47 protein-coding genes, 29 tRNA genes and 3 pseudogenes (1 of these 79 running past the window's edge) are annotated in these 55,910 nt (G+C 70.0%); 15 read left to right on the forward strand and 64 right to left on the reverse strand.

Going from position 1 to position 55,910, the window contains the following annotated elements:
- Positions 1-69: 69 nt before the first annotated feature.
- Complete coding sequence (locus Pflav_RS27470) at positions 70-267, forward strand: hypothetical protein (RefSeq protein ID WP_173039355.1); 198 nt, start codon at positions 70-72, stop codon at positions 265-267.
- A gap of 7 nt (positions 268-274) precedes the next feature.
- Here the strand turns inward: Pflav_RS27470 and Pflav_RS27475 are convergent, their stop codons facing one another.
- The gene (locus Pflav_RS27475; protein WP_173039357.1) at positions 275-1,069 is read right to left on the reverse strand and encodes a carbon-nitrogen hydrolase family protein; all 795 of its coding nucleotides are present in this window, start codon (positions 1,067-1,069) and stop codon (positions 275-277) included.
- A gap of 9 nt (positions 1,070-1,078) precedes the next feature.
- Positions 1,079-1,912 (reverse strand): DMT family transporter, encoded by an 834-nt coding sequence (locus Pflav_RS27480; RefSeq protein ID WP_173039359.1) that lies wholly within the window; start codon positions 1,910-1,912, stop codon positions 1,079-1,081.
- 41 nt (positions 1,913-1,953) lie between these two features.
- On the opposite strand from Pflav_RS27480, the gene Pflav_RS27485 reads away from it, so the two are divergent.
- Positions 1,954-2,547: a helix-turn-helix domain-containing protein gene (locus tag Pflav_RS27485; protein WP_173039361.1), complete on the forward strand. Its 594-nt coding sequence runs from the start codon at positions 1,954-1,956 to the stop codon at positions 2,545-2,547.
- Positions 2,548-2,550: 3 nt separating this feature from the next.
- Here Pflav_RS27485 and clpX read toward each other — a convergent pair whose 3' ends face one another.
- From clpX to tig, 4 genes are all read right to left on the reverse strand, one after another.
- On the reverse strand, positions 2,551-3,846 hold the full coding sequence (clpX, locus tag Pflav_RS27490; protein ID WP_173039363.1) for an ATP-dependent Clp protease ATP-binding subunit ClpX: 1,296 nt from the start codon (positions 3,844-3,846) through the stop codon (positions 2,551-2,553).
- Positions 3,847-4,145: 299 nt separating this feature from the next.
- A complete protein-coding gene (locus Pflav_RS27495) occupies positions 4,146-4,808 on the reverse strand; it encodes an ATP-dependent Clp protease proteolytic subunit (protein ID WP_173039365.1) in 663 nt (220 codons plus the stop codon).
- 10 nt (positions 4,809-4,818) lie between these two features.
- Positions 4,819-5,463, reverse strand: a complete 645-nt coding sequence (locus tag Pflav_RS27500) for an ATP-dependent Clp protease proteolytic subunit (protein ID WP_173039366.1) — start codon at positions 5,461-5,463, stop codon at positions 4,819-4,821.
- Positions 5,464-5,572: 109 nt separating this feature from the next.
- Positions 5,573-6,925, reverse strand: coding sequence for a trigger factor (gene tig, locus Pflav_RS27505; RefSeq protein ID WP_173039367.1), 1,353 nt, complete (start codon positions 6,923-6,925; stop codon positions 5,573-5,575).
- A 233-nt stretch (positions 6,926-7,158) separates the two neighbouring features.
- Between tig and Pflav_RS27510 the strand changes: the two genes are divergently transcribed.
- Positions 7,159-8,697, forward strand: coding sequence for an amidohydrolase family protein (locus Pflav_RS27510; RefSeq protein ID WP_173039368.1), 1,539 nt, complete (start codon positions 7,159-7,161; stop codon positions 8,695-8,697).
- Between the two features lie 136 nt (positions 8,698-8,833).
- Here the strand turns inward: Pflav_RS27510 and Pflav_RS27515 are convergent.
- The 4 genes and pseudogenes from Pflav_RS27515 to Pflav_RS27530 all read right to left on the reverse strand — a co-directional run bounded on the left by Pflav_RS27515 (position 8,834) and on the right by Pflav_RS27530 (position 13,050).
- Positions 8,834-11,226: pseudogene (locus tag Pflav_RS27515) on the reverse strand (ATP-binding cassette domain-containing protein).
- Between the two features lie 88 nt (positions 11,227-11,314).
- Positions 11,315-11,725 (reverse strand): VOC family protein, encoded by a 411-nt coding sequence (locus Pflav_RS27520; protein WP_173039369.1) that lies wholly within the window; start codon positions 11,723-11,725, stop codon positions 11,315-11,317.
- A 142-nt stretch (positions 11,726-11,867) separates the two neighbouring features.
- Positions 11,868-12,278, reverse strand: a pseudogene (locus Pflav_RS27525) (helix-turn-helix transcriptional regulator); the annotation flags it as partial.
- A gap of 52 nt (positions 12,279-12,330) precedes the next feature.
- A complete protein-coding gene (locus Pflav_RS27530) occupies positions 12,331-13,050 on the reverse strand; it encodes an MFS transporter (protein WP_197938769.1) in 720 nt (239 codons plus the stop codon).
- Between the two features lie 186 nt (positions 13,051-13,236).
- On the opposite strand from Pflav_RS27530, the gene Pflav_RS27535 reads away from it, so the two are divergent.
- Positions 13,237-13,653, forward strand: coding sequence for an ASCH domain-containing protein (locus Pflav_RS27535; RefSeq protein ID WP_173039370.1), 417 nt, complete (start codon positions 13,237-13,239; stop codon positions 13,651-13,653).
- A gap of 79 nt (positions 13,654-13,732) precedes the next feature.
- Here Pflav_RS27535 and Pflav_RS27540 read toward each other — a convergent pair whose 3' ends face one another.
- From Pflav_RS27540 to Pflav_RS27550, 3 genes are read right to left on the reverse strand one after another with little or no spacing between them, the layout of a single operon-like run.
- Positions 13,733-14,545, reverse strand: a complete 813-nt coding sequence (locus Pflav_RS27540) for an arginase family protein (protein WP_173039371.1) — start codon at positions 14,543-14,545, stop codon at positions 13,733-13,735.
- On the reverse strand, positions 14,538-15,269 hold the full coding sequence (locus Pflav_RS27545; RefSeq protein WP_173039373.1) for a GntR family transcriptional regulator: 732 nt from the start codon (positions 15,267-15,269) through the stop codon (positions 14,538-14,540). The genes Pflav_RS27540 and Pflav_RS27545 overlap by 8 nt, the downstream gene beginning before the upstream one ends.
- Entirely contained in the window at positions 15,266-15,544 is a 279-nt protein-coding gene (locus Pflav_RS27550; RefSeq protein ID WP_173039375.1) for a hypothetical protein, read from the reverse strand. Before Pflav_RS27550 ends, Pflav_RS27545 begins: the two co-directional genes overlap by 4 nt.
- 83 nt (positions 15,545-15,627) lie before the next feature.
- Here Pflav_RS27550 and Pflav_RS27555 point away from each other — a divergent pair, with 83 nt between their 5' ends.
- On the forward strand, positions 15,628-16,152 hold the full coding sequence (locus tag Pflav_RS27555) for a hypothetical protein (RefSeq protein WP_173039377.1): 525 nt from the start codon (positions 15,628-15,630) through the stop codon (positions 16,150-16,152).
- A gap of 486 nt (positions 16,153-16,638) precedes the next feature.
- Here Pflav_RS27555 and Pflav_RS27560 read toward each other — a convergent pair whose 3' ends face one another.
- A complete protein-coding gene (locus Pflav_RS27560; protein ID WP_173039379.1) occupies positions 16,639-17,433 on the reverse strand; it encodes a S1 family peptidase in 795 nt (264 codons plus the stop codon).
- A 549-nt stretch (positions 17,434-17,982) separates the two neighbouring features.
- A tRNA-Gly gene (locus Pflav_RS27565) sits at positions 17,983-18,056 on the reverse strand.
- A gap of 131 nt (positions 18,057-18,187) precedes the next feature.
- Between Pflav_RS27565 and Pflav_RS27570 the strand changes: the two genes are divergently transcribed.
- A tRNA-Pro gene (locus Pflav_RS27570) sits at positions 18,188-18,264 on the forward strand.
- A 58-nt stretch (positions 18,265-18,322) separates the two neighbouring features.
- On the opposite strand, the gene Pflav_RS27575 is transcribed toward Pflav_RS27570, so the two are convergent.
- From Pflav_RS27575 to Pflav_RS27720, 30 genes are all read right to left on the reverse strand, one after another.
- Positions 18,323-18,640, reverse strand: a complete 318-nt coding sequence (locus Pflav_RS27575) for a hypothetical protein (RefSeq protein WP_173039381.1) — start codon at positions 18,638-18,640, stop codon at positions 18,323-18,325.
- 170 nt (positions 18,641-18,810) lie between these two features.
- Positions 18,811-18,882, reverse strand: a tRNA-Arg gene (locus Pflav_RS27580).
- Positions 18,883-18,885: 3 nt separating this feature from the next.
- A tRNA-Tyr gene (locus Pflav_RS27585) sits at positions 18,886-18,956 on the reverse strand.
- 2 nt (positions 18,957-18,958) lie between these two features.
- Positions 18,959-19,035, reverse strand: a tRNA-His gene (locus tag Pflav_RS27590).
- Between the two features lie 2 nt (positions 19,036-19,037).
- Positions 19,038-19,109 (reverse strand) — tRNA-Val (locus Pflav_RS27595).
- 7 nt (positions 19,110-19,116) lie between these two features.
- Positions 19,117-19,190, reverse strand: a tRNA-Ile gene (locus tag Pflav_RS27600).
- A 56-nt stretch (positions 19,191-19,246) separates the two neighbouring features.
- Positions 19,247-19,331: transfer RNA gene (locus Pflav_RS27605), tRNA-Asn, on the reverse strand.
- 1 nt (position 19,332) lies between these two features.
- Positions 19,333-19,406 (reverse strand) — tRNA-Glu (locus Pflav_RS27610).
- Positions 19,407-19,411: 5 nt separating this feature from the next.
- Positions 19,412-19,483, reverse strand: a tRNA-Val gene (locus Pflav_RS27615).
- Positions 19,484-19,561, reverse strand: a tRNA-Met gene (locus Pflav_RS27620).
- Between the two features lie 2 nt (positions 19,562-19,563).
- Positions 19,564-19,637 (reverse strand) — tRNA-Lys (locus Pflav_RS27625).
- Positions 19,638-19,643: 6 nt separating this feature from the next.
- Positions 19,644-19,716: transfer RNA gene (locus Pflav_RS27630), tRNA-Arg, on the reverse strand.
- A 6-nt stretch (positions 19,717-19,722) separates the two neighbouring features.
- Positions 19,723-19,794: transfer RNA gene (locus tag Pflav_RS27635), tRNA-Arg, on the reverse strand.
- A 7-nt stretch (positions 19,795-19,801) separates the two neighbouring features.
- A tRNA-Lys gene (locus Pflav_RS27640) sits at positions 19,802-19,875 on the reverse strand.
- Position 19,876: 1 nt separating this feature from the next.
- Positions 19,877-19,964, reverse strand: a tRNA-Ser gene (locus tag Pflav_RS27645).
- Position 19,965: 1 nt separating this feature from the next.
- Positions 19,966-20,038, reverse strand: a tRNA-Arg gene (locus tag Pflav_RS27650).
- A gap of 1 nt (position 20,039) precedes the next feature.
- Positions 20,040-20,116 (reverse strand) — tRNA-Ile (locus Pflav_RS27655).
- Position 20,117: 1 nt separating this feature from the next.
- Positions 20,118-20,205: transfer RNA gene (locus Pflav_RS27660), tRNA-Ser, on the reverse strand.
- Between the two features lie 4 nt (positions 20,206-20,209).
- Positions 20,210-20,285: transfer RNA gene (locus Pflav_RS27665), tRNA-Asp, on the reverse strand.
- 11 nt (positions 20,286-20,296) lie between these two features.
- Positions 20,297-20,369: transfer RNA gene (locus tag Pflav_RS27670), tRNA-Leu, on the reverse strand.
- A 78-nt stretch (positions 20,370-20,447) separates the two neighbouring features.
- Positions 20,448-20,519: transfer RNA gene (locus Pflav_RS27675), tRNA-Thr, on the reverse strand.
- A 4-nt stretch (positions 20,520-20,523) separates the two neighbouring features.
- Positions 20,524-20,595: transfer RNA gene (locus tag Pflav_RS27680), tRNA-Thr, on the reverse strand.
- Positions 20,596-20,600: 5 nt separating this feature from the next.
- Positions 20,601-20,674 (reverse strand) — tRNA-Leu (locus tag Pflav_RS27685).
- A 7-nt stretch (positions 20,675-20,681) separates the two neighbouring features.
- A tRNA-Gln gene (locus tag Pflav_RS27690) sits at positions 20,682-20,755 on the reverse strand.
- 37 nt (positions 20,756-20,792) lie between these two features.
- A complete protein-coding gene (locus tag Pflav_RS27695; protein ID WP_232071978.1) occupies positions 20,793-21,233 on the reverse strand; it encodes an HNH endonuclease in 441 nt (146 codons plus the stop codon).
- A 32-nt stretch (positions 21,234-21,265) separates the two neighbouring features.
- Positions 21,266-21,341, reverse strand: a tRNA-Gly gene (locus tag Pflav_RS27700).
- Position 21,342: 1 nt separating this feature from the next.
- Positions 21,343-21,414, reverse strand: a tRNA-Glu gene (locus Pflav_RS27705).
- Positions 21,415-21,513: 99 nt separating this feature from the next.
- Positions 21,514-21,586, reverse strand: a tRNA-Pro gene (locus Pflav_RS27710).
- A 112-nt stretch (positions 21,587-21,698) separates the two neighbouring features.
- Positions 21,699-21,773, reverse strand: a tRNA-Trp gene (locus tag Pflav_RS27715).
- Between the two features lie 343 nt (positions 21,774-22,116).
- Entirely contained in the window at positions 22,117-22,962 is an 846-nt protein-coding gene (locus Pflav_RS27720) for an alpha/beta fold hydrolase (RefSeq protein ID WP_173039383.1), read from the reverse strand.
- 90 nt (positions 22,963-23,052) lie between these two features.
- On the opposite strand from Pflav_RS27720, the gene Pflav_RS27725 reads away from it, so the two are divergent.
- Both Pflav_RS27725 and Pflav_RS27730 read left to right on the forward strand, forming a co-directional pair.
- Positions 23,053-25,332 (forward strand): glycosyl hydrolase family 18 protein, encoded by a 2,280-nt coding sequence (locus tag Pflav_RS27725; RefSeq protein ID WP_173039385.1) that lies wholly within the window; start codon positions 23,053-23,055, stop codon positions 25,330-25,332.
- A 145-nt stretch (positions 25,333-25,477) separates the two neighbouring features.
- Complete coding sequence (locus Pflav_RS27730; protein WP_173039387.1) at positions 25,478-27,247, forward strand: discoidin domain-containing protein; 1,770 nt, start codon at positions 25,478-25,480, stop codon at positions 27,245-27,247.
- A 45-nt stretch (positions 27,248-27,292) separates the two neighbouring features.
- Here Pflav_RS27730 and Pflav_RS27735 read toward each other — a convergent pair whose 3' ends face one another.
- From Pflav_RS27735 to Pflav_RS27755, 5 genes and pseudogenes are all read right to left on the reverse strand, one after another.
- The gene (locus tag Pflav_RS27735) at positions 27,293-28,135 is read right to left on the reverse strand and encodes a hypothetical protein (RefSeq protein WP_173039389.1); all 843 of its coding nucleotides are present in this window, start codon (positions 28,133-28,135) and stop codon (positions 27,293-27,295) included.
- The gene (locus Pflav_RS27740) at positions 28,132-28,668 is read right to left on the reverse strand and encodes a SigE family RNA polymerase sigma factor (RefSeq protein WP_173039391.1); all 537 of its coding nucleotides are present in this window, start codon (positions 28,666-28,668) and stop codon (positions 28,132-28,134) included. Before Pflav_RS27740 ends, Pflav_RS27735 begins: the two co-directional genes overlap by 4 nt.
- Before the next feature lie 78 nt (positions 28,669-28,746).
- The gene (locus Pflav_RS27745) at positions 28,747-29,805 is read right to left on the reverse strand and encodes a LacI family DNA-binding transcriptional regulator (protein ID WP_232071979.1); all 1,059 of its coding nucleotides are present in this window, start codon (positions 29,803-29,805) and stop codon (positions 28,747-28,749) included.
- Positions 29,802-31,085, reverse strand: a complete 1,284-nt coding sequence (locus Pflav_RS27750) for a DUF1996 domain-containing protein (RefSeq protein ID WP_173039393.1) — start codon at positions 31,083-31,085, stop codon at positions 29,802-29,804. Before Pflav_RS27750 ends, Pflav_RS27745 begins: the two co-directional genes overlap by 4 nt.
- Positions 31,086-31,160: 75 nt before the next feature.
- Positions 31,161-33,340, reverse strand: a pseudogene (locus Pflav_RS27755) (discoidin domain-containing protein).
- A gap of 377 nt (positions 33,341-33,717) precedes the next feature.
- Here Pflav_RS27755 and Pflav_RS27760 point away from each other — a divergent pair.
- Positions 33,718-34,185 (forward strand): DUF305 domain-containing protein, encoded by a 468-nt coding sequence (locus Pflav_RS27760; RefSeq protein WP_269474640.1) that lies wholly within the window; start codon positions 33,718-33,720, stop codon positions 34,183-34,185.
- On the opposite strand, the gene Pflav_RS27765 is transcribed toward Pflav_RS27760, so the two are convergent.
- The 9 genes from Pflav_RS27765 to Pflav_RS27805 form a co-directional block, all read right to left on the reverse strand.
- Positions 34,186-35,634 carry a glycoside hydrolase family 76 protein gene (locus Pflav_RS27765; protein ID WP_173039399.1) on the reverse strand — a complete coding sequence of 483 codons (1,449 nt, stop codon included), beginning with the start codon at positions 35,632-35,634 and terminating at the stop codon, positions 34,186-34,188.
- A 20-nt stretch (positions 35,635-35,654) separates the two neighbouring features.
- Positions 35,655-36,251, reverse strand: a complete 597-nt coding sequence (locus Pflav_RS27770) for a GTP-binding protein (protein ID WP_173039401.1) — start codon at positions 36,249-36,251, stop codon at positions 35,655-35,657.
- Entirely contained in the window at positions 36,232-36,543 is a 312-nt protein-coding gene (locus Pflav_RS27775; RefSeq protein WP_232072750.1) for a DUF742 domain-containing protein, read from the reverse strand. Before Pflav_RS27775 ends, Pflav_RS27770 begins: the two co-directional genes overlap by 20 nt.
- 82 nt (positions 36,544-36,625) lie before the next feature.
- Positions 36,626-37,048, reverse strand: a complete 423-nt coding sequence (locus Pflav_RS27780; RefSeq protein ID WP_173039405.1) for a roadblock/LC7 domain-containing protein — start codon at positions 37,046-37,048, stop codon at positions 36,626-36,628.
- Between the two features lie 56 nt (positions 37,049-37,104).
- The gene (locus Pflav_RS27785) at positions 37,105-39,501 is read right to left on the reverse strand and encodes a sensor histidine kinase (protein ID WP_232071981.1); all 2,397 of its coding nucleotides are present in this window, start codon (positions 39,499-39,501) and stop codon (positions 37,105-37,107) included.
- Between the two features lie 163 nt (positions 39,502-39,664).
- Positions 39,665-41,239 (reverse strand): prenyltransferase/squalene oxidase repeat-containing protein, encoded by a 1,575-nt coding sequence (locus Pflav_RS27790; protein WP_197938770.1) that lies wholly within the window; start codon positions 41,237-41,239, stop codon positions 39,665-39,667.
- Complete coding sequence (locus Pflav_RS27795) at positions 41,236-42,060, reverse strand: terpene synthase family protein (protein WP_232071983.1); 825 nt, start codon at positions 42,058-42,060, stop codon at positions 41,236-41,238. The genes Pflav_RS27790 and Pflav_RS27795 overlap by 4 nt, the downstream gene beginning before the upstream one ends.
- A gap of 39 nt (positions 42,061-42,099) precedes the next feature.
- A complete protein-coding gene (locus tag Pflav_RS27800) occupies positions 42,100-43,437 on the reverse strand; it encodes a cytochrome P450 (RefSeq protein WP_415624398.1) in 1,338 nt (445 codons plus the stop codon).
- A 255-nt stretch (positions 43,438-43,692) separates the two neighbouring features.
- The gene (locus tag Pflav_RS27805; protein ID WP_173039413.1) at positions 43,693-44,223 is read right to left on the reverse strand and encodes a hypothetical protein; all 531 of its coding nucleotides are present in this window, start codon (positions 44,221-44,223) and stop codon (positions 43,693-43,695) included.
- Between the two features lie 137 nt (positions 44,224-44,360).
- On the opposite strand from Pflav_RS27805, the gene Pflav_RS27810 reads away from it, so the two are divergent.
- Complete coding sequence (locus Pflav_RS27810) at positions 44,361-45,590, forward strand: GNAT family N-acetyltransferase (RefSeq protein WP_173039415.1); 1,230 nt, start codon at positions 44,361-44,363, stop codon at positions 45,588-45,590.
- Between the two features lie 34 nt (positions 45,591-45,624).
- Complete coding sequence (locus tag Pflav_RS27815; protein WP_173039417.1) at positions 45,625-45,981, forward strand: hypothetical protein; 357 nt, start codon at positions 45,625-45,627, stop codon at positions 45,979-45,981.
- A gap of 8 nt (positions 45,982-45,989) precedes the next feature.
- On the opposite strand, the gene Pflav_RS27820 is transcribed toward Pflav_RS27815, so the two are convergent.
- From Pflav_RS27820 to Pflav_RS27835, 4 genes are all read right to left on the reverse strand, one after another.
- Positions 45,990-46,457 (reverse strand): ribose-5-phosphate isomerase, encoded by a 468-nt coding sequence (locus tag Pflav_RS27820; RefSeq protein ID WP_173039419.1) that lies wholly within the window; start codon positions 46,455-46,457, stop codon positions 45,990-45,992.
- Between the two features lie 13 nt (positions 46,458-46,470).
- Entirely contained in the window at positions 46,471-47,400 is a 930-nt protein-coding gene (locus Pflav_RS27825) for an alpha/beta hydrolase (RefSeq protein ID WP_173039420.1), read from the reverse strand.
- On the reverse strand, positions 47,397-48,596 hold the full coding sequence (locus tag Pflav_RS27830; protein ID WP_173039422.1) for a DUF1015 family protein: 1,200 nt from the start codon (positions 48,594-48,596) through the stop codon (positions 47,397-47,399). Before Pflav_RS27830 ends, Pflav_RS27825 begins: the two co-directional genes overlap by 4 nt.
- An 88-nt stretch (positions 48,597-48,684) precedes the next feature.
- Complete coding sequence (locus Pflav_RS27835) at positions 48,685-49,311, reverse strand: DsbA family protein (protein ID WP_173039424.1); 627 nt, start codon at positions 49,309-49,311, stop codon at positions 48,685-48,687.
- Between the two features lie 176 nt (positions 49,312-49,487).
- Between Pflav_RS27835 and pepN the strand changes: the two genes are divergently transcribed.
- On the forward strand, positions 49,488-52,025 hold the full coding sequence (gene pepN, locus Pflav_RS27840; protein WP_173042671.1) for an aminopeptidase N: 2,538 nt from the start codon (positions 49,488-49,490) through the stop codon (positions 52,023-52,025).
- Positions 52,026-52,255: 230 nt separating this feature from the next.
- On the forward strand, positions 52,256-52,933 hold the full coding sequence (locus Pflav_RS27845; RefSeq protein ID WP_173039426.1) for a hypothetical protein: 678 nt from the start codon (positions 52,256-52,258) through the stop codon (positions 52,931-52,933).
- 11 nt (positions 52,934-52,944) lie between these two features.
- Here the strand turns inward: Pflav_RS27845 and nucS are convergent, their stop codons facing one another.
- Positions 52,945-53,604 (reverse strand): endonuclease NucS, encoded by a 660-nt coding sequence (gene nucS / locus Pflav_RS27850; RefSeq protein ID WP_173039428.1) that lies wholly within the window; start codon positions 53,602-53,604, stop codon positions 52,945-52,947.
- Between the two features lie 103 nt (positions 53,605-53,707).
- Between nucS and Pflav_RS27855 the strand changes: the two genes are divergently transcribed.
- Together Pflav_RS27855 and Pflav_RS27860 are read left to right on the forward strand one after the other, a co-directional pair.
- Positions 53,708-54,325 carry a DUF4126 domain-containing protein gene (locus Pflav_RS27855; protein ID WP_173039430.1) on the forward strand — a complete coding sequence of 206 codons (618 nt, stop codon included), beginning with the start codon at positions 53,708-53,710 and terminating at the stop codon, positions 54,323-54,325.
- A gap of 71 nt (positions 54,326-54,396) precedes the next feature.
- Positions 54,397-55,910, forward strand: partial view of an ATP-binding protein gene (locus Pflav_RS27860; RefSeq protein WP_173039432.1) — the 5' portion only. Its footprint extends 802 nt past the window's final position; only the first 1,514 of its 2,316 coding nucleotides appear in the window; its start codon is at positions 54,397-54,399; its stop codon lies beyond the right edge, outside the window.

Genomic DNA, 55,910 nt, shown 5'->3' on the forward strand with positions numbered 1-55,910 from the left:
GGCGCGGCGGTACGCACCTGATGCCCCGCGCGGTACCCGGTCTGCCGCCGAGCGTGGAAGAGTTGGCCCATGGTCCTCGCCGAAGACGCGCTGCTCGGCCTGCTCCTGCCGTTTTGGCAGCTCGTGATCGGGGCGGTCGTGCTTGTCGCGATCGTGGCTTCGGTGCACCGCCTGATCATGCGCGGACCGTCCCGCATGACCACGATGATGCTGATCAGCGGCGGCGTCGTGGTCGGCCTCACAGTCATCGGCGTGCTGTGGAGCTGAATAACCACTAAATGCGGCGATTTGCCAGGCTGGGCAGTTCCTGACGAATCGTTGCCAGCCGTGCCAGGTCCAGGTCGGCGACGGTAATGCCAACTGTGTCCGGCGCCTGGGCGACAACCGTGCCCCACGGGTCGACCACCATGCTCCGACCGAAACAGGTACGCCTCGGCTCGTGGTCACCGATCTGCCCGGCGGCCAGCACATAGCACTGGTTTTCGATCGCCCGGGCGCGCAACAGGACCTCCCAGTGGTCCCGCCCGGTGTGCATCATGAACGCCGCCGGCACCACGAACACTTGGGCACCGGCCACCGCGAGCCGGCGGTACAGCTCGGGGAAGCGCAGGTCGTAGCAGATGGAGAGGCCAACCGGCACGCCCTCGACGTCGACGACGACGGTCTCCGCGCCTGGGGCCACGCCGCGCGACTCGCGGTACGAGACGCGCCCGGGGATCTCCACGTCGTACAAGTGGATCTTTCGGTAGCTCGCGGCCAGTTCGCCGCCGCGGTCGAACACCAGCGACGTGTTGTACGTCCGCTCGGCGTCCGGCCCCGTCTCATGGAACGACCCGGCCAGCACCCACATCCCCAGCGAGCGCGCCGCGGCCGAAAAGTAGGCCCCGAACTCGCCGTCGACGCCCTCCGGCTTGGGGGCGCCGGCGCCGGGACCGAGGTAGTCGACGTACTCCGGGAGAATCGCGAGATCGGCCCCGCTCGCGGCGGCCTTCTCCAGCAGCTCGCCGGCGGCGGTGAGGTTGGCGGCACGGTCTTCGCGGGCGTTGAGTTGGCACACGGCGACGCGCATGCCGCCAGGCTACGTCGTCGCGAGCACGAGCGCCGTAGCCGCGAGGCCGAGGCCCGCGATCTGTACCGGCCGCAGCCGCTCGCGGTCGACGGCGAGCGCGAGCAGCACGGTGCTGGCCGGGTACAGCGCGGCGATCGCGGCGACGATGCTCAGGTGCCCGCGCACCGCCGCGGCGAGGTAGCAGGCGTTCGCGACGATCTCCAGCGTGCCGGCTACCGTCGCCCAGCCAAGCGCCGGGCGGGGCAGGCGGGCGGCGGTGCGCGTACCAAGGAGGATCGCGGCACCGACCGCGATGGAGGTGAGCCTCCCGGCGGCGAGCGGCCACATGCCCGACTCTTCGGTCGACTGGCCGAGCAGTGCGAAGAGAAGCCCGAAGAACACACCGGCCACCAACGACATCACGATCAGGCGCGGCGAGACCGCGGGGCGACCGGCTTGCGGTGTCAGGCTGACCAAGCCGATGGCCACGACGGCGAGTCCGGCGCCGCCGAGGGCGAGCATTCCAGGGTTGCTGTCCGTGAATAGCCCGACCCCGATCGGCACGATCGCCGCGGTGACCGCCGCGAGCGGGGCGACCACCGCCATCGCGCCGCTGGCCAGCGCCCGGTAGAGCAGAACGACGCCGAAGAAGCCGGCGAGCCCACTGCTCGCGCCCCACGCCAGGTCGGCCGCGGTCGGCGTACCGGGCAGCAGGATCACGCAGAGTGCCAGCGTGGGAAGGCCGAGAGCCTGGGAGATCACGGTGACCGCGAGTGGATGGGCACGCTGCGACGCCCGTCCGCCGGAGTAGTCGGCGGTGCCCCAGATCAGGGCGGACAGGCCGGCGAGCACAATGGGTAGCACCGTGCAGTCGTATCACAATACTGACCGCGAAGGACACTCCATTGACCGAGACTGTGGCCGCGCTCACTGCGGCGGTGGCCGGACACGTGCGCGCGCTGCGCACCGCACGCGGCTGGTCCCTTGACGAGCTCGCCGGCCGATCCGGGGTCAGCAAGGGCATGGTCGTGCAGATCGAGGCGGCGCGCACGAATCCGAGTGTTGGGACGCTTGTCCGGATCGCGGACGCGTTCGGCGTGACGATCGCGCGGCTGCTGGAGCCCGCCGAGGAGCGCACGGTCCGGATCTCAGACGCGGAGTCCGCGCCCCAGCTGTGGCGGGGTAGCGAGGGCGGCTTCGGGCGGTTGCTGCGCGGCATGAACGACCCGAGCTTCGTCGAGCTCTGGGAGTGGCGCTTCGCCGCCGGAGAACGCCACACGTCTGAAAATCACATGCCGGGTACCCGTGAGGTCCTCCACGTCCTGGAGGGGACCCTGACCCTCACGGTGGACGGCGTGGACTACACCGCGGCGGCCGGCCAGACCATCGACTTCCTAGCCGACCGGGCGCACACCTACACCAACGCGACGGCGGAAGACACTCGACTAATGATGATCGCGATCATCCCCAACACCGAGTGGGACCGCCGCTCGCCCTAGGGCCTAGGCGGTCTTCTCCTCGCGGTGCTCGCGGCGACGACGCCCGGTGAACTCGCGCGGGACGATCGTCGGGTAGACGTTTTCCATCACGACTTCGCGCGTAATCAGGACGCGGGCGGCATCCGGGTTGCTGGGCACCTCGTACATCACGGAGAGCAGGACTTCCTCGATGATCGCGCGAAGGCCGCGGGCACCCGTGCCGCGGAGCATCGCCTGGTCGGCGATGGCCTCGAGCGCGGGGAGGTCGAACTCCAACTCCACGCCGTCGAGCTCGAAGAGGCGCTGGTACTGCTTCACGTACGCGTTGCGCGGCTCGGTCAGGATCTTGATGAGCGCTTGGCGGTCGAGGTTGCGCACCGTGGTGATCACCGGGAGCCGGCCGATGAACTCGGGGATCAGGCCGAACTTGAGCATGTCTTCCGGCATGACCTGGCCGAAGACGTCGTCCGTAGAGCGGTCGGAGACGGCCCGGAGGTGGGCGCCGAAGCCGAGGCCACCCTTGCCGACGCGCGACTCGATGATCCGGTCGAGGCCGGCGAACGCGCCACCGCAGATGAACAGCACGTTGGTGGTGTCGATCTGGATGAACTCCTGGTGGGGGTGCTTGCGCCCGCCCTGCGGCGGCACGTTCGCGACCGTACCCTCCAGGATCTTCAGCAGTGCCTGCTGCACGCCCTCGCCGGAGACGTCCCGCGTGATCGACGGGTTTTCGCTCTTCCTTGCGATCTTGTCAACTTCATCGATGTAGATGATGCCGGTCTCGGCGCGCTTGATGTCGTAGTCGGCCGCCTGGATGAGCTTGAGCAGGATGTTTTCCACATCCTCGCCGACGTAGCCGGCCTCGGTCAGCGCGGTCGCGTCCGCGATGGCGAACGGCACGTTGAGCATGCGAGCGAGTGTCTGCGCCAGGTGGGTCTTGCCGCAGCCCGTGGGGCCGATGAGCAGGATGTTGGACTTGGCCAACTCGACCGCTTCACCACCGGACCCGGGCGCACCAGCCGCCTCAGCCTGAATGCGCTTGTAGTGGTTGTAGACCGCGACGGCAAGCGCCTTCTTCGCCTGGTCCTGACCCACCACATACTGATCGAGGAACTGGCAGATCTCCATGGGCTTGGGAAGCTCTTCCCACTTGACCTCGCCCGACTCGGCCAGCTCTTCCTCGATGATCTCGTTGCACAGGTCGATGCACTCGTCGCAGATGTAGACCCCCGGGCCCGCGATGAGCTTCTTCACCTGCTTCTGCGACTTACCGCAGAACGAGCACTTAAGTAGGTCGCCGCCGTCGCCGATCCGTGCCACCTACGTTCTCCCTGCGCTCATCGGCCGGAATGCCGGCCCTGGCCTGAGGACGGTCCTGCCCCGTGGATCCCCATTGCGCCCCGGGAGGGCCGGGGCATGTGCTGTGCACCTCGACGTTACCCGCTGCTCGGGCGTATTCCGACCCCCAATGTGGGTGTGTCAGAGGCTTGCCAGTCATCCTTCTTCAACCGGACCCTGCGGCGCCTGCGCCCCGATCTTCACCTGAGGCTCGGGGGCCGCAAGGGGAGGTCGAAAAGGTTGTCTTGCCGGACCACTGGCAGGCCCCTGACTCCTTGAGGTCAGCTGGCGCTCGCCGCGGCGACGAGCCCCTTCTTACGGCTGGCCAGCACGGTGTCGACCATCCCGTACTCCTTGGCCTCCTCGGCCGTCATGATCTTGTCACGGTCGATGTCCTTGCGGACCTTCTCGACCGGCTGCCGCGAGTGCACCGCCAGCAGGTCTTCCAGCTGGGTGCGCATCCGCATGATCTCCCGAGCCTGGATCTCGATGTCCGAGCCCTGCCCGTAGCCGCCCTCGGTGGCCGGCTGGTGGATGATGATCCGCGAGTGCGGCAGCGCCATCCGCTTGCCCGGCGTGCCCGCCGCCAGGAGCACCGCGGCCGCGCTGGCCGCCTGCCCGAGGCAGACCGTCACGATGTCGGGACGGACGTACTGCATCGTGTCGTAGATCGCCGTCATGGCCGTGAACGAGCCACCGGGCGAGTTGATGTACATCGTGATGTCGCGGTCCGGGTCGGTGCCCTCGAGCGTCAGCAGCTGCGCCATCACGTCGTTTGCCGAGGCGTCGTCGACCTGCACACCGAGGAAGATGATCCGGTCCTCGAACATCTTGTTGTACGGGTTTGACTCCTTCACCCCGTACGACGTGCGCTCGACGAACGACGGAATGATGTACCGGTTGTGGACCTCGCGGAGGCCCGCCGGGATCTGTAGTTCAGTCATGGTGCCTTCCTCAGCTCAGCGTGCCGGCGCCGGACGGGACCTGGGTCGCCCCGGTGATCACGTGGTCGATGAACCCGTAGTCCTTGGCCTCCTGAGCCGTGAACCAGCGGTCACGGTCGGAGTCGGCCTCGATCTGCGCCTGCGTCTGCCCGGTGTGGAACGCGACGCGCTCCTGGAACATCCGCTTCGTGTAGAGCATCTGCTCGGCCTGGATGGCGATGTCGGAGGCGGTGCCACCCATGCCACCGGACGGCTGGTGCATCATGATCCGCGCGTGCGGGAGCGCGAACCGCTTGCCCCGGGTGCCGGCGCAGAGCAGCAGCTGACCCATCGACGCGGCCATGCCCATCGCGATCGTCTGAACGTCGTTGTCGATGAACTGCATCGTGTCGTAGATCGCCATGCCGGAGTAGACCGAGCCGCCGGGCGAGTTGATGTACAGGTAGATGTCCCGGGACGGGTCTTCCGCGGCGAGCAGCAGCAGCTGCGCGCAGATGCGGTTGGCCACGTTGTCGGTGACCTCACTGCCCAGGAAGACGATGCGCTCCTTGAGCAGGCGGTTGTAGACGGTGTCGTCGAGGTTGCCACTGAGCGTGTCGCCGCCGCGGGCCTCGATCGCCCGCGCGGGCATCACAGGAAAGTGCTGATCGGTCATGGCAAGCCCTTCGCAATTGTCTCCGTACGACCGACCTTATCCACTGGTGGCAGCCGCGACCGCAACGTTCGCTATCAGCGCACGGGCGTGCCGCGGGCCGCCGTCCCCATCAGTGGTCGTGGTCGTGATCGTGCTCGGCGCTCCCGCCGCGGAGGTCGTCCATGTTCAGCTCGTTGCCCGCCGCGTCGGTGATCTTGATCCGATCCATGACCAGCGCGAGCGCCTTGCCGCGGCGGACGTCACCGAAGACGGCGCCGGCGTTGCCGGCCCGGACGAGCTGGTCGTAGTACTGCTGCGGCTGCACGCCGGCCCGCTGCGCCCGGTGCATGATCTCGTGGCCGAACTCGTCGTCGGAGACCTGCACGTCCTCGGCGTCGGCCAGCGTGTCGAGCAGCAGCTGGATCTTGACACCCTCGGTGGCCGCCTCAGCCAGCTCGGTATCGATCTGCTCCTCGGTCTTCTCCTCGGCCGCGAGGTACTCGTCCAGGGAGGCGCCGATCCGCTCCAGCTGGTCGGCCATCGCCTGCTTGCGGTGGTCGACCTCCTCGCGCACCACGCCCTCCGGCGCGGGCACGTCGGCGATCCGGACGAGCTCGGCGAGCGCCTTGTCCCGGGCCGCGTAGAGCTGCTCCACCTTCTTTACCCGGGTGACCCGCTCGCGCAGGTCGTTACGGAGCTCCTCGAGCGTGTCGAACTCGCTCGCCAGCTGGGCGAACTCGTCGTCGAGCGCGGGCAGCTGCTTCTCCTTGACCGTGCGGACCGACACCGAGACGTCCGCGTCGCGGCCGGCGAAGTCGCCGCCCACGAGCTGGGACGTGAAGGTGTTGGCGTCGCCGGCGGACATGCTTACGAGCACCTCGTCCAGGCCGGGGAGGAGCTGCTTGCTGCCCACCTCGTGGGAGATGTTGGTAGCGGAGCCACCCGGCACCTCCTCGCCGTCGACGGTCGCGGCCAGGTCGATCTGGACGTAGTCGCCGTCCTGCGCCGGCCGCTCCACGGTCTTGAGCGTGGCGAAGCGCTCCTGTAGGCCCTTGACCTGCTCGTCGATCTCGCTGTCGGCGATCTGTAGCTCGTCGACGCTGATCTCCAGCGTGGAGAGGTCGGGCAGCGCGATCTCTGGCCGCACGTCGATCTCGGCGGTGAACTTGAGCGGCTGGCCGTCCTCGAGCTCCGGGAAGGTCTCCAGCTCCGGCCGGCCGAGCATCTTCACGTCGTGCTCGCGCACGGCGGCCAGAATCTGGGCCGGGATGGCCTCCTGCACGGCCTCGTTGATCACGGCGGCGCGGCCGACCCGCTGGTCGATCACGGCGGCGGGAACCCGGCCCCGGCGGAAGCCCGGGATCTGGACCTGCTGGGCGATCTCCCGGTACGCCTTCTTGAGGCTCGGCTCAAGCTCGACGAACGGCACCTCGATGGCGAGCCGCACCCGAGTCGGGCTCAGGGTCTCGACGGTGCTCTTCACAGGCGTACTCCTCGATGGATCTTTCAGGCTTGTTGCCGTCTGGCGTCACTCGAACGCAATAGCGGCTCGGTCGAGTGTAGAGCCGGTCCGCTGGGCACGCGGAAACCGGGCCTCCCCGCTCGGCCCGGAGGTAGGGATTTCCCCACCTGACGAGGGCTACCAGCCCCACTGACTCCTGGTCCCGCGGCCGCGAGTGTTGTCGATGACGGACGACAACGACATGGGGAGTGATCATGGCAGGCGCGATTTCCCGGCGTTCGGTGCTGGCCGGGGCGGCCGCGGGAGTGGCGGGCGCGGCGGTGGGGCTGGGCCGCGCGGGGGCGGCGGGCGCCACGCCGGTCGCGGACATCACGGCGGTGACGGGGGTCACCGTGATCGACGCGGCCGGCGGGGCCCGCCGCCGCCAGAACGTCCTGGTACGCGGCGGCCGCATCCTGGACGCCGGCGACCTCCACCGGGTACCGGTGCCGCACGGCGCGCGGGTGGTCGACGGCCGCGGGAAGTTCCTCATCCCGGGCCTCGCGGACATGCACACCCACGCGACCGAGATCGACCCGATGGACCCCGAGATGTACGTGGTGAACGGCGTCACCACCACCCGCCAGATGTCCTCCAGCGAGGCGGTCCGGGGCTGGCGCCGGGATATCGAGGCCGGCACCCGCCTGGGCCCGCGCTGGGCGGTCGGCAGCTCCATCGTGGACGGCACACCCTCGCTGTGGGAGGGCATCGGCGTGCCGTACGTCGCGGTCGCCGACGCGGCGCAGGCGCGGGCCGCCGTACGACAGCAGGCGGAGGAGGGCGCCGACTTCGTCAAGACGTACACCCGCCTGTCCCGCGAGTCCTTCCAGGCAATCGCGGCGGAGTCGCGGCGGGTGGGCATACCCTTCCTCGGGCATGTGCCGGACTTCGTGCAGATCACCGAGGCCAGCGACGCCGGGCTGCACAGCATGGAGCACCTCTTCGAATTCTGGTACGACACCTCCCGCGACGAGCAGCGGCTGCGCCGCGAGATCGGGCGCATCGCGATCGCCGGGGGCGACTACGCCGGGTGGTTCACCAAGCTCCACCCCATCGAGTACGCGGCGGCGCGCAGCTACGACCGGGACAAGGCGGCCCGCGTCTTCGAGCGGCTGGCCCGCAACGGCACGCACGTCACGCCCACGATCACCGTGCACTGGACCTGTGACGTGCCGGACGAGGTACCGCACGACGACCCCCGCTTCCGGTACGCGAGCGCGGACACGCTCGGGTACTGGCAGTGGGCCACCGAGACCATCTACCTCAAGGGGCGCACGCCGCGGGAGAGCGCCGAACGCCGCGAGCTCTTCGCCCGCCGCCTGCGCCTGGCCGGCGAGATGGCTCGGGCGGGCGTGCCGCTGATGACCGGGACCGACCTGGGCACCGCGTACCTGCTGCCCGGGTTCAGCCTGCACGACGAGCTGCGCTTCCTGGTACAGGCCGGCCTCACGCCGGCACAGGCGCTGCGCGCGGCCACGCTGGAGCCGGCCCGCAGCCTGGGCCGCCGCGACCAGGGCACGGTCGAGCGGGGCAAGGTGGCTGATCTTGTACTGCTGGACGCCGACCCGCTCCGCGACATCACGAACACCACGCGCATCAACAGTGTCTTCGTGCGCGGCCACCTCGTCGACCCGGCGGCCCGGCAGCGGATGCTCGCCGAGATCGAGGCCGCCGCCCAGCGCAAGGTCGCGACCGGCGTAATCCCCGCGGCCGCCGGCTGCGCCTGCCACGGTGTCCCGGCCCGCGCCGCCTGACGGATCTCGGGCGCCCCGCACGCGAGTGCGGGGCGCCCATCTTTTGGATCGTGAACCGCGCAGGGTGAGGCCGCGGGAGCAGCGGTCCGGACCACCGCGGACGTCGCGGTAGCCCAAATCTTCGTCTTGAAGTAGCTCAGCCGGCGACGTAGTCGGCGAGGTGCTCGCCGGTGAGGGTGGAGCGGGCGGCGACGAGGTCGGCGGGTGTGCCCTCGAAGACGATCTGGCCGCCGTCGTGGCCGGCGCCCGGGCCGAGGTCGATGATCCAGTCACCGTGCGCCATGACCGCCTGGTGGTGCTCGATGACGATGACCGACTTGCCGGAGTCGACGAGCCGGTCGAGCAGGCCGAGCAGCTGCTCGACGTCGGCGAGGTGGAGGCCGGTGGTCGGCTCGTCGAGGATGTAGATGTCCCCCTTTTCGCCCATCTGGGTGGCCAGCTTGAGCCGCTGCCGCTCGCCGCCGGACAGCGTGGTGAGCGGCTGGCCGAGGCTGAGGTATCCGAGCCCCACGTCGGCGAGCCGGTCGAGGATCTTGTGTGCCGCCGGCGTGCTCGCCTCGCCGGCCTTGAAGAACTCCTCGGCCTCGGTCACCGACATCGCCAGCACCTCGGCGATGTTCCGGCCGCCCAGCGTGTACTCCAGCACCGACGCCTGGAACCGCTTGCCCTCGCAGTCCTCGCACGTGGACTCGACGGTGGCCATGACGCCCAGGTCGGTGTAGATGACGCCGGCGCCGTTGCAGGTGGGCAGCCGCCCTCGGAGTTCGAGCTGAACAGTGCCGGCTTCACTCCGTTTGCCTTCGCGAACGCCTTGCGGATCGGCTCGAGCAGGCCGGTGTACGTCGCCGGGTTGCTCCGCCGCGACCCGCGGATCGCGCTCTGGTCGATCACCACCACGCCCTCGCGCCCAGCGACCGAACCGTGGATCAGCGAGCTCTTGCCGGAGCCGGCGACGCCGGTGACCACGCAGAGCACGCCGAGCGGGATGTCCACGTCGACGCCCCGCAGGTTGTGCGTCGACGCGCCGCGGACCTCCAGCGCGCCGGAGGAGGGACGCACGGCCGCCTTCAGCTTCGCCCGGTCGTCCAGGTGGCGGCCGGTGATCGTGTCGCTCGCCCGCAGCCCTTCCACCGTGCCCTCGAAGCAGACGGTGCCGCCCGCCGTGCCCGCGCCGGGACCGAGGTCGACGATGTGGTCGGCGATCGCGATCGTCTCCGGCTTGTGCTCCACGACGAGCACGGTGTTGCCCTTGTCCCGCAGCTGCCGCAGCAGGTCGTTCATCCGCTCGATGTCGTGCGGGTGCAGGCCGATCGTGGGCTCGTCGAAGACGTACGTGACGTCGGTCAGCGAGGAGCCGAGGTGGCGGATCATCTTTGTGCGCTGGGACTCTCCACCGGAGAGGGTGCCCGATGGGCGGTCGAGCGAGAGGTACCCCAACCCGATCTCCTTGAACGAGTCGAGGAGGTGCTGAAGCCCGGTGAGCAGCGGGGCCACCGACGGCTCCTTGAGGACGCGGACCCAGTCGGCGAGATCGCTGATCTGCATCGAACAGAGATCGGCGATGTTCTTACCCTTGATCTTCGACGACCGGGCCTCCGCGCTGAGGCGCGTGCCGTCGCACTCGGGACACGCCGTGAACGTCACTGCCCGCTCCACGAACGCGCGGATGTGGGGCTGCATCGCCTCGACATCCTTCGACAGGAGCGACTTCTGGATCGCCGGGATCAGCCCCGTATACGTGAGGTTGATCCCTTCGATCTTGACCTTGGTCGGCTCCTTGTAGAGGAGGTCGTGCATCTCCTTCTTGGTAAACTTGCGGATCGGCTTGTCCGGGTCGAAGAACCCGCATCCCCGGTAGATGCGCCCCTGCCAGCCGTCCATGCTGTAGCCGGGGATGGTGACCGCGCCCTCGTTGAGCGTCTTGCTGTCGTCGTAAAGCGCGGACAGGTCGAAGTCGGTGACCGAACCCATGCCCTCGCAGCGCGGACACATACCGCCGAGCCGGTTGAAGGTCGCCTTCTCGGTCTTCGTCTTGCCCTCGCCGCGCTCGACGGTGATCGCACCGCTGGCCTTCACCGAGGGGACGTTGAAGGAGTACGCATTGGGCGAGCCGATGTGCGGCTGCCCGAGCCGGCTGAAGAGGATGCGCAGCATCGCGTTGGCGTCCGTGGCGGTGCCGACAGTCGAGCGGGGGTTGGCACCCATCCGCTCCTGATCCACGATGATCGCGGTCGTCAGCCCGTCGAGCAGGTCGACCTCCGGCCGCGCCAGCGTCGGCATGAAGCCCTGCACGAAGGCGCTGTAGGTCTCATTGATCATCCGCTGCGACTCCGCAGCGATGGTCGCGAACACCAGCGAGCTCTTGCCCGAGCCGGAGACACCCGTGAACACCGTGAGCCGCCGCTTCGGAAGCTCGACGCTGACGTCCTTGAGGTTGTTTTCCCGGGCGCCCTGCACGCGGATCAGGTCGTGGCTGTCAGCGGCGTGCGGCGCTGCCGAGCGCGTATCCGTCCTCGTGGCCCTGCTCATCGTCTCTCCATCTGTTCGGTGTCGCGCGGCGTCTGGGCTTGCGTCGCGTGGTTCCGAATCTAACCAGGCGGGTGTGTCAAAGTTCGGCTCAGCGCCGTTCCTGGATGCGGATCAGGTTGCCCGCTGGGTCACGTACCGCGCAGTCGCGAATCCCGTACGGCTGCTCGGTCGGCTCCTGGACGATCTCGGCGTCGGCGGATTGCAGCCGCTCGAAGGCCCCGTCGAGGTCCGGGGTCGCCAGCAGGATGCCGCCGTACGTGCCCTTGGCCATCATGTCGAGGATGGTGCGGCGCTCGTCGTCCGTGATGCCGGGATCGACGCCGGGCGGGTGCAGGACGATCGAGGTGCCGGGCTGTCCGGGCGGACCGACCGTGATCCAGCGCTTCCCGTCGTATCCGACGTCCTGGCGGACCTCGAAGCCGAGCGTGTCGCGATAGAACGAGAGGGCCGCGTCTGGGTCGTCCTGCGGGAGGAAACTCGAGAAAATCGTAAGGTCCATGCAGATCAGGCTATGTGCGGCTCAGCACCGGTGCTTCTTGATTCCTGATCGGTCGGGCCACTTGTTCGCCCGGGTTCGTGATCGGTCTGGTCACTTGTTCGCCTGGGTTGGTGATTGGTCTGGTCACCTGTTTGCCTGGGTTTCTGATCGGTCTGGTCACCTGTTTCGCCTGGCAGGAGGGGATCCCCACGGTCGCGAGCGGGGCCTCGCGCCGGTAGGCGCTGGGCGGCACGCCGACAAGCTCCGTGAAGCGTGTGCTGAAAGTGCCCAGAGACGAACAGCCAACCGCGAAACAGACTTCGGTGACGCTGAGGTCGCCACGACGCAGAAGCGCCATCGCACGCTCGATCCGCCGCGTCATCAGGTAGCTGTACGGCGACTCACCGTAGGCGGCCCGGAACTCGCGGCTGAGGTGCCCGGCCGACATGCTCACACCGCGAGCGAGCGCCTCGACATCGAGCGGCTGCGCGTACTCCCGGTCGATCCGATCGCGGACACGCCGCAGCCGCGCGAGGTCGCGCCGGTGCTGGTCGGCGGCGGATCGGCTGGTCACGCCCACGATCGTGCCACCTCGCGCTCGGGTCGCCTAGTGTCGGCCGCGCTGGTCACGCCTTTGGCCTTGCCGCTTCGAGTTCGCGGGCGCCCAGCATCGCCGGGGTCCCGGACGCCGGACGCCGCAGCACGGCCAGCACCGCGATCGGGAGCAGCAGCAGTGTCAGTACGCCCGACAGCGCGAGCCCGCCGACAACTCCGGTCAGCTCGATCAGCGGTCCGCCGGCGGCCAGGCCGAGTGGGGCCGCCACCGTGGCCACGATCACGCCGCCCAGCACCGGCCCGACGATGAAGAGCGCGAACGTCGCATTCAGCCCGAGCAGGCCGTTGACCGCGAACTGCCCACTCTCCCCCGCCATCGACGTCGCCAGCAGACGCCGGCTGCTCGACCCGGTGGTGCGGACTATCGCGCCGAAGAGGAGACCGACGATCAGCACCGGCAACGTGAGCCGTTCGGTGACGGCCAGGACGCCGAGGGTGGCAAAGGTCAGCGCCCGCAGCACGCAATCGGCGATCAGGAGGGTACGCGGCGGCACGCTCACCCGGCCCAGCCCAATGGCCAGCGCGAGGAGACTGGACAGCACGAACGGCGCGGCCTCCACCAGCCCGATCGCGATCGCCTTCGGAACGCCGCCGTGGATGGACAGCGTCTGCACGGGCATCGCCACGATGATCATGCCGGTACCGGCGTCGGCCGGCAGGTCACCCAGCAGAAGCCCGGCCACACGCCGGTCGCGCAGCACCTCACGGTACGACCGGTTGGTGATGTCCATGGCCGCTCACGCTAGTTGCGGCGGCGCGACCCGCGCTTCTCGATTCCTGATGGGTCGGCGCCTTGCGGTGCTCCGCAACCCGCTTGATAGCAGTGGAGAGGTCGCGAGGCCATTCTGTACCGTGACGACCGCCGGTGGGCCCGTAATCGGCTCGCCGGGGAATGGGGCGATCGCTAGCCTCGTCGGGTGACCGCCGACCTGCCGACGTTCGAGCTCGCCTTTCCCGGCCCGCTACGCGACCAGCTGGTCACTGCCGTCCTCGATGGGACCAAGACCACCACCACCGGGCTGCTCCAGGACTACGAAATCGACGGCGAGCCCCTGCCTGTCGTGGGCGCCCAAGCCGCTGTGGTCGATTCCGCCGGCCGCCGGGTCGCCGTTATCGAAGTGACCGAGGTGCGGGTGTGCCGACTTGGCGACGTCGATTTCGACCACGCCCGCGACGAAGGCGAAGGCGATGACTCGGTCGCGGCCTGGCGAGCAGGGCACGAGGACTACTGGCACGGAACGGACTACCGAGGCTGGCTGGGCAACCCGGAGTTCGCCGTAAACGACGACACCCCGGCCGTGCTTCAGCGGTTCCGTCTCGTTGCGGTGCTCTGATCCTCCCGATTGAGGGACGCGCCTGCCGAACGCTCGCGATCGGCGGGCGCGCCGGGCGGTGACCTTCCGCTATCCGAGTTCAGCTACGAGCTGGTTCGTGCCATGCCAGGTCGGTGCCGAGCGCTCGGGCGAGCCGGGTGATTGTCTCGCGTGTGGCCTGGTCGCTGACGTGCTCGGGTAGCCAGGCGCAGGCGATGCCGGCGGCTGCCACGTCGGCGGTGGCGCACACGGCGGCCAGGCATTCCTCGATCTGGGTGAGGGAGGGTCCGGGGCCCGAGGGAAAGCGCAGGCCGGGCAGTTGCGCGCTGTCGATGACATCGATGTCGAGGTGCAGGTAGACCGGCGTGCCGCCGATCTCGTGGAGCGCGGAGGTGATCGCGGCGGGATCGGCGGGCACGCGGCGGACCTGGCTGGCGGTCAGGGCGTCGCGCTCGGCGGGGTCGAGGTCCCTGGCGTCAGCGAGCACGACGCTGGTCTCGGCTACCGGCCGCAACCCGAGCGCATCGCCGAAGAGCCCGGGTGTCCGGCCGGTCAGCATGGCCAGCGCCATGCCGCCGAGGTAGCCGCTGGCCGTGATGGCGGGGGTGTTGAAGTCGCCGTGGGCGTCCAGCCATACCACTGCCAGGTCGCGATGGCGGCGCTGTAGCCCGGCCACCGCTGCCCGGGCGGTGGGGCAGTCGCCGGTGAGCAGCAGTGGCCTGTTGGCCCGCGCTGCCGCCTCGGCGACCTCCTGGTGCAGCAGGTCCATCCGGCCGGGGACGGGGCCGGCCGGAAGGGACGGGCAGATCGTCTCGGTCACACCGGCTGGGACCGGGAAGGCCGGGATGTGCTCGTCGAGGTGCCAGGGCGCGACGATGGGGTCCCAGGTGCGGCCGGTGCTGTGGTCAGCCATGGGTTGTCTCTCCTTCTGCGCGGTGGGCGAGTTGTTTCCGCTGGGCGAGCAGGTCGAGCAGCTGTTGCAGCTCGGCAGCGCCGGCGTGCAGGTGTGCGGTGAGCTCGGCGCGGGCTTGTGCCGGGCTGCGGTGCAGTGCGTCAAGTAGCTGGCGGTGGTCGTCTGCGGTGCGGCCGAGTTCGCGGCGAGAGCGCTCGGCCAGCGCAAGGGCGAGGCGCTGCTCTTGCTGGAGTTGGAGGTAGAAGCGGCGCAGCCGCGGGCTGCCGGTGGCCGCGACAAGGGTGGCGTGGAAGAGCCGGTCACCGTCGAGCACGGCGGCGGTGTCGCCGCGGTGGAAGGCGTGTTCTATCTGCTCAACCAGATCGGCTAGATCCGCGTAGACCGCCGGATCGCGGTGCTCGGTGAGGGCGTCCACTCCGGCCAGCTCCAGGGCGGCGCGGGCAGCGTAGATGTCGGCGACATCCTCCGCGGTGCTCTCGGTGACTACGATGCCGCGGTTCATCTGGTAGCGGACCAGGCCCTCGCTGGCGAGGACCCGTGCGGCTTCGCGGACGGTGCTGCGGGATACGGCGAGTTCGGCGGCCAAGGCGGCTTCGCGCAGCGGGGTGCCCGGCAGCAGCCGACCGGACAAGATCGCCTGCCGGACGGCGTCGGCGGCCTGGTCGGTGGTGCTCTGCCGCTGGATATTCGCACCCAGGCCGGTGATCGGGCTCGTCTCGGTCACGAGTCTCCCAGCGGCACGTCCCGGCCGGCGCCGTGCTCATCGCCGAGCCGGTCAGCGAGGGCGGCCACCGCCGCGTCCTGAACGCCCAGGCCGGTCAGGTCGGCCGCGATCAGCTCATCGTCGGCGGTGCGGCCGGCCAGCCGCACCGACGCCACGGCGGGCAGCTCGCCGCACACCGAGCCCACGTCCAGCAGGCCGGCCTCCAGCGCGTGGTGCGGCTCGCCTGACGCTGTGGCGGCGTCGATGCTGTCCGGCACGTACTTGCCCGCCGCCACAAGCCGCCTCCGTTGAAGCCCGGTCTATCGCGCACTAGATTGCCATATTGTCCGGCAATCCGGCAAGACAACGGGAGCGATGCATGTCCGTGCCCGGGCTGCGCCGCGAGGACCTCCCCGTCCTGGACCGGCTTCTTTGCATGGCTTGGGAGTGGGTCGCGCCGGTCGTGACGGGGACCGCGGGCGTCGTGGGCGTGGTGTTCACGTGGTTCGCCGGCGCCCAGGGACGCAAGCACACCGAGCGGATGATCGAGCAGACGCGCCTGGCCGACGACCGAACCCGGCTCCTGAACGAGCGCAAAGACGCCTACCTCACGGCGCTGCGGACCATCGAGCTCCGGAAACGTCGGGAGCGGTATCGGGAGCGGGGAAAGCTGGAGAGAATCCAGCAGCTTGACGAGCGCTGGCCGAAGGCAGAGCGAGTCCACATGGAGATGGAAGCGCTGATCGGGATCCGGGCCTTCGGCAGCAAGCGGGTACTCGATCTCGCAGACCGGTGGTACGACGCCGACGAGGCCGGCGACGCGAAAGCCAGTACAGAACTCGTCGAACAGCTCCAACAGGCCATCCGCGCGGAACTGCACGGTGGGGCACAAGCAGACCGATAGACGCCGCACCGGATGGAACTGATCGGTTGATCAGGCCGTTGAGCTGCTGAAACTCTGGAGCGGGCGACGAGAATCGACCTCGCACCGTCAGTTTGGACGCCCATTCTCGGGCATCGCGGTATGTCTATTTCGCCTGGCTGATGCCTGTGTCGTCGTGCCCGTTCGTGACCTCTGTGGACACCGCCTTCTGGCACGGGGATGGCACGCCGGATCTTGCGCGGATTGCCGCTGCTACATGGGTTTCCGCCCGGACCGTAGGTCCGGGGCGGCTTGCCGTGGCGGCGGCTCACCGCGCACAGCTGGCGGTGATGGGCGGGATCTCCCCGGTCGGGCCGGGCTCGTCCCAGCGGTGAACGTCCGGCGCCCCAGATTGGCACAACTTTTCTCGGGCGAGCCGCCTTCGAAGACCGAGGGCCAGCGAAGCCGCCGCCCGACCCCTCTAGCCTCCTGCGTCACACGTTCCTCGCGACGGCGGCGCCGGATACCTCACGGGAAGGTTTGACCTGACGAGGTCAGCACCCGTGGTCCGATCACGTCCTTGATCCAGGGCACGATGACGTCGATCCGCGCGGTGGTCTCGTCCAGAACGTGCGGGCAGCTCGGCCCGCTGCTGACCACGGCCACAACCGTCGGCCCGCCAGGGTGCCGCTCGGAGAAGAACGGGCCACCCGAGTCGTACGGACATGGGGTGGTGTTCCGCTGCGGCGCATAACCGGTCATACCCAGCGTGGCCGCGTTCACGGTCGTGAGCTGGAGCTGGCCGGTGCGTAGCCGGGTCGACGGCGTCGGGTTCTGGCTGGTAATCGAGCCGTAGCCGGTGAGCCGCAACACATCGCCGACCTCCGGTGCCGTATGACTCAGCCGCAGCGGCCGGATGTCGGCGATCCATTTGTCGATCCTTGCCAGCGCCACGTCGTTGGTCGGCGACTGTCGGACTGCGACCACGGTGACGACGTGCCCGCCGGTGCCGCCCAGGTCGGTACGGCCGACCGTCGCGGTGGTCAGGTCGGCCACCGGCCGGTCCACCCTTACGCCGTTGGCGTCGCGGAAGCAGTGCCCGGCGGTGAGCACCCACTGGGGCGCAATCAAAGAGCCGGAGCAGGCGCTGTTGCGGCGTCCGCCGTCCGCGGTCGGGATGCCGGTCATCGTCAGCTTCACCGAGAACCGGTACTGGCCGATCGGCACTTCCTCGCCGTTGGCGATGGCGTTGGCTGGTGCGGCGTGCGCGACGAGAGCCAGTACCGCCAGGCCGAGTACGGCCGTGAGCCTCCTAGTCCACATAGGCCGATTAAACCCCAGCTTGTCCAGCTTCCGCAGGCCCGCAAGCACGACTGTGCACATTGGCGCGGCCTTGCAGCACGCAACGACAGGCAGCTACGCGCCAACCGAGCTAGCGGCAACCCTCCCGCATCCCCCACCGGCGCACGCCACAGCTAATGACATAGCCGTAGAACGGGGAGGAACCGTGATGAGCACGCGAGTGCCGACGCCGGACGAAAGAGGGTAAGCAGGGCCGCTACCGCAGCAAGCCCGAGACGGGCGCCGACGAAGACCGCGTCGTTGACCTGGACGTGCTCTCGGTCGAGGCGCTCCGAAGTGGCGTAGGACACAGCTGAGGGAGCAGCTCCGGTGGGGTCCGGCCTACGCCAAGCCGATCGACGAGCACGGCGATCTTGTCTTCACCACCGAGGGCGGCAGCCCGCTCGACCCCGGGCAGACCTACACGCGATTCATCCGCCTGGTCAAGGAGGCCGGGCTGTCACACCTCATCGCCATGCGGGTCGGTAGATCCGACTGATCGTTGATCAGGCCGTTGAGCTGCTAAAACTCTGGAGCGGGCGACGAGAATCGAACTCGCACCGTCAGTTTGGAAGACTGAAGCTCTGCCATTGAGCTACGCCCGCGTGCGCCCCGACCACGACGGGGTGCGCCACCAGAGTACTGGGTCGGAGCCGCCCGTTGCGCGCGGCATCATGCGCCCCGCCGTGGGGTGTTGCGCCAAACGTTAAGTGGACCGCTTAGACTTCTCAGCGCACGGGGTGTAGCGCAGCTTGGTAGCGCACTCGCTTTGGGAGCGAGGGGCCGTGGGTTCAAATCCCGCCACCCCGACCACCGTACGGCCCTGACCAGCCAAAAGCCGGCCAGGGCATCGATCACGGCGCCGTGTTCACTACGCCATCCGGGCCATCGGCGCCGGGCGCGCCTGGGAGACCCTGCCCCACTCCGAACCGCTTCGGAGCCGCCGCGACAGCATGTAAGCCACCTCCTCCACCGGGTCGACGCGGCCGTCCAGCGTGAGATTCGCTACGAAGGTTTCGCCGCGCCGCGAGGTCCGCGGCGAGGCAGCCGGCCGCCGGTTGCCCGAGCGGCAGGCGAGCGTGAGGGCGAGGAAGGGCCACGCGGTGCCCGCGCTGGCCACCACGGCCACTTCCTCGGTACGCAGCCTCGATCCCAGCGAGGCGCGCATCCTGTAAAGAACGGTCAACACGGTTCGGTACCTCCTTCCTCTTCGGTCTTTGCCGGGCGCTCCACGGCGGAGCTTCCGGCGGAAACGTCGTGAGCCCCGGTGTCGATCCGGGCACACCGTCCTTATGAGGGACGGCCGAGCAGCCAACGCCCGCGCTCACGGCAGTCCACAGTGGATGGCAATCGCACGCGTGCCCCCGGGAGGAGTCGAACCTCCGGCCTTCCGCTTCGGAGACGGACGCGCTTCCGCTGCGCTACGAGGGCATGTGCAGGCGGCAGGAGTCGAACCCACGGGCTACTGCTTTACAGGCAGCGCCTCACACCGCATGAGCGCCTGCTTTGGGGTAGCCACGGGGAGTCGAACCCGCGCCTTCCAGAGCCACAATCTGGCGTGCACCTCCGGTACACCACAGCTACCGTGCCCGCGGAGGGTGTCGAACCCCCGGCCCCCGCTTTGTAAGAGCGGTGCTCTTCCGTTGAGCTACACGGGCAATGACGTGCGTCGCGCGAGGATCGAACTCGCCGCGGCCTGCTCATAAGACAGGTCCCACCAACCAGGTGAGCTGCGACGCATAAGAGAGATGCCGGGGGTTGGGTCTGAGGACGAGCGCTCCGGCACCGTACGTCGCTCCCGCGGCTGGACTCGAACCAGCAGAGGCTTTCGCCACCGGGTTAACAGCCCGGCCCGCTACCAAATTACGGTCTACACGGGAATGGTCGCGCGTACGGGACTCGAACCCGTTTCCCCGACTTGAAAGGACGAGAGCCTACCCATAGCCGAACGCGCGAGGTGTGCCCCGAGGAGGGTTCGAACCTCCGACATCCGCCTTGTCGAGACGGCGCTCTCCCACTGAGCTACCGGGGCTGGGAGCGGGAGCCGGAGTCGAACCGACGACCTCTGGATTATGAGCCCAGCGCGCTTCCGTAACTGCGCCATCCCGCAAGTGCGTCGCCAGGGACTCGAACCCTGAACCCTCCGGGTAAAAGCCGGATGTCTCTGCCAATTGAGCTTGCGACGCTCGAAGTCTCCCGCCCAGGAGTTGAACCCGGAACCGTCGCGTTAGGACCGCGCTGCTCTGTCCGTTGAGCTAGCGGGAGAAGGTGTGCGGCACCCGGGAATCGAACCCGGCACGCTGGGCTTAGAAGGCCCGGCAGCGCATCCAGCGCACATGCCGCATATCGGTGGTACGCCGTGAAGGAATCGAACCTTCCTCTACTGGTTAAGAGCCAGCAGCTAAACCACTCAGCTAACGGCGCATGGCGGAGAGGGTGGGAGTCGAACCCACACGGGTCAAGCCCTACACCGTTTTCGAGACGGGCGCCGGCACCAATCGGCTGGCCTCTCCGTACCCCTGGGACGAGTCGAACGTCCGACCTCCTGGTTCGTAGCCAGGCGCTCTTTCCGCTGAGCTACAGGGGCATGGTCCCGTCGGAAGGAGTTGAACCTTCTGTCTCCTCGTTATCAGCGAGGCGCCTCTACCTCTTTGGCCTCGACGGGATGGAGGAGGGTGTCGGATTCGAACCGACGCCGGGCGGGCCCGGTCTGCCTTAGCAGGGCAGCGCGATAGACCTCTCTGCCAACCCTCCGTTGCGGCGCCGACGGGATTTGAACCCGCGCCCTCTGCCTTGACAGGGCAGCGCTCTAGACCAAGCTGAGCTACGACACCATGTGCTTGCGTACCCGGAGCGCGATTCGAACGCGCACTGACGGCGGTCTGAGCGCCGCGCCTCTACCATTGGGCTACCCGGGCATGGTGGACAACCTCGGTATCGAACCGAGCAGGCGCTGCTTGCAAGGCAGCGCTGCACACCTGTGCGTCGCCCATGAGAGCCAGCGGGGAGGCTCGAACTCCCTCCGCGCGCTTACGAGACGCGTGCACCACCCGTCGTGCTGCGCTGGCATGAAGCCGACGCCCAGGCTCGAACTGAGTCCTCCGGTTTACAAGACCGGGGCACAACCCGTTGTGCTTCGTCGGCATGCGTGCCCTCGGCGCGAGTCGAACGCGCACATGACCGCCTCCTCAAGACGGCGCCTCTGCCGTTGGGCTACGAGGGCAAGGTTGCTGGGAGCGGAGGATTCGAACCTCCAACCTTCCGGTTCAGAGCCGGACGTGCTGCCAGGTTGCACCAGCTCCCAAAGGCGGCCGGCGGCGAGAGATGCGCCGGCCGCTTCATCAGCGCGTGGCGAACGACGCCCAGCTCGGGGTCGCCGGCTCGAACCGCAGCCGCAGGCCCGCCTCGGCGGGGGTGCGGTCGCCCTTGCGCTGGTTGCAGCCATCGCACGCGGCGATGGTGTTGAGCCAGGTGTTCCGGCCGCCGCGGGAGCGGGGCAGGATGTGGTCGACGGTCGTGGCGTGCCCTTCGCAGTAGCCGCACCGGCGGCTGTCGCGGGCGAGGACACCGCTGCGGGACCAGGACGGTCCGGCGGTGTACCGCCACTTCGTGACGACGTACCGGACCAGGCGCACGACCGTCGGCACCGGGTATACGCCGATCACCCGGTCGGGCTGGGCCTCGTGTACCTCGGCGACTCGCCGGACCAGCATCCGTACCGCGTGGCGGAGACTGACCCGGTGGAGCGGGCCGAGGTCGGCGTTGATGACCAGGACGTCCACCGGATCCCCCTTTCGTCGATGTGGCCGGTGGTTGGAGCGGTAGCGGGGACTCGAACCCCGCGCCTGCTGGTTGGAAGCCAGCCGCTCTACCGGATGAGCTACTACCGCGCAGCGAGTAGGGGAATCGAACCCCTGTTTCCGGGTTGAGAACCCAGCGGCCTGGCCACTAGCCGAACTCGCCATGAGCGCCCTCCCCCTGAGTCGAACAGGGACCCCGCGGGCTTCAACCGCGTGCGCTACCGATTACGCCAAGAGGGCACGTTGAGCTACACCCCATACGTCGGGAACCGGGGAGTCGAACCCCGCGTTTCCTGATCCCAAATCAGGCCCGGTCACCGAGCCGGTCGTTCCCGATTTGCCCAGCCGTCACCGAAGAAACAGCGCGGCTGGGCGCCTTTCGTGTCATGCCATCCACTGTGGAATTCTCAAATTTCGACGCCGCTACGCGAATTGCGCAGGGCAAAGCAGGGGCGGCAGGATTCGAACCCGCGACCTACGGTTTTGGAGACCGTCGCTCTAACCGGGCTGAGCTACACCCCTATGGGCCTGAGCTGCGTGGATACCGAAAGAGATACGTTGCCGGACAACGAAAAAGCCGCCCGGTCCCTGGAGGGGTGGGCGGCTGAGCGCTACTTCTGCGCTACCGTCGCCGCCTGCCCTCAGAGGCTGTTTTCTCGCTCGCGATCAAATCACTGGGTCGGCCGACATACGGCATGCCCACGAGACCGCACAGCGGTAGCTGCTGCGATCCGTAGCCGGCGTGCCAGAACATCGGAACTCCTCGGTCGTTGTTGATCGTTGCAGTAATAACGGTAAGGTGCGATCTCCACTCGCGCAACAGTCTTTTTGGTTGCGATGTTCCCGACGTACAAAAGCCGGGCGGCTAGAGGGCGCTGTGGCCGAGGATGGCCGGGACGACTACGTCCCATGTGGACTGCGGTGGGGTCTGGTGACCGACGCCGTCGAGCATGAGCAGTTGGGCGCGGTTGATTTCGCGGGCGAGCATCACCGCGTGGCCTGGCGGGAAGAACGGGTCGGCGGTGCCGTGGATGACGAGCGTCGGCGCCGTCACCTCGCCCAACCGGTGACGGGTGCCGTCGCTACCCTTCACCAGCGCGTGGTTCTTCATGCTCGACTCGATCTCGTGCGTACGCGCGACCACCTGGCGGGCGATCTCCCGCACGTACTCCTCGTCGAAGCTGTCCGGGCCGGCGAAGAGGCGCTGTTCCTCGACGATGTACTCGACCACGGCAGCCGGGTCGGACCAGTCCGGCTCGGCCGCCGGGTCGGCGAACGCCGCCTCGAGGCGCTCGTCCATCGGTGGCAGGTCGTCGTCCGCGCCGGTGCTGGTGGAGACGAGGGTGAGCGTGGCCACCCGCGGCGAGTGGTCGACCGCCAGGTGCTGGGCGATGCCGCCGCCCATCGAGATGCCGACCACGTGCGCGCGCCCGCCGGCGAGCAGGTCGATCACGCCGGCGGCGTCCGCGATCAGGTCGTCGCCGGTGTAGCCGGGTGCGCCGGGCGGGTAGGTGGCCGAGCGGCCGGTGTCGCGGAAGTCGTACCGGATCACGTGCCGGCCGCCCAGCGCGAGCCGCCGGCAGAAGTCGGCGTCCCACCAGTCCATGCTCGATGCCATGCCGCCGATCAGCAGGATCGCCGGCGCTTGCGGGTCACCGAAGGTCTCGGCGCACAGCTCCACCCCGTTGACGTGCACGATGGCCTCGCCCATGGCCCAAAGCTACCCCGGCCGGCGATATTGACGGTTGCAACTCCCCGGTCACATTATTAGGAAAGTTTCCTAACAGCAGGGAGGTCACCGATGCGCAGGATCTGCCTACCTCTCGCCCTACTCGCCCTGGCCGCTGTGACCGGCGCGGTCGCCGTCCCCACTCCGGCCTCGGCGGCTGCCGGCCTCACCGCCACGTTCTCCAGCACCAACAACGGCTCCTGGCACCTGGACAAGTACGTCGTCGCCAACCCCACCGGGGCGGCGATCACCGGCTGGACGCTGGAGTTCGACCTCCCGCCCGGCGTGACCCTCGGCAACGTCTACAACGGCACGGCCACCCAGGCCGGCTCGCGCGTGACGATCGTCAACGCCCACTACAACGGCACTGTCGCCGCCGGCGCCAACACCGAGCCCTTCAGTCCCTGGTTCATCGCGTACGGCTCAGGCGCCGCTCCGCTCAACTGCCGCATCAACGGCAACAAGTGCGACGGCAGCGCGGACCGCGCGCCCGGCACGCCCACCGGCCTGAGCGTGACGGGGCGGACCACCCGTACCGTCTCGTTGTCCTGGACCGCCGCGGCCGCGACCGACTTCCCGATCGCCGGCTACGACGTGCTCTCCGGCTCTTCGGTCGTGGCCACCAGCACCGGTACGAGCGCGGTCGTCACCGGGCTCACGCCGAACACCGGGTACACCTTCGCGGTGCGGGCCAAAGACACCCGCGGCAACCTCTCCGCGGCCAGCGCCACGGTCGGTGCGACAACACTCAACCCGGCCAACGACACCACACCGCCGGCCGCGCCCACCAACCTGCGTTCGACGGCGAAGACCGCCACCACGGTCACCCTCGCCTGGAACGCGGCGACCGACGCCAACGGCATCGCCGGGTACGACGTCTACACCGGCACCACCCTGCGGGCCAGTGTCACCGGGCTGACTGCGGTGGTCGGCGGGCTCTCGCCGATGACCGCGTACACGTTCACGGTGCGGGCCCGGGACACGTACGACAACGCCTCGGCGGCCAGCAACGCCGTACCCGTCACGACGGACGACGTGGTGGGCGCCGGCCAGTACGCCAAGGTCGGGTACTTCGTGCAGTGGGGCATCTACGGCCGGCAGTACTTCGTGCGCAACCTGGACACCAGCGGCGCGGCCGCGCGGCTGACCCACATCAACTACGCGTTCGCCAACATCGACCCGGTCAACCTCACCTGCCTCCAGGGTGTCACCCGGGGCACCACCACCAACCCGCAGGACCCCGACCAGGGCACCGGCGCCGGGGACGCGGACGCCGACTACGGCCGCCCGTTCGCCGCGTCGCAGTCGGTCGACGGGGTCGGTGACACCGGGTGGGAGCCGCTGCGCGGCAACTTCAACCAGCTCAAGAAGCTCAAGGCCAAGCACCCGCACCTCAAGGTGCTGATCTCGATCGGCGGCTGGACGTACTCCAAGTTCTTCTCCGACGCGGCGGCCACCCCGGCCTCCCGGGAGAAGTTGGTGCGGTCCTGCATCGACATCTACATCAAGGGCAACCTGCCCGCGTACAACGGTGCGGGCGGGCCGGGCAGCGCGGCCGGCGTCTTCGACGGCATCGACCTCGACTGGGAGTGGCCGGGGTCGGAAGGGCACCCGGGCAACCACGTCAGCCCGGCGGACAAGGCCAACAACACCGCGCTGATGGCCGAGTTCCGCCGCCAGCTCGACGCGCTCAGCGCCAGCACCGGCAAGCGGTACCTGCTGACCGCCTTCACGCCGGCCGACCCGGCCAAGATCGCGGCGGGCTGGGACATCGGGCCGGGCGGCGTGTTCGAGTCGATGGACTTCGCCAACGTGCAGGGGTACGACTTCCACGGCTCCGGCTCGGACAACTCGTGGGAGCCGGGCCGCGCCGGGCACCAGGCCAACCTCTACCGGGACGCGCAGGACCCGTACCCGTTCGAGTTCAGCGTCGACCGGGCCATCCAGACGTACCTGAACGCGGGCGTCAACCCGCGCAAGCTCACCATCGGCCTGGCCTTCTACGGGCGCGGGTGGCAGGGCGTCGCGGCCGGCGGCACCGGCGCGAACGGCGAGTGGCAGGCGGCCAACGGCGCGGCACCCGGGCAGTTCGCCGAGGAGGCCGGCACCCGCGGGTACGCCAACCTTGTCGCCAGCGTGCCCGGCTGCACCGTGTACCACGACACCCAGTCGGTCTCCAGCTACTGCTACACCGGTCCGGGCGGGCAGTGGTGGAGCTTCGACGACACGTGGTCGATCGGCCAGAAGACCGCCTGGCTGAAGCAGAAGGGCCTGCTCGGCGGGATGATCTGGGAGATGTCCGGTGATACCGCCGGCGGCACGCTCATGAACGCGCTCCACAGCGGACTCTGACGAGCGAGGGGCGTCCCGAAAGCGTTTCGGGACGCCCCTTGACTGTCCGCCTTGCATCGATCACGATCTCCGTGTTAGTGAGAGCGCTCTCTCAATGCCCCGGTTTCGGCGTCCGGGCACCGAACCCCACGCACGGGAGCTGTCCATGCCCACCAGAGCCAGATCCAGACGCCACTACTCCCTCATCGCCGCCGCCATCCTGCTCCTCGGCGGCTACGCCGTCGTGACGATGGGGACTGCCAACGCGGCCGGGCCGCTCATCTCGCAGGGCCGGCCGGCCACCGCGTCCTCGGCGGAGAACGCCACGATGGCCGCCGCGAACGCCGTCGACGGCAACACGGGCACCCGCTGGTCCAGCGCGTTCAGCGTTCCACAGTGGATCCAGGTGGACCTCGGCGCCAACGCCGCGGTCGACCAGGTGGTGCTCAACTGGGAGGCGGCGTACGCCTCCGCGTACCAGATCCAGGTCTCCACCAACGGCACCACGTGGACGAACATCTACAGCACCACCACCAGCACCGGCGGCGTGCAGACCCTCGCGGTCAGCGGCACCGGCCGGTACGTGCGGGTCAACGCCACCGCCCGCGGTACCGCCTGGGGCATCTCGCTGTGGGAGTTCCAGGTCTTCGGCAACACCACGACGAGCGGGTGCGGTACCGCCAACGCGGCGCAGGGCCGTCCGGCCACCGCCTCGTCCGCGCAGGACGCCACCATGGCCGCCGGCAACGCGTTCGACGGCAACGCGGCCACCCGCTGGTCCAGCGTCTTCAGCGACCCGCAGTGGGTACAGGTGGACCTGGGCTCGGCGCTCACCATCTGCCAGGTGGTCCTGAGCTGGGAAGCCGCCTACGCCTCGGCCTTCCAGATCCAGGTGTCCGCCAACGGCACCACGTGGACGAACATCTACAGCACCACCACCGGTACCGGCGGTACGCAGACGCTCAGCGTGAGCGGCACCGGGCGGTACGTGCGGATGAACGGCACCACGCGGGCCACGCCGTACGGGTACTCGCTCTGGGAGTTCGCCGTCCGGACCACCGGGTCGGGCCCCACGACGCCCCCGCCCAGCACGCCGCCACCCACCACGCCGCCGCCGGGTGGCTTCTGGGGTGACACCAGCACCATCCCGCCGGCGCAGAACGTCGTCATGCTGAAGATCCTCAACCGCACCAACGGCCGCTACCCGGACAGCCAGGTGTTCTGGAGCTACAACGGCCAGACGCACTCGATCGCCGAGCAGCCGTACTTCGACATGCCGGTCAACACCGCCGGCCGGATGTACTTCTACCTCGGCTCGCCCAACTCGCAGTACTGGGACTTCATCGAGTTCACCGTCGGTCCGTCGGTCTTCAACGGCAACACCACCCGGGTCGACGCGTTCGGGCTCAAGCTGGCGATGCGCCTGCGTGCCCACGACGGGTACGACGTGGCGGTCGGCGAGGACCAGGCCACGTTCGCGGAGGACCGGGCGGCGACCTTCCAGCGGTTCGTCAACGAGATGCCGGCCGAGTTCGACCACCTGGCGCAGATCCAGGCGCCGTACCGCATCCCGTCGCCGGGCCACTCGGCGCAGTTCCAGGCCGGCGGGCAGTACCAGAGCTACCTGTCCAGCTACGCCTCGTCGGTCGGTTTCTCGGCGTCCACGACGGACATCTTCGGGTGCGCCGGGCCGCTGGCCAACAACCCGAGCATGTGCGCCGCGCTCAACCGGCACGTCGCCCACCTGCCGCCGGCGCAGCAGTCCAACCCGAGCCTCTTCTACCAGACGGCGCCGGCCAACTACTACTCGCGGTTCTGGCACGACCACTCCATCGACAAGCTGTCGTACGGCTTCCCGTACGACGACTACGCCGACCAGTCCTCGTTCGTCTCCCATGGCAACCCGCAGTGGTTGCTGGTCGCCGTCGGCTGGTGACCCGGTCGCCGGGGCCGTCCGTGGGACGGCCCCGGCCCCACGATCTCAGGGGAGCATCGCCGGGTCGGCCGCGAGCGCGGCCACCTGCTGGGCGGTGAGCGGTGGGGCAGCGAGCGGCGGGCGGTGCTCCTCCTTCTCGCCGGGCTGGTTGTCGGCGGCGTCCGGTGGACGGTTGCCGTCCGGCACGTACGGGGCCAAGCCCTGTGCCGAGGAGACGAAGAGGTGGCCGCCGTCCAGGTAACGCACGGCGCTGATGACCTCGCCCCGCTCGGCGTCGTGCTCGCGGGTCACCATGATGGGCACGCCGTTCACCGTGATCACCTCGCACGGCAGGGTCACCGGCGCGCAGAGGTCGGCCCCGTCCGGGTACGGCTTGCCGTCGTACAGGATCACCGCCATGAACTGGCCCTCGCCGCCGCCAGCGCGGAACGTGACCTGCGTGTGCGCGGAGATCAGCATCCGGCCCGGTTCCAGCCGCACCTTGCGCGAGTGGACGGTCTTGTCGTCGCTCGCGGGCCGCACCTCCGAGACGGTGTACCCGGGCGGCACCGCGGCTTTCAGTACCCGAGTCAGGTTTTTGCTGTCCGCGGGCGCCGCATGGGCGCTCGGCGGCCGAGTCGTCGCGGTGGTGGCGGCGGGCGCCAGTCCGGCCGACGCGGTCTGCGCGCTCGGCCCCTGGTCCGGGGCCGGCGCCGACCGCCACCCGCCGATCGCCGGGGTAACCAGCACGCCCGCGACCGCCGCGGCGGCCAGGCCGGAGCCGGCCGCCCGCAGCCGATTACGCCGCGCGGTGGTCCGCCGGGCGATGGCCAGCGCGGTGGCGCCGTCCCGCAGCGGCGGCCCGGGCTCGTCCAGCGCCAGCTCGCAGATCGTCCTTATCTCGTTCACAGCCGCCCTCCTCCAAGTGGTCGTTTCAGGTCGTCGAGCGCCCCGCCCAGCACCTGCCGCAGATCGGCCAGGCCGTCCGCGGTCTGGCTTTTCACAGTGCCGGCGGAGCAACCGAGGATGTCGGCCACCTGCTCCACGGAGAGGTCGGCCCAGAACCGGAGCACGAGCACCGCGCGGCGCCGCTTCGGCAGCTGGGCCAGTGCGGTGCGCAGCACGACCCGCTCGTCGGGCCGTCCCTGCTCGGGCGCGACCGCGTCCAGGTCCACGCTGCCCGGCACCGTGGCGTGCTCGCGCCGCCACGGCCGCCGCCGCTCGTCCAGAAACGCGCGCACCAGCACCCGCCGGGTGTACTGGTCGAGCACATCGTGCCGCTCGATCCGGTGCCACGCCTGGTAGAGCTTGGTGAACGCGGTCTGGGTCAGATCCTCCGCGAGGTGCCAGTCGCCACACAGCAGGTACGCGGTGTTGCGCAACTGGTTGGCATGCGCCGCGTAGTACGCGACGAAGTCGCTCTCGTGATCGCCCCGTCCCATGTCACCCGCGCCCTCCCGTTCGCCTCGGTCGGGTAAGACACGTAGTGAGCCACCGATCAGGTTGGTTCGGGGAGCATCTCAGGCGGACTGGCGTACGACCAGGGATGGGCTGAAGATCACCGACCGAGGGGTTCGGCGCGGGTCGCGGAGCCGGGCGAGCAGCAGCTGGGCCATCTCGCCGGCCATCTCCTCCACCGGCTGGTGGATGGTGGTCAGCGGCGGCCGGGCGTCGAGCGCGGCGCTGCTGTCGTCGAAGCCGACGACGGCCACGTCCTGCGGCACCCGCCGGCCCAGCTCGGCGAGTACCCGTACCGCACCCTCGGCCATCAGGTCGTTGGCGACGAAGATCCCGTCGGTTTCCGGGTACCGCTCGATCAATCGCCGGGCCGCCGCCTCGCCGCTCGCCCGGGTGAAGTCGCCGGGCACATGGGGGACGGCGGCGCCCACGGCCGTCCGGAACCCGACCAGCCGCTCCCGCCCGGGCGGGATGTCCTGCGGGCCGCAGATGGTGGCCAGGTGCCGGCGGCCCAGCGCGAGCAGGTGCTCGGCGGCCATCCGGGCGCCGGCCTGCTGGTCGACGTCGACGTAGCTGTGCGGTACCGGCTGGGCCGGGCGGGCCGAGAGCACCGCGGGCACGTTCAGGTCGTACAGCTGGCGGGGCAGCGGGTCGGCGCTGTGGTTGGAGATCAGCAGTACCCCGTCGACGTGCCCCTGCCGCAGGTACCGCAGCACGAGGTGGTGCCCTGGCGGGTCGGCCGGGATGATCACCAGGTGGATCCCCTCGGGGCGGAGCACCTCCTGGGCGCCGGCGGTGACCCGGCCGATGTACGGGTCGGTGAAGAGCCGGTTGAGGAACGGCGTCTCGTAGGCGACGTGGCCGGGCGGCTCGGAGATGACCAACGCGACCGAGTCGGTACGGCGGGTCACGAGCGAGCGGGCGGCGAGGTTGGGCACGTACCCGATCTCCGCGATCGCGCGCTCGACGGCCGCCCGGATGCGTGGGTCCACAGTGGGCACCGCGTTGATGACCCTGGAGACGGTGGCCCGGGACACGCCCGCGGCGACCGCGACCTCTTCCAAAGTGGGGCGTCCCGCCGACCCGTTTCCGGGCCGGCGGGACTGTTGTTCGTCGGTCACGGCGTCCCGTTGACGCCGCACTTGATGATCGGCCGGATGCAGTCGCGCACCCGCCGCTCGAGCTCGGCCACCGGCCAGGCGTTGAAGAAGTCACCGTGCATGGTGAATCCTCGGCCGGACGAGAGGCGGAACCGGGACGGGTCGCCGTTGGCCGGGTAGCGGAGCACCTGGCGGAGCTTCGGCACCGGCACCGGGTGGGTGGACGGGCAGTTGCCGCCGACCGGGTACGCCATGTGGCTCTTGTGGTCGGCCGAGTCGAGGTCGCGCCCGTTCCAGCACTGCGGGAAGTCCAGGTAGGACTCGATCATGCTGCCCGGCGGGCAGGTGAGGAAGTCCTTGGACGCGCCCGCCTCGTTGTGGTGCAGGCACGACCACCGGGAGTTGGTCGACGCGTCGGGCGCCGTCGCCTTGGCGTTACCGGCGACGATCCGCAGGCCCAGCGGGAACGGCTGGATGCGGGCGGTGACGTCAGGGTTCACGCCCTCACCCAGGTAGTAGAAGATGCCGGTGGTCGGCTCGACCGGCTGGTCGTTCACGTAGAACGTGGGCACCCAGTACGACGAGGTGTCCACGGCCGGGCTGCAGTTGCTGGCACCGTTCAACAGGTCGTTGACGTTCGTGTACGCGTTGGTGACCCGGCTGCCGAAGAAGCTGTGCATGTGCGAGGCGCCCGGCAGGTTCGGGAACACGATCGGGTCGTCCGGCAGCCGGTGACTGAACGGGCAGTCAGCGAGGAACTCGGAGACCCGCACGATCGGGCCGGCGGGCGGTGGCGGCGGTGGCGGTGCCGCGCCGCCGCTGCCGTACACCTGGAACTCCCAGAGCGAGACGCCCCAGGCGGTGCCGCGCGCGGTGGAGTTGAGCCGCACGTACCGGCCCGTACCGGAGACGGTCAGGTCCTGCACGCCACCGGTGCCGGTGGTGGTCGAGTAGATGGTGGTCCAGGGTTGGCCGCCGGCGGGCGCGGTCTGGATGGTGAACGCGCGGGAGTACGCACCCTCCCAGTTGAGCACCACCCGGCTGATGGTGGCGCTGGCGCCGAGGTCGATCGTGATCCACTGTGGATCGGCGAACGCGCTCGACCAGCGGGTGCCGTTGTTGCCATCGACGGCGGCGGAGGCGGGCATGCCCGCGCTCTGCGTCGAGGAGGCGGTTGCGGTGCGACCTTGCGAGATCAGCGGATCGGCGGCCTGCGCGCTCGCGCCGCTGACGGTGAGGTACCCGCCGACGAGCGCGAGTAGCGCGACGGCGAGGGACGCCGTCCTGAGTCGTCGTTGCATGTGGCTCCTTCGGATCGTGGGGTGAACGTGCCCGGCGGCCGGCAGTCCCGGGCCGGCCGCCGGTGCGACTTGGGGTTACTGGAAGATGCGGACGTAGTCCACGTACATCCGCGACGGGAACGGCGTGGTGCCATCCACCGGGCCGGGGAAGTCACCGCCGACGGCGAGGTTGAGGATGACGTAGAACGGGTGGTCGAAGACCCACGGACCGCGCGTCGACTCCACAGTGGCCTTGCTGGCGACGAAGACCGTGTTGCCGTCGAGCTTGAACGTCATGCCCCGGCTGTCCCACTCGACCGACCACACGTGGAAGTCGGCCGACAGGTCCACGCCGCCCGGCACGGTGTACTTCTGGCCGTAGCCCGCGCCGCCGTTGTAGGCGGGTGCGTGCAGCGTGGAGTAGCCCTCGAGCGTGTTGCGGCCGAGGACCTCCATGATGTCGATCTCGCCGTTGTACGGCCACGGCCGCCCGGTGAGGAAGTCGGCGCCCATCATCCAGAACGCCGGCCACAGGCCGTTCCCCTTCGGCACACGCACGCGCGCCTCGATCCGTCCATATTGGACGTGGAACTTGTTGCCCGTGTTCATCCGGTGCGACGTGTACTGCCGGCCGCCGGCCGCCTCGCGGCGCGCCTCCAGGACCAGCGAGCCGGTGCCGTCCATCTGCACGTTGTTGTTGGGCGTGTAGTACTGGACCTCGTTGTTCTGCCCGGTGCCGGGGTCGATCGTCCACTTAGCCGGGTCGGGCTTGCTGCCTGCCGCGCCGTTGAACTCGTCGCTCCACACCAGACGGTTGGCCGGGAAGGTCGGGTCCGGCGGCTGCGGCGGCGGGGCGGTCGGGCTGCCACCGGTGCCGTACACCTGGAACTCCCAGAGCGAGTACCCGTACGGCGTGGCCCGCGCGGTGCCGTACATCCGCACGTACCGGCCGGTGCCGCTGACCGTGAGCGTCTCCTTGAAGCCGCGCCCGGTGGTGGTGGAGTAGATGGTGGTCCAGGTGCTCGCGTTCGGTGAGACCTGGATCTGGTACGCCGTCGCGTATGCCGGGTCCCACTGGAGCACGACCTGGCTGATCGTGGCGGTGGCGCCCAGGTCCACGTAGATCCAGCCAGGGTCGACCCAGCCGGCCGGGTTGGCGGTCGCCCAGCGGCTCGCCGGGTCCCTGTCGAACGCCCGCGCCGGCACGCACTCCCAGCAGGTGCCGTCGCTCTGGTTGGAGGAGGCGACGGCCGGCTTGTTGTACGACAGCAGCACCGCGTCACCCGGCGGCGGGCTCGTCGGCGGGGTGGTGGGTGGCGTCGTGGGCGGGGTGGTCGGCGGCGTCGTCGGGCTGCCCGTGTGGACCTCGAACTCCCACAGCGACACCCCGTACGGCGTGGCCCGCGCGGTGGTGTAGACCCGCACGTACCGCCCGGTGCCGCTCAGCGCCAGCGTCTGCGTACCACCGGTGCCGGTGGTCGTGGAGTAGATGCTGGTCCAGGTCGTCGCGTTCGGCGAGACCTGGATCTGGAACGCGGTCGCGTACGCCGTCTCCCAGCGGAGCGTGACCCCGCAGATCGGCTGGACGCTGCCCAGGTCGACCTGGAACCACTGCGGGTCCGAGGCCGCGCTGGACCAGCGGGTGCCGACGTTGCCGTCCACGGCGTTGGGGCGGGGAAGTCCGCGTTCTGCGTCGAGGAGGCGGTGGCCGGGCGGCCCTGGGCGGCGTTCGCCGTGCCGCAGGCCGAGGTGCCCGTGTCGCCGTAGACCTGGAACTCCCAGAGCGAGACGCCCCACGCGGTGGCGCGCGCCGTGGAGTTCAGCCGCACGTAGCGGCCAGTGCCGGAGACGGCGATCGTCTGGACGCCGCCGGTGCCGGCGGTCGTCGTGTGCACAGTGGTCCAGGTGGTCGCGTTCGTCGAGACCTGGATGGTGAACGCGCGGGAGTACGCGCCCTCCCAGTTGAGCACGACGCGGGTGAGCGGCACGGCCGCGCCGAGGTCGACCTGGATCCACTGCGGGTCGCTGAACGCGCTGGACCAGCGGGTGCCCGTGCTGCCATCGAACGCCGCCGAGACTGGGTAGGCGGCGGACTCGGTGGAGGACGCCGTGGCGGGACGTCCTTGCGAGAGCAGCGTCTCGGCGGCGGTGGCCGAGGTCGCCGTCACCACGACGTAGCCGCCCAGCAGCGCGATCAGGGCGGCGACGAGGGTGGCGAGGCCGCGGCGAGGCACGCCGCGAGGAGATGCGCCGGGCGGTGGGGTGGCCCGATCCATCGGATACTCCTTCGGGTGGTGGGGCTCTGAAGTTGTTGCGAACATGTGCCACGCCGATAAGAGAGCGCTCTCCTGACGTCACTGTGACCCCTACATGGCCAAGTGTCAATGCCTCGATGCGTTTTGGCAGGTAGCGGAGGATTTCGATGCCTTGCCGGACGTGGGCTGGGCAAACGGCTTCCACGCCTTACAGAAATCTGGGAGCGCCTCCAGGGAGGCTCGGGGAGAGCGCTCCCCTGCCGGGTGCTGTATAACCGAGTCGTGCGCGCTATCCATCGGACCGTCCCGTTCGCGATGGCGCTCGCCGTCCTGCTGGGCTGTGGCGGCTCGGGCGAGCCCGCGACGCCGGCGCCCGCGACGGCCGCGCCCCGTCCGCCATCCCGGCGACTACCGCGCCGACCAGCGGTTTCAGCGTCACCGACACCGCCTGGCTTCAGTTGACCATCGCTATGGACGAGCGGGCGCTCAAGGTGCTCGACCTGGTGTTGGCGCGCACCAAGGACCCCGCGCTCAGGGGTGTGGCGGAGCGGCTCGCCACCGAGCACCGGGACGAGCTCGCCCGGCTGCACGATTTGCACACCCGCTCCGGCGGTCCCACGACAAACCCGCACGAGGGGCATGACATGCCCGGCATGGCGACGGGCGAGACGGTCAAGGCGCTGGGCACGGCGACCGGCACCGACGCGGCGTACATCTTCACCACCGCGATGCGGGCGCACATCGACCAGTCGATCCGGCTGGCCGAGGCGGAGCAGAAGTCCGGCTCCGAGCCGGCGGCGAAGGCGCTCGCCGCCGACATCGAGCGCGCCCGCACCGACCAGCGTGGACGGTTGGACGCCCTCTAGCTAGCCGGAGTTCATGGCGTCGAGCGCGCTTTGCTGGCGGGCGGCGTCGGTGGTGTCGAGCGGCCCGGCCCAGCGCAGACCGTACTGGTCGAGGGCGTTGCGGTCGCGGGCGTACGCGGTGTCGGCTTGGCGGGTCAGGTACGCGCTGTACGGGCGGTCGGCGAGCACGGCGTTGAGCGACCGCAGGCCGCGCACGTATATGCCCTTGAACGAAGGGCCGTCCCCGCCGCAGTTGCCGGTCTCGCACGGGTCGGCGAGGGTGCCGCCCGGGTTGAGCGCGGTGTTTGTCGTGGAGGCGTCCGCCATCCGCCGCGCGGTGGTGAGGAGGGCGGCGTCGCCGGTGGCGCGGTGCAGCTCGACCAGTCCGGCGAGCGGGACGCCCTGGTTGTACGACCACACGGGCTGGCCGTTGTTGCGGCAGGTGGCGAGGTCGATGCCGTCGTTGACGAGGCCGGCCGCGTTGAGCATGCCGGTGCCCTGGAACCACTGCCACTGCGCGCGGGCCCGCTGTAGGTACACCGTGTCGCCCGGGATCCGGTTGTGCAGCGCGGCGTTGAGCTGGAGGTAGAGGCTGTTGGAGATGGCGTTCTTGTACGTCCGGGCGGTGCTCCACCACACCCCGCCGCCGCACGTGCCGTCCCAGTAGCGGTGCATGTAGTCGGCGTCCGCGCGGGCGGTGTCGAGGTAGCGGCTGTCGCCGGTCAGGTCGTACGCGGCGACCCAGGCGAGCCCCCACCAGCCCGTGTCGTCGATGTAGTCGTTGGTGAAGTTGCCCAGGTGCGCGCGGATGTTGCGGTCGTACGTGTTCGCGATCGCGTACCTGTAGCTGCCCATCCCGGTGATCCGGATGTTGTCGATGACCGCGGTGAGCGCATTCGCCGAGTTCCACCAGCCGGTCGTGGCGAAGAGCCCGGTGCCGTTGTCGTAGGACATCATCAGCGCGGTGGCGGCGGCGGTGCGGCGGTCGCCCGCATTCCAGGTCGTGCGCGCCCACTGGGTGCACGCGATCTCCGGTCGGTCGCCGGCCTTGCCGCAGGCGCGCAGCGCGCCCACGCCGAGGCCCGCCCAATCGTCCACATTGAACATCAGCGTGCGCCAGCCGCGCTGGCCGGCCGGGGTCCTGGTCAGGCCCAGCCGGGTGCCTGACGCCCAGGTGCGCCCACCGTCGAACGAGCGGTCGAGCCACACCTCGTCGCCCGGGTTGCCGGTCTCGATGGAGGCCCACCCCATCGCGTCGGAGTCGTCGAAGTGCAGCACGATGCGGCGGCCGAAGAGGGTGGCGCTGACCGGCTGGCGGTCAGCGGGCGACAGCGCGGGGTCGCGGCCGTCGCAGTAGCGATTGCAGATGGTGGCCGCGGCGGCGACCCCGGCGAAGGCGAGCGGGGCCAGCAGCGCCGCGGCGATCAGCACGGCGAGGCGGCGAACGACAGCGAGAGCGCTCTCTACCACAAGGGAACGATAACGATGAATTAAGCGCCGGACAAGGAGCCCGCCTTCGCCATCGCGTGCTGCATCAGCGTGATCAACACGTCCTTGCCGGAGGATGTCTTCCGGGCGTCACAGAGCAGCAGCGGCACGTCCGGATCGAGGTTGAGCGCGAGCTTGACATCCTCCACTGTGTACTGTGGCGCGTCGTCGAAGCAGTTGACCGCGACGATGAACGGGGTGCCCCGCCCCTCGAAGTAGTCGATCGACGGGAAGCTGTCGGCGAGCCGGCGGGTGTCAGCCAGCACCACGGCACCTACCGCGCCCATCGACAGCTCGTCCCAGACAAACCAGAAGCGGTCCTGTCCCGGCGTACCGAAGAGGTAGAGCACGACCTCCTCGGAGATGGTGATCCGACCGAAGTCCATGGCCACGGTAGTGGTGGTCTTCGTCTCCACGCCGGAGGTGTCGTCGACGCCGACGCTGGCCTCGGTGATCACCTCTTCGGTCCGCATTGGACGGATCTCGCTGACCGCGCCGACGAGCGTGGTCTTGCCGACGCCGAACCCGCCCGCGATCAACACCTTGATCGCCATCGGAATGCTGGCGTCTGGGGCCTTCTCAGAGAGAGCGGAGCCCATTGATCACCGCCTTGAAGATCCTCTCCGGAGGAGTGTGGCTTGTCGGCTGGGGCTCGCGGGCCAGGATGTACCCCTTGTCCAGGAGATCGCCGAGCAGCACCCGCACGATCCCGAGCGGGAGCGTGAGGTGGCCGGCGACCTCGGCAACGGACAGCGGGCGCTGGGCCAGCCGCATGATCGTGACGTGCTCGGGCTGGAGGCCCGCCGCGAGTGACGGGACCGAGCGGGTCGCCACCACCAGCGAGATCAGGTCGAACTCGCCCCGCGCCGGCGCGGTACGGCCTCGGGTCATCGCGTACGGCCGCACGACCGGCCCGGCTTCGTCGTCGTGCCAGACTTCGTCGTCCGGCGCCTGCGTCTTGGGGTCCAAAGGGTCACCTCCCGTCGGGTGGGCTCAGTGAGGAACGCGAGGGTGTGGTCAGGAACTGGCCGACGCGGGTCACGAGCATCGCCATCTCGTACGCCACGAGCCCGACGTCGGCGTCCTCCGTACCGATCACGGCCAGGTTGGCCCGCTGGCCGGCGGCGGTAACGAAGAGGAAGAGCGTGTCCATCTCCACAATGGTCTGTCGCACGCTGCCGCCCTTGAACTGGCGGCCGGCACCACGGGCCAGGCTCTGGAAGCCGGACGCGACGGCCGCGAGATGCTCGGCGTCCTCGCGACTCAAATCCCGCGACGCGGCGATGAGAAGGCCGTCCGCGGAGAGCACCACGGCCTGCTTTACCTCGTCAACCCGCTCGACCAGGTCGTCCAGCAACCATGCCAGGTCGCTGACGGAACTTGTCGTCTGGGCCACTTGTCGACCTCTTTCTGCGCTGTACGTGTTTCTGCGCTGTACGTGCCGAGCGGGGGTTATGCGGAGGGCTCGGTGTCGCCGGTCGACGCTGACCGATCCGGCTCGGCTGTCGGCCGCGGGATCTCCGCGCCAAGCCGCCGTTCCGCCTCGGCGCGCCCGCGCCGAGTGGCCGACTGGTACGACGACATCATGCTGCGGGTCTGCTCTGGCGTACGCGGTGCGGACGCTGGCGGCTGATCCGCGGGGGTGGACGGGGTCTCCCGCAGCGGCGCGGCGAGGCTTGCCTGGCGTACGCGCCACGGCAGCCCGGACGGGGTGAGGGTCACCGCGTCGCGCGGTGGCTCGGGATGGCCGTTGCCGTTGGTCTCCGACCCGTCGCCACCAGCAGCGGGCGCCGGCGGCCGGCCGGCCGTGGGCAGCTCCGTGTCCCGGCGCTCGGGCGGGGTGAACCGGACCCGGGCGATGATCGGCGCGGGCGAGACGGGGGTTTCCGGCTTCGGCTCCGCAGCGGCCTTCGACGCGCTGGGCAGCGGGGTCACGGGCGACGGGCCGTTGATCGGCACCGGCCCGCTCGGGGCAGCGTCGGGTGCGGCGCGCAGCGACTGGTACGCCCGCACCCGCCGGTCGGTCTCGGCGACCTCGGCCTCAGCGGTCTCCGCCTCGGCGTCCTCCGGCGCATCCTCCGTCTGCTCGGACACGACAAGAGTGGACGGGACCAGCACTATCGCCATCGTCCCGCCGTACGGCGAGCGGCGCAGGCGCACGTCGATCCCGTGCCGCTCGGCTAGCCGGCCGACCACGTAGAGGCCGAGGCGGGCGGTGCTGGAGAGGTTGAACTCCGGCGGGTTGCTCACCAGCTCGTTGGCCGCGGAGAGCTCCTCCTCGCTCATGCCGAGGCCGCGGTCTTCGATCTCCACGACGAAGCCGTTGGCCACCTTCTGGCCGCCGACGTTGACCATCGTGTACGGCGGGGAGAACGAGGCCGCGTTTTCGATCAGCTCGGCGAGCAGGTGGATCACGTCGCTGACCGCCCGGCCGGAGAGCGACGCCGGGTCGATCGGCAGCACGGAGACGCGCGTGTAGTCCTCGACCTCGGCGACCGCGCCTCGCACCACGTCGACGAACGGCACCGGGCTGCGCCACCGGCGGCCCGGCACCGCGCCGGAGAGCACGATGAGGTTTTCCGCGTTGCGCCGCATACGGGTGGCGAGGTGGTCCACTTTGAACAGGTCGGCCAGCTCGTGCGCGTCGGTCTCCCGCCGCTCGATCTCGTCGAGCACCTTGAGCTGGCGGTGCACCAGCGCCTGGTTGCGGCGGGCCAGGCCGAGGAAGAGGTCGCGGACACCGTGGCGCAGCTCGGCCTGGTCGACGGCGGCCCGGATCGCGGTCTCCTGGACCGCGTTGATCGCCTGACCCACCTGGCCGATTTCGTCGTTTCCGAATGTCAGTGGTGGTGCCTCGGTCGCCACGTCGACCTTTTCACCCTCGCGCAGCCGGTCGACCACGCTGGGCAGGCGGGTGTTGGCCAGGTCCCACGCGGCGTTGCGGAGCAGCTCAAGCTGGCGGACCAAGGCACGCGCCGTCGTGATGGACATGACGATGGACGCGATGACAGCGAGCAGACCCAGACCGCCGGCGAGGATGAGCCGCACGACCACGCCGATCACGCTCGGCACGGCACGGTCGAGGACCGCGTCTCCACCCGTGAGGACGACGTCCTGGTACTGGGCCAGCACCGGCGTGCTCGCCGCGGTCCAGGAGGAGAGGTCGACGGGTGGGCCGTCCGCGGACCGGCCGGCGCGGATCAGGCGCTCTTCGAGGCTGCTGAGTCCGGCGTACCCGACGCCACCGGTCATCTCGTCGTACCGCAGGCGGTCGGACGCCGGCAGCTCGGCGGCCATGAGCTCGGCCTGGTAGCGATGGGCACCCACCAGCTGCGTGAACGCCTCGTGCTCGGCTGTCGTGAAGCGGCCGGCCGCGAGCACACCCGCGATGAGCGCGTCCTCCTGGGCCAGCACCTCGCGGGCGCGGCCAAGGCCGATCAGCGTGCGGACGTCTTTGGCGAGCGCTTTGTCGTCGAGCGTCGCCATGGAGTCGTAGATGCGGTAGAGCGAGTCGATGGCCTCGGTGAAGGTGGCGCCCGCGCGGACCCGGTCGACGCCACTTCCGGCGTCGACCGCCTGGCGCCCGGCCGTCAGCTCGTCGAGCCGCCCGATGCTCTCGTTGATGCGCTGCTGGAGCGCGTCGCTGCCCATCCACCGCACGGTGCTCGCGTGCACCTTGTCGATGAAGATGGCGCGTGCGGCGTCGGTGCTGGCCCGCTGGGCGTCGAGGTCCTGTCGCTGCTGGGCGCCGCGATCGCCGAGGTAGACGAGCGAGAGCCGCCGCTCCTTCTGGAGCTCCAGCACCAGCGGCTCGCTGGGCTGGGCAACGTTGCTGTCGAGCGAGCTCACCGAAAGCAGATTGAGACCTTCGCGCAGCGTCACATACGCAGCGAAGGCCCAAAGCGCAAACAGTGACAGCAGGAGAGCAACAATCTTGGCCCGCACGTTTGAGCTGCGGAATCTCATCGCACCAGTCCCAACCGCCGGCTTGGGGTGATTGACCCCGGGCACCCTAGCAACGCCGCGAGTGGTCTCTCAAGCCACGGGGTCTACATCGGACCGACCGGAAGGTGTACCGACGATCATGAGAAATGGCGTTGTGCCTGGTGTAGCGCGGCGAGCATGGCGGCTCGAACGATCGCTTCCGGCAAATAGAGATCTTTGTCGTGCCACATCGGTGGATCACCTGATCGGTCGACCGACTGGCCTTGAAATGAGCGTGAAACATGCGGGTAGCCACGCATAAGCGCACCTTCTGCGCGACCATTCGGACGAGTAAGCAGAATACGCATCGCGTACCCGGTTTCCTCGCCTGTGCCCTGCCACACCCCCACGAACCGTCTGGGCGCTGGGTGTCGAGGACCCAATCGACCGCCCGGTCGACGGCGACCCGCGCGGCCGGCCCCTCGCCAAACCGGTCGAGCGCCAATGCGCAGCAGGCGGTGGCGTAGAAGGGCGAGGCGTGCCACCGGTCCAACCAGGAGCCATCGGGGTCCTGCTGGTCGGCCAGCCAGGTGGTCAGCCGCCGAGTGGCGTCGGCATACCGGCTGGCTCGTTCGGGGCCTGTGCGCAGATAGTGGCCGAATGCCTCCAACACGTGCGCGTTGACGCTGACGGACCGCCCGTCCTCGCCCTGCCACGTACAGAAGTGCGTTCCTGTCTCGTACGCCCACAGGCTGTCCGGCTCGCGGACGGCGCCGAGCTGAGCGAGGGCGGAAAGCGCCATCGCCGTGGTGTCCGCGTCCTGCGGCAGGCCGCGCCCGGCGGGTGTGCCGGTCGGACCCACCGCCACGTCCAGCTCGCGGAGCAGGCTCTCCGGCACGGCGAGCGGCACGCCCGCCTCGGCCAGCCAGCTCAGCACCCACGCGCGTTCGAAGACGGTGATCGGGGCGGCGCAGGGCACCGGGCCGCCATACCGGTCGGCCACCGCCTCCAGGTAGCGCCGGCCCGGGTCGTCCACGGCAGGGGCGCCGCCGTTGCCCAGCCACGCCGCGGTCGCGGCGGGCGAAGCGCCGATCGGACCGTCCACCCGCTCGTGCAGGGAGAACGGATGGACCACCTCCCACGCGTGCATCAGCTTTTCCGGTACCGCCCGCCCGGCGGCCAGCACGGCGCGCAGCCGCGCCAGCGCCGAACCGTCCGCTTCGGGTGGTAGCGGGAGCGGCATCCGGCCGTGGCGATGCAGACGGGCGTTGATGGACTCCACGAGCGCCGGGATGATCAGCTCGATGGCTGGCATGTCCGGCAGCGATACCGGACCGCGGAGCCAGGAGTGCAGCACCGCCACCCCCCGATCGGCCGCGGCAGCGGCACCGCCCGCCTCCGGCAGCAGCGCGTCGGTCGCACTGAGCGTCGGCACGAGCGCGTAGCCATCCGGCCCGCCCCAGCCGCCGTCCTCCCGCTGGCCTCCCATCAGGTACGTGACCCGCTCCCGGTGGCCCCGGAGCCACGGCGCCAGCGCCACGAGCCGCCCCGTCTCGTACACCGACGTGCTGACTCTCCCCCACGGGTGGATCCGTAGCCCGGCAACGAGCTCCCGCGCCGCCGCGACCACGTCGATCGGGGCGAACGCCACCTCCACTGTCACAGTGCGCCCCAGTAGTCGGTGACTCCGTAGAAGCCCACGCAGAACTCCATCTGCCGCTCCAGGTAGTCGGCGAGCGCCGGCTGGCGGTCCCGGAGGGGGGCGATGAGACGCCGGGCCTCGTCCGCGAGCACGCGGACGTGCTGGCCCACCGCTGTCCGGTCGGGACCGAGCATCAGCGCGTTGAGATCCCCCCACTTGACGTCCCGGTCATATGTCGCCAGATCGTTGAGCAGTCGGATCACGCGCTGCACGGCCCAGCTTGCCAGTCGAACGTCGTCAATGTCTACAGCGGACGGAGGTTGACTTGTGTGGATCCAGTGCGCCACGAAGACAAACGAGAACCCCAAGTTGTCGGCGTTGTCGAGATATTCCTCAAAGGACGGACGGGCGACACCGGCCGCCTTCCATTGGTGCTCTCGTACCATCGCGTCGAGCATCCGGCGCAGTTCCTCGCGCCACACCGGCCCGAGCACGGGGTAGGCGTCAGCGCCCGCCAGCTCGTCGCGGACTTCGGCGAGAAACGCGGTCAGCTCGTCGTCCGGGTCCGGATCCGCGCCCCCGGCCGCAGCCATGCAGCGGCGGGCGATGGCGGCGGCCTCCTCGGCCGAACTGGCGACGTAGTCCACCTGCCAGTCCAGCGCGAAGCACCAAAGCGTGGCCCGGTTGGCCATCCGCTGCTGTCCACTGTCGAGGGTCGGGCCGCTGAACGCCATCGCCAGCGCCAGCGTGCTGTACAGCGCGTCGTCGAAGGGCTTCGCCGCGAACAGCCCGGGGTAGGCCTCGGCCCACCGCCGCATCTCGCGCTGCGTCTGGCCCGCCACGGCACAGATCCGCCCACTCTCCGCGGCCGGGTGCATCTGTTACGCCGCCAGGGTCCGCTGCACGGGCAGCAGCGTCATCCGCACCTCACTCGCCGGGCGCAGCGACGCGGCCACTTGTGGCCCCGGCATCGCCTGGCTAGCCAGCCGCGGCCGGAAGCGGCTCAGCATCGCCGCGACGATGAGCTGTGCCTCGACGAGGAAGACATGCTTGCCGATGCACTGGTGCGGGCCACCGCCGAACGGAAAGTACGCGTACCGGTGCACATGTCCGCTCACCCCCGGCTCGAAGCGATCGGGCCGGAATTCGAGCGGGTCTGCCCAGTGCGCGTCAAGCCGCTGGGTGAGGAACGGGCTGATGAGGACCGTGGCGCGTGGCCTTAGCCGCACTCCGCCGATGACGTCTCCGGCTACCGCGGTGCGCGGGAAGAGCCAGCCCGACGGATACAGGCGCAGTAGCTCGTCCAGCACCATCCGGGTGTACCCGAGGCCGGCGAGGTGTTCGCGGCGCACCCTGTCCGACCCGACCACCTGGTCGACCTCCGCGTAGAGCCGGCCGGCCACCTCGGGGTGCGCCTGTAGCACCGGCCACAGCCAGGTGAGCAGGACGCCGGTCGTCTCGGTCGCGGCGCCGAACATCGTCACGACGTCGTCTCGCACCTGCTGCTCGGTCAATGGCTGCCCGTCGGCCCCCCGCGCCCGGCAAAGGGTGGCGACGATGTCGTCGCCGTCACCGGGATCGCGACGGCACTCCCGGACGATCGGAAACACGATCTCGTCGATGGTCCGGACCGCGCGGCGGAAGGCCCTGTCGCCAGGGAGCGGCACCGCGTTGGGTACGAACGGGAGGAGCAGCCGGAAGGCGATCGAGGTGGCGATCGTGTCCAGCGCCGGAACCATCCGTTCGGCCTGCTCCACTGTGATCCGGTCGCGGAAGAACACCTTGATGACCGTCAGGTGCACGATCCGGCTCATCTCGGCGCCCGCGTCGATCGGGGTGCCCTCCCGCGCGTACCGGTCGAGGTCGTCGACGGCGGCGGCGATCATGTCCGCCATGCTGTCGACCAGCGATTCGACGTGCTTGGCGGAAAACAGGGGCTGGAGGTTACGGCGGCTCGCCTCCCACACCGGACCGTCCGCGAGGATGCCCTCGCCGAGCAGCCGGCGGATCGGCCGCCAGAAGAGACCCTGCCCGTCCCGTACGTAGTTGTCCACGTTGTCGCGCAGGACGTGCTGTACATGGTCGGGATTGGTCACGAGATAGGGGCGGAACCAGCCCAGTTCCAGCCGGACCACCTCGCCGTCGGCCTCCTCGGCGATCGCCTGGAGGGCGCCGAACGGATCGCGGATCAATCGGGGAAGGGTGCGGTGGATCGGGATGCGGCGCGCATTCCGGACACCCACGGCATCGACGTCGAACGACATGGTGGTGACCCCCTCAACCCCCCGCGCGTGACGCCTTGCACCTTTAGGATCACTCAAAGCGATCTAGAAATGCCGCGCGTGGAAGTTGTTTTGAGTCCCACCAAAACATCAGACATATCGGACCATCGATACACATCGCAGTGTTGATCAGGGACGCCGTGGTAGGGCGCGCCGCACGACACGCCCGCCAAGTCCCTGATCAACCGCGGGTTAGAAGAGGCCGCTCACCCAGTTGAACGCGTCCATCACCCAGTCGGTCTGCCTTAGGTAGGCGATGCCCACGCCCACCAGGAAGATGCCCGTTATTAGGTGGGCGCCGCGGGCGCTACGGCGGATCCGGCCGAGCTGGCGCTCCAGGACGATCCTGCCGACCATCCGGGAGAGCGCGAACAGGCCTGCGGCGACACAGAGCGAAAGCAGAAAGGTGAGCACGGGGGTGGTGAGGTCGCCCCGAGTGGAGATCGCCCAGATGCCCCAGCAGACGAACGCGACCAGCGCACCGAAGAGCGTCCACCCGCTGCCGATCCGCCACTGGCCCCGGTGGTAGCCCGACGGGGCCCACCGCGGGTCCGGCTCGGGCTCCGGCCACCCTGTACCGGTCGGCTCGTGCGGCACGGCCGGCGTGACCGGCGCATTCGCCCTCGGCTGGACCTGGGCGACACCCCGCTGGTACGACTGCGGCACCGACTGCGGTGGCATGTCCACCGTCCGCTCGGCCCATGGCTGGTTCTGGTCTGCCATGATCTCCTCCCCCGGACCTGGATGGCTCCGGCGTCGCCTGGGCAGACCCGGCCGGATCCTCACGTCCGAGGGTACTGAGGGTTAGCGACGCGACAAATCAGTCGCCCAGGCTGCCATCAATCAGTTACACAGAACGCATGAGCGACGCCGAGCTCCCCCTCCGCCCCGCCACTCCCGACGACTTCCTGAAGGCTTCGAACCTGCTGTTCGGCCTCTTCCACCACTCGGTCGACCAGGACGCCCAGGATCTCGACCGGCAGGTCTGGGAGGCCGACCGGACGCTGCTCGTCACCGACGGGGACGAGGTGGTCGGCCACACGTTCGCCGCCGCCCGCGACATCACCGTACCGGGCGGCGTGCTGCCCGCGGGGCACATCACCGGGGTAGGCGTCGCGCCCACCCACCGGAGGCGAGGGTTGCTCACCCGGCTGATGCGGCGCCAGCTGCGGGACCTGCACGACGCCGGGCGGGAGCCGCTCGCCGTGCTGTGGGCGAGCGAGGCACGGATCTACCCCCGCTTCGGGTACGGCCTGGCATCCACGCGGCTGGAGCTCACCATCGACACCCGGGAGGTCCGGCTGCCGGAGGCCACCGCCGCGGGCCGGCTCCGCGTCGGCGCTCCGGCCGATCTCTTCCCCGAGCTGAGCAAGGTGTACGACATGGTGCGCCAGGAGCGTCCGGGCTGGTCGAGCCGGGACGAGGGCTGGTGGGCTCAGGTGCTCGCCGACTCGCCCGGCCGGCGCGACGGCGCCACCGAGCGGCGGGCCGTGGTGCACGAGGGCGAGGGCGGCGTCGACGGGTACGCGGTGTGGCGCACCAAGGGCGGCTGGAATCACGGCGGCCCGAACGCCGAGGTGCACGTGAGCGAGATCGCGGCGACCGACCCGGTGGCGTACGCGGCACTGTGGCGCTTCCTGCTCGGCATCGACCTGGCCCGCACGGTGACGTACGGGTTCGCCGCGGTGGACGACCCGCTGCTGTACCTGGCCAGCGACCCCCGCCAGCTGAACACGCACTTCTCCGACGGCCTCTGGCTGCGCGTGGTCGACCTGCCGGCGGCGCTGGCCGCGCGGCGGTACGCGAGCGATGTCGACGTGGTGTTGGAGGTGAGCGACCCGGTACTGCCGGAGAACGCCGGCCGCTGGCGTGTCACCGGCGGGCCCGGCGGCGCGGCCTGCGAGCGTGTCGACACCGAGCCCGACCTGGCCTGCGACATCGCGGACATCGGTGCGGCGTACCTGGGCGGCAGCTCGCTCGCGGCCATGGCCGCCGCGGGACGGGTACGCGAGCTGCGCCCCGGCACACTCAACGCGGCGAGCACCGCATTCGGCTGGTACCGCCAACCGGCCGCGCCGGAAGTCTTCTGACGGCGTACGGATAGACCTCCGGTACGGTCAGTGCATGGCGGATCCTGAGCGTAGGCGGCGCCGGTTGCGGCAAGGCTCGACCGAGCGGCCGGTCCGTCCGCGGCCCCCGGACGACGACCGCGAGCTGCCCGATCCGGACGCGGCCACGGCGGTGACGTCCGAGGTGCTCGACCCGGACCCGCCGGCCCGCGCGCCGGACGAACGGGACACCGAGCGCGGGCTGCGCGGCCTTGTCGGCTCAGGGTCGTCGCAGGTGGGCATCAGCGCCGCGATGCGCGCCCGCGACGCGGGGCGGCCGACCGACGCCGACCTGGCCGAGGCGCGGGAGCGGCTGGTCATCGTCCGGCGCAACTGGGTGCCGAGGGACGATCCGCCCCGCGGCACCCGGTAGTTCGCCGGTTACGGAAGCGGCGGCAGCTCCTGGCTCCCCTCGTACGCCGCGACCTGCTTGATCCGCCGCGCGTGGCGCTCGCTGCCGGAGAACGTGCTGGTCACAAACGCCTCGACGATCGCCGTCGCCTCGTCGATCGTGTGCTGGCGGGCACCGATCGCCACCACGTTGGCGTCGTTGTGCTGGCGGGCGAGCTGGGAGGTCTCGACATTCCAGGCGAGGGCGGCTCGCGTACCGGCGATCTTGTTGGCCGCGATCTGCTCGCCGTTGCCCGAGCCGCCGATCACGATGCCGAGACTGCCCGGGTCGCCCACCACGCGGGCGCCGGTGTGCAGGCAGTACGCCGGGTAGTCATCCTCGGGGTCGAACGCGTGCGGTCCAACGTCGACCGTCTCGTACCCCTGCTTGCCGAGATAGTTGACGAGGTGGACCTTCAGCTCGTAGCCGGCGTGGTCGGCTCCCAGGTAGACGCGCATACCGCGCAGTCTTTCAGGCCGTGAGGGCGGCGCGCAGACCGGCCGCCGCCTGGTCCGCCGCCACACCCGCGGCATCGAAGAGGGCGAGCTTGCGGATCCACCCGTGGTTGACGCCGAGGTACCGGACGACAACCGTCGGCACGCCGGCCGCGAGGAGCGCGTCGCCGTACCGCTCACCCTCGTCGCGAAGGATGTCGTACTCCGCGGTGAGGATCAGCGCCGGCGGCAGCCCGGCCAGGTCGGCGGCGAGCGGTGCGACGTCAGGGCTCTCCTGGTCGCCACCGTCCGCCAGGAACATCGCCCAGAAGAGTGCCATCGCGGTCGACTCGAGGCCGTAGTCGCCCAGCTCGCGGTACGACTGCGAGGACATCGCCGGGTCGATCACCGGGTTGATCAGCAGCTGGTACGCGAACGGTGTCCCGGCGTCGCGCTGCCGCCGGGCGAGCACGGCGGCGAGCTGGCCGCCCGCGCTGTCCCCGCCGACCGCAACCCGGGTGGCGTCCACGTCCGGCGCCGCACCGGTGCCATTGGCGGATCTGCGGAGCCAGGCCAGCGCCGTCTCGGCGTCGTCGATCGCGGCCGGGTACGGGTGCTCGGGTGCGAGCCGGTAGTCGACCGAGAGCACCGCGCAGCCGGACCCGTCGGCGATCCGCCGGCACAGCCGGTCGACTGTCTCCACGCTGCCCATCGCCCAGCCGCCGCCGTGCAGGTAGAGCAGGACGGGCGCGCCCGGCACCGGCACGTACAGCCGGCAGGGCACGCCGTCCGCGTCCACATCGGACACCTGGGCCACCGGGACCGGTGGGCCGCACTCCCGGTCGACCGCGGCCACCATCGCCGCCCGACTGGCCATCAGCTGGGCCAGCGGATCGGCCGTGATCTGCTCCTGGGTCGGCCGGGGCCGGGCCGCCAGCGAGGCCGTCACCTGCGGATGGAGCTTCATCCGAGCTGCGCCAGGACCAGGCCACCACGGGCCTTCGGCGTGAACCAGGTGCTCTTGCGCGGCAGCTTCTGCCGGCCCAGGTTGACCGAGACGAAGTCCTCGACGGTCACCGGCGCGATCAGGATGGCCAGCTCCGCCCGCCCGGCGTCGACCTCGCCGGCGAGCCAGGCGGCCGGGTAGTCGCCGCCCACGTAGGTGATCCGCTTGTCGCCCGGGTCCAGCCCCAGCGCGTCGCGCAGCACGGCCCGCTCGACAAGGGCGTGGTCCAGGTTGTCCACCGCGCTCGCGCCCGGGGTCGGCGGCAGCGTGACCGCGTACGTCTCGCCACCCGTGTAGAGGTGGATGGTCCCACCGGCGGCCGGGACGGACGGCGGGCCAGCCTCCGCGCGGACCTCGGCGCCCGCCGCGCGCAGGCGGTCGAGCAGCTCGGGTACGGGCACGGTCAGCTCGCTGACCAGCCGGTTGTACGGCTGGATGGTGACCGAGCCGGGCGTGGTGATCACGGCCAGGAAGCGCGTGAGCCCGCCGGTCTGCGCGGCGAGGCTGCGATGGTTTCCGTCGGCCACGACGAGCTCGCCACCGCCGGCCAGCGCGGTCAGCTCGTCCTGCTCGGGCCCGGGGGCAACCAGCCACACCGCGTGGGTACGGCCGGCCTGGTCGACGTCGGTCGCGGCCGGGGCACCGGCCCGGTCGGTCGCCGCGGCGAGGGCCGCGTGCAGGTCGTCGCCGCGGCCGGTCTGGAGCAGCAGCACGGGAGAGAGAAGGTGGCCGGTGGCGGCGGCGAGCGCCACCCGCTCGCGCACCTTCTCGATGAAGACGTCTTCGTTGCGGATTACCAGGCCGGGCTCGTCGGCGTTGGTCGAGATCTGCTCGGTCTCGACCATGGCGAAGATGCCGAACGCCGGCGGCTCGCCGGGCGCCGTGATCCGGTAAAGCGCGATGACCTGCTCGGCGAGGGAGTAGCTGCCGTCCGCCTTGGCCTCGGCGAGCCGCTCCACGGCGGCCGGAAGCGCGTCCGCGAAGCTGCTGCCGAGGCTCTCCGGCGCCCGGTGGGGCATCTCGACGGCGAGGGCGCTGTGCGGGTTGTCGGCGATGATCGAGGTGATCTCGGCATCATCGGCGAACTCGTCGTAGTTTTGCGCGCCGGTGCCACCGGTGGTGATCCAGGCCCGGGCGATCGGGTGCACGATCGTCATAGCGCGTGACGGTACCGTCGCGGACCGGTGTGACGTCCGACACCCCAACCCCGTCCCGGACCGTGATCAGGCCCTGGTCAGAGGCCTCTCAGTCGAATTCCGGCTTGGCCTCGCGGGTGCGCTTGATCTCGTAGAAGCCGGGCGTGCCGGCGACCAGCAGCACGCCGTCCCAGAGCTTGCCGGCGGCCTCACCCTTGGGGGCCGGGGTGATGACCGGGCCGAAGAACGCGATCTTGTCGGCGCCGTCCGGGCCGGGGGCGTGGATGACCGGGGTACCGACGTCGAGGCCGACCGGCTTCATACCGGCGTCGTGACTGGCCCGCAGTGCCGCGTCGTACTCCGTGGATTCGCCCGCCTTGGCGAGGTCGGGATCGAGGCCGGCCTCGACAAGCGCCGCGTGGTACAGCTCGGGCCCGCGCTCCTGCTTGCCGGGGTGGATGCGGGTGCCGAGCGCGGTGTAGAGGTCGCGCAGGACGTGAGGGCCGTACGCCTGCTCGGCCGCGATGCAGATCCGCACCGGCGCCCAGGAGTTATCCATCATCTTCCGGTACGACTCCGGGAGGTCCCGACCCTCGTTGAGCACGGAAAGGCTCATCACATGGAACTGGATGTCGACCGGGCGGACTTTCTCCACTTCGAGTAGCCAGCGGGAGGTGAGCCACGCCCAAGGGCAGACCGGATCGAACCACATGTCAACTGATGAACGCTCAACCATGAATTACATACTCCTCTCGACGTGCGGTGGAAGGCACGTGGACCGGCTCGTGAACTGGGCCACCCCCTATTCGGTGACGCAGGCATGACAGACTCGTTCGACGGGCTGTCGACCAGGACCGCTCGATCGGGCTGTCGACGACGACGGCGGAGAGGCAGGAGACCACCGTGGCCGGAGTGCGCAACCTGACCCAGGTAGAGGCGGCCGAACGCGCCCGCTTGCTTGAGGTCACCGGATACGACATCGCCCTGGACCTCTCCGGGGCTGGCAACGGTGATCAGACCTTCCGTTCCACCACACGGGTGACGTTCCGCTGCGCGGAGCCGGGCGCCTCGACGTTCGTCGAGGCCGCGGCCCAGCGGGTGCGCTCCGCCGAGCTGAACGGCCAGCCCGTCGACATCTCCGCCTGGTCTGCCGAGGATGGGCTGGTCCTCACCGGCCTCGCCGCGGACAACACACTCGTGGTCGACGCCGACTTCTTCTACTCGGCCAGTGGCCAGGGCCTGCACCGCAGCGTCGACCCGGTGGACAAAGAGGTGTACCTCTACTCCCAGTTCGAGACGGCCGACGCCCAGCGGGTGTATGCCTGCTTCGACCAGCCCGACCTCAAAAGCGTCTACACCTGGCACGCGATCGTCCCGGCGCACTGGAAAGTGGTCTCCAACTCGCCGGTCGCCACAGTGGAGCAGGACGGAGACACCAAGACCGTCCACTTCGACACGTCGGCCCGCATGAGTACGTACATCACCGCGCTCTGCGCCGGGCCGTACCACGAGGTGCGCTACGAGTACGACGGCATCGACCTGGGCTACTTCTGCCGCGCCTCGATGGCCCGGTATATGGACGACGGCGAGCTGCACACGATCACCACGCAGGGCTTCGACTATTTCCACCGCCAGTTCGGCGTGCGCTACCCGCTGCCCAAGTACGACCAGCTGTGGGTGCCCGACTTCAACGCCGGCGCGATGGAAAACTTCGGCTGCGTCACGCACGCCGAGGCGCACTACATCTTCCGCTCACAGGTCACCGACTTCGAGCACGAGCAGCGGGCCAATACGATCCTGCACGAGCTGGCCCACATGTGGTTCGGCAACCTCGTCACGATGCGCTGGTGGAACGACCTGTGGCTGAACGAGTCGTTCGCCGAGTGGGCGAGCCACTGGTGCAACACAAACGCCACCCGCTTCTCCGACGCGTGGACCACGTTCCTTTCCGTACGGAAGAACTGGGGCTACCGGCAGGACCAGCTCTCCTCCACCCACCCGGTGTACTGCGAGATGCCCGATCTGGCCGCGGTCGAGGTCAACTTCGACGGCATCACGTACGCCAAGGGCGCGAGCGTGATCAAGCAGCTCGTGGCGTACGTGGGCGAGGACACCTTCCTGGCCGGACTCCGCTCGTACTTCGGCCGCCACGCGTGGGGCAACGCCACCTTCGACGACCTGCTCAGCGAGCTTGAGTCGGCGTCCGGGCGGGAGCTGCGCAAGTTCGCCGCGCAGTGGCTGGAGACCGCGCAGGTCAACACGCTGCGGCCGGTGGTCGAGATCGCCGCCGACGGCACGTACACGTCGGTGACCGTGTCGCAGGAGGCGCCGGCGGGGTACCCGGTACTGCGCACTCACCGGATCGGGGTGGGCCTGTACGACCTGGTCGACGACCGGCTGGTGCGGCGCGATCGGCTCGAGGTCGACGTGACCGGCGAGAAGACGGACCTGCCCCAGCTCGCCGGCGTGCGGGCGGCCGACGTGCTGCTGCTCAACGACGACGACCTGACGTACGCGAAGCTCCGCCTCGACGAGCGTTCGATGGCCTCGGTCGTGCAGCACATCGCCGGCTTCGAGTCCTCGCTCCCCCGCGCCCTGTGCTGGGCCGCCGCGTGGGACATGGTGCGCGACGCCGAGCTTGCCGCCCGCGACTACGTGGCGCTGGTCGTGGCCGGGCTGCCCGCCGAGCGGGACATCAACCTGGTCACCGCCACGCTGCGGCAGGCGCAGAGCACGCTCTCGTTCTACGCCGACCCGGCCTGGGCGCCGTCCGGCTGGGCCGCGCTCGCCGCCGCCGCGCGTACGTCGGTCGCGGCCGCCGAGCCGGGCAGCGGCTTCCAGCTCGCCTGGGCCCGCGCGTACGCCTCCTCCTCCCGGGACGCCGCCGACCTGGCCGTGCTCCGGGGCTGGCTCGACGGCGAGGGCGTGCCCGAGGGGCTGACCATCGACACCGAGCTGCGCTGGTCGCTCGTGCAGTCGTTGAGCGCCAAGGGTGTGGTGGGCGCCGAGGAGATCGAGGCCGAGTTGGCGCGCGACCGTACGGCCAGCGGCGAGCGCGAGGCGGCGTACGCGCGGGCGCTCCTGCCCACCCCGGAGGCCAAGGCCGAGGTGTGGCGGCGGCTGACCGGCGAGGAGGCGCTGCCCAACTGGGAGCACCGGTCGCTGCTCCAGGGCTTCCAGCACCCGGTACAGGTGGAGCTGACCGCGCCGTACGTCGAGCCGTACTTCGCGACCGTCCGCCAGGTGTGGGACCGGCGGGACAGCGAGCCGGCGCAGGAGTTCGTGATCCTCTCCTACCCGGCGTACCAGGTGAGCGAGGCGACCGTCGCGGCTACCGACGCCTGGCTGGCCCAGGATGGGCACCCGGCTCCGCTGCGTCGCCTGGTCGCGGAGGGCAAGGACGGGGTCGTACGCGCGCTCAAGGCCCGCGCCCGGGACGCGCAATCTTGATCATCTAACTCCGGTACCTGTGGTGCCGGCGTCGTGCTTGCGCCTCATACCACACGCTGGCTTGATCGGGGCGTTTTCCACAGGCGGCCCGGCCGTCCACAGGCGCGTGGCGGGCGCTGGCGGGTGACCCGTGGACGGCCGATCCTTTCGGCCATGACCCAGGTGTACGACGAGGCCGCGTCGCAGGAGGCTCCCCGGCCGAGGTCGAGCGGCTGCGGGCGGTGGTGCGCGTGCTGCCGCCGGCCGCGGTGCTCACCCACCACACGGCCGCGATGCTGTATGGGTTCGGCGTCGTGCCGACCGACACGCTGCACATCACGCTGCCGGCCGGCACGACACTGCCCCAGCGGCGGGGCATCGCGGCGCACGGGGCGGTGCTGCCTTTCGCCGACGTCCGCGACGTCCTCGGCCTGCGCTGCCTCGGCCCGGCCCGGTGCGCCGTCGACCTCGCCCGCCAGCTCGGCCGCCTCGACGCGCTGGCCGTGCTCGACGCGGCACTCCGCGTGGGCGCCTGCACGCCGGACGACCTGGCCGACGAGGTGGCCCGGCACGACGGCCTGCGCGGCGTGCGCCAGGCCCGCGAGCTGGTGCGGCTAGCCGACCCTCGGGCGCGCTGCCGCCAGGAGAGCCACCTGCGCCTGATCCTGCACGACGGCCTGCTGCCCGCGCCTGAGCCGCAGCTCGTGGTGCTCGACGGCAGGGGCCGGGTGCGCTGCCGCATCGACCTGGGCTACGCCGAGGAGCGCGTGGGTGTGGTCTACGACGGCGACTCCCGCCTCGACCAGCCCCGGCACAACTGGCTGGAGACGCGCGGCTGGCGCCTGCTCTACTTCAACGACGACGACCTGTACGGGGAGCCCGACGAGCTGGTGCAGACCGTCCGGGCCGCGCTCTACCACCCGCGATGAGCGCTCACCTCTCAAAAAAGCGTGAGCTCGTCGCGCTCGATGCCGCGGAGCTTGTCGTAGTCGACGACCACGCAGCGGATGCCCCGGTCCTCGGCCAGCACCCGCGCCTGCGGCTTGATCTCCTGCGCGGCGAAGACGCCAGCCACCGGCGCCAGCAGCGGGTCGCGGTTGAGCAGCTCCAGGTAGCGGGTCAGCTGCTCGACACCGTCGATCTCACCTCGGCGCTTGACCTCGACGGCGACCGCCGCGCCCGAGGCGTCCCGGCAGAGCAGGTCGACCGGGCCGATCGCGGTCATGTATTCGCGGCGCACCAGTGTGAAGCCGTCGCCGAGCGTGGTCGGATTGGCCGCGAGCAGCTCCTGGAGGTGCGCCTCGACGCCGTCCTTCTGCAGGCCCGGGTCGACGCCCAGCTCGTAGGAGGTGTCCTGGAAGATCTCCTCCAGCGTGATGCGCAGCTCCTCGCCGGCCTTGTTGACCACGCGCCACACGCCCGGCGCCTCTTCCAGGCGGCAGGGCGGACTCATCCAGTTCAGCGGCTTGTAGGCGCGATCGTCGGCGTGGATGGAGACCGACCCGTCCGCCTTGACCATGAGCAGCCGGGTCGCCAGCGGCAGGTGCGCCGAGAGCCGTCCGACGTAGTCCACCGAGCACCGCGCAATCACCAACCGCACCCGGAGAGACTAGCCAAACAGGCGCGGCGTGACCCGGAGGCCCCGCCGGAGGGCGGAGCGGATAGACCGTCACAAGTGGCACCGCGATGCGATGCTGGGATACGTGTTGGAAGCGCTCACCGGTACGGGCCTGGCCGCGTCGTCCGGGCTGAATGCGTACATTCCCCTGCTCACGATGGGTCTGCTCGCGCGCTACACCGACCTGATCGAGCTGCCCAGCGGGTGGAGCTGGCTGAGCAACGGCTGGGTGCTCACGATCCTGGCCCTGCTGCTCGCGGTCGAGTTCTTCGCCGACAAGATCCCGATGGTCGACAGCGTCAACGACGTTGTGCAGACCGTGGTGCGACCGACGGCGGGCGGGCTCGCCTTCAGCGCGGGCTCGAGCGCGGAGACCGTGACGGTAAGCGACCCGGGGCAGTTCTTCTCCTCCAACCAGTGGGTGCCGGTGCTGGTGGGCGTGCTCATCGCGCTCGGCATCCACGGCCTCAAGGCGACCGCGCGACCGGTGATCAATGCGGGGACTGCCGGTTTCGGTGCGCCCGTAGCCAGCACCGCGGAAGACGCCACCAGCGTGTTCATGTCGGTGATCGCGATCGTGCTGCCGTTCCTGGTGCTCTTCTTCCTCGTCGCGATGGTGCTAGCGTTCGTCTGGCTGGTCCGGCGGCGGCGGGAGCGCAAGCGCGAGCGCCAGGCCGCTCGGGCTGCCGGCTTCCGCGTCTGACCACAGGGGACGCAGCCACTGCCCCCGGTTCCGGCGCGGCCGCTGTCCGGCGAGACAACAGGAGAGTGCGCGTGCGCGAGGGCCGGCCGATCGTGCTGATCGCGGTGACCTCCGGTCTCCTGTCGGTGATGCTGGCCGTGGCTGTCAACGTGGCCACCGGCGGTTCGCTGCCCGGCCCGCTGAGCGGCGTGTCCTGGCTGGCCTGGCCAGCGATCGCCCTGCTCGGCGCGATCGCGGTCGGGCTGGCGATCCTGCAGCAGTCGCCCGGCCCTGGCCCACGACCTGTCCCCCGGCAGGTGCCTCGCGAGCTGCCGGCGGCGGTCACCGCGTTCGCCGGCAAGTCCGACCTCGCCGCGGTCAACCGGGTGCTGGCCGCTGGTTGCCGGGTGCTGGCGATCGCTGGGCCGCCCGGCGCCGGCAAGTCCACGCTGGCCCTGCACGTGGCGCACGAACGCCGACACCTCTTCGCGGACGGCGAGCTCTACGCGACGCTCCGCGGTGCGGGTCCCGACCCGGTGCCGCCAGAGGAGGTGCTCACCCGCTTCCTCGACCGGCTGGGCGTGCCGGAGGACGAGCGGCGCGGCGGTGTGGACGACCTCGCGGCGCGCTACCGTTCCGCGGTCGCCGACCGGCGACTGCTGATCGTGCTCGACAATGCCCGCGACGCGGCCCAGGTGCTCCCGCTGCTGCCCGGCGGCGCTGGCTGCCTGGTCATCATCACCAGCCGGCGGCTCATCGCCAACCTGCCGCACGCCGTCTCCCATCCGCTCGGCGGGCTGGACGACGCGGACGCGCGGGATCTCTTCGTCCACGCGGCGAGCGATGCCCGGGTGGACGACGATCCGGAGGGCGTGGCCCGGATCGTCGAGCTCTGCGGCGGTCTCCCGCTCGCGGTGCGGATCGCGGCCGCCCGGCTCAAGGCCCGTCCCGCGTGGAGCCTGGGCGACCTGGCCACCCGGCTCGCCGACGAGCGGCGCCGCCTCAACGAGCTGGAGCACGAAGACCTCGCGGTGCGCTCCAGCTTCGAGGCGTCGTATCGCGAGCTGTCCGAAGTGGACCGCCAGGTGTTCCGCCGGGCCGGGGCGCACCCCGGGCGTGTCTTCGGCCCCGCTGCGGCAGCCGCGCTGGCGCGACGCGACGAGCCGACCACCGAGCGGGCGCTGGAGCGGCTTGTCGACGTGCACCTCGTCGAGTCGCCAGCGCCTGACCGCTACCAGCTGCATGACCTGCTGCGCCTCTTCGCCACCGAGCGACTCTCCATCGAGGAGCCGCAGTACACGCCGGCGCCCTACCTGGACTGGCTCGCCGCGCACGCCGCCGCGGAAGAGCGGGAAAACATCGTGGCCGGCGTGCGGCACGCGGTGGCGATCGGGGCGTACGAGGCGGCGTGGACCATCGTCGGCACTGTGCACCCGCTGCTGACCGACTCCGCCGACCACCCGGACCGGCTCGCGCTGTGGCGTGAGGCGGCGGTCGCCGCGGCCGAGCTCGGCGACGAGGCGCGACGGGCCCGCGCCCTGCGGTGGGTCTCGTCGGCGTACCGCGACGCCGGTGAGGTGACCCGCGCGCTCGAGCCCGCTGCCGA

Source organism: Phytohabitans flavus, from assembly GCF_011764545.1.
GTDB classification, from domain to species: domain Bacteria; phylum Actinomycetota; class Actinomycetes; order Mycobacteriales; family Micromonosporaceae; genus Phytohabitans; species Phytohabitans flavus.

Coding starts and splice junctions, on each gene's coding strand:
- Pflav_RS27470 (WP_173039355.1), top strand. CDS start 70: ATGGTCCTCGCCGAAGACGCGCTGCTCGGCCTGCTCCTGCCGTTTTGG.
- Pflav_RS27475 (WP_173039357.1), bottom strand. CDS start 1,069: ATGCGCGTCGCCGTGTGCCAACTCAACGCCCGCGAAGACCGTGCCGCC.
- Pflav_RS27495 (WP_173039365.1), bottom strand. CDS start 4,808: ATGACTGAACTACAGATCCCGGCGGGCCTCCGCGAGGTCCACAACCGG.
- Pflav_RS27500 (WP_173039366.1), bottom strand. CDS start 5,463: ATGACCGATCAGCACTTTCCTGTGATGCCCGCGCGGGCGATCGAGGCC.
- Pflav_RS27510 (WP_173039368.1), top strand. CDS start 7,159: ATGGCAGGCGCGATTTCCCGGCGTTCGGTGCTGGCCGGGGCGGCCGCG.
- Pflav_RS27520 (WP_173039369.1), bottom strand. CDS start 11,725: ATGGACCTTACGATTTTCTCGAGTTTCCTCCCGCAGGACGACCCAGAC.
- Pflav_RS27530 (WP_197938769.1), bottom strand. CDS start 13,050: ATGGACATCACCAACCGGTCGTACCGTGAGGTGCTGCGCGACCGGCGT.
- Pflav_RS27540 (WP_173039371.1), bottom strand. CDS start 14,545: ATGGCTGACCACAGCACCGGCCGCACCTGGGACCCCATCGTCGCGCCC.
- Pflav_RS27555 (WP_173039377.1), top strand. CDS start 15,628: ATGTCCGTGCCCGGGCTGCGCCGCGAGGACCTCCCCGTCCTGGACCGG.
- Pflav_RS27560 (WP_173039379.1), bottom strand. CDS start 17,433: ATGTGGACTAGGAGGCTCACGGCCGTACTCGGCCTGGCGGTACTGGCT.
- Pflav_RS27720 (WP_173039383.1), bottom strand. CDS start 22,962: ATGGGCGAGGCCATCGTGCACGTCAACGGGGTGGAGCTGTGCGCCGAG.
- Pflav_RS27725 (WP_173039385.1), top strand. CDS start 23,053: ATGCGCAGGATCTGCCTACCTCTCGCCCTACTCGCCCTGGCCGCTGTG.
- Pflav_RS27730 (WP_173039387.1), top strand. CDS start 25,478: ATGCCCACCAGAGCCAGATCCAGACGCCACTACTCCCTCATCGCCGCC.
- Pflav_RS27740 (WP_173039391.1), bottom strand. CDS start 28,668: ATGGGACGGGGCGATCACGAGAGCGACTTCGTCGCGTACTACGCGGCG.
- Pflav_RS27750 (WP_173039393.1), bottom strand. CDS start 31,085: ATGCAACGACGACTCAGGACGGCGTCCCTCGCCGTCGCGCTACTCGCG.
- Pflav_RS27770 (WP_173039401.1), bottom strand. CDS start 36,251: ATGGGCTCCGCTCTCTCTGAGAAGGCCCCAGACGCCAGCATTCCGATG.
- Pflav_RS27775 (WP_232072750.1), bottom strand. CDS start 36,543: ATGACCCGAGGCCGTACCGCGCCGGCGCGGGGCGAGTTCGACCTGATC.
- Pflav_RS27805 (WP_173039413.1), bottom strand. CDS start 44,223: ATGGCAGACCAGAACCAGCCATGGGCCGAGCGGACGGTGGACATGCCA.
- Pflav_RS27810 (WP_173039415.1), top strand. CDS start 44,361: ATGAGCGACGCCGAGCTCCCCCTCCGCCCCGCCACTCCCGACGACTTC.
- Pflav_RS27815 (WP_173039417.1), top strand. CDS start 45,625: ATGGCGGATCCTGAGCGTAGGCGGCGCCGGTTGCGGCAAGGCTCGACC.
- Pflav_RS27820 (WP_173039419.1), bottom strand. CDS start 46,457: ATGCGCGTCTACCTGGGAGCCGACCACGCCGGCTACGAGCTGAAGGTC.
- Pflav_RS27825 (WP_173039420.1), bottom strand. CDS start 47,400: ATGAAGCTCCATCCGCAGGTGACGGCCTCGCTGGCGGCCCGGCCCCGG.
- Pflav_RS27830 (WP_173039422.1), bottom strand. CDS start 48,596: ATGACGATCGTGCACCCGATCGCCCGGGCCTGGATCACCACCGGTGGC.
- Pflav_RS27835 (WP_173039424.1), bottom strand. CDS start 49,311: ATGGTTGAGCGTTCATCAGTTGACATGTGGTTCGATCCGGTCTGCCCT.